The sequence below is a fragment of the Nocardia concava NBRC 100430 genome (assembly GCF_000308815.1).
In the GTDB taxonomy this organism is placed as follows: Bacteria; Actinomycetota; Actinomycetes; order Mycobacteriales; family Mycobacteriaceae; genus Nocardia; species Nocardia concava.
Map to the genome: position 1 here is coordinate 1 of NZ_BAFX01000079.1, position 42,260 is coordinate 42,260.

46 protein-coding genes and 2 pseudogenes are annotated in these 42,260 nt (G+C 68.3%); 24 read left to right on the forward strand and 24 right to left on the reverse strand.

Going from position 1 to position 42,260, the window contains the following annotated elements; translation table 11 throughout:
* Positions 1-778 (reverse strand): amidohydrolase family protein (locus tag ON43_RS17765; protein ID WP_040808926.1); only part of this gene is annotated, 778 nt, incomplete at its 3' end.
* Positions 779-863: 85 nt separating this feature from the next.
* Here ON43_RS17765 and ON43_RS17770 point away from each other — a divergent pair.
* Both ON43_RS17770 and ON43_RS17775 read left to right on the forward strand, forming a co-directional pair.
* Complete coding sequence (locus ON43_RS17770) at positions 864-1,067, forward strand: hypothetical protein (protein ID WP_040808865.1); 204 nt, start codon at positions 864-866, stop codon at positions 1,065-1,067.
* Complete coding sequence (locus ON43_RS17775; protein ID WP_040808867.1) at positions 1,060-1,380, forward strand: hypothetical protein; 321 nt, start codon at positions 1,060-1,062, stop codon at positions 1,378-1,380. The genes ON43_RS17770 and ON43_RS17775 overlap by 8 nt, the downstream gene beginning before the upstream one ends.
* Before the next feature lie 183 nt (positions 1,381-1,563).
* On the opposite strand, the gene ON43_RS17780 is transcribed toward ON43_RS17775, so the two are convergent.
* The 3 genes from ON43_RS17780 to ON43_RS17790 all read right to left on the reverse strand — a co-directional run bounded on the left by ON43_RS17780 (position 1,564) and on the right by ON43_RS17790 (position 4,380).
* Positions 1,564-2,058: an FxsA family protein gene (locus ON43_RS17780; RefSeq protein WP_040808869.1), complete on the reverse strand. Its 495-nt coding sequence runs from the start codon at positions 2,056-2,058 to the stop codon at positions 1,564-1,566.
* Between the two features lie 126 nt (positions 2,059-2,184).
* Positions 2,185-2,847, reverse strand: a complete 663-nt coding sequence (locus ON43_RS17785; RefSeq protein ID WP_040808871.1) for a response regulator — start codon at positions 2,845-2,847, stop codon at positions 2,185-2,187.
* A 222-nt stretch (positions 2,848-3,069) separates the two neighbouring features.
* Entirely contained in the window at positions 3,070-4,380 is a 1,311-nt protein-coding gene (locus tag ON43_RS17790) for a sensor histidine kinase (protein WP_040808873.1), read from the reverse strand.
* Positions 4,381-4,514: 134 nt separating this feature from the next.
* Between ON43_RS17790 and ON43_RS17795 the strand changes: the two genes are divergently transcribed.
* Positions 4,515-5,282 (forward strand): TSUP family transporter, encoded by a 768-nt coding sequence (locus ON43_RS17795; RefSeq protein WP_040808874.1) that lies wholly within the window; start codon positions 4,515-4,517, stop codon positions 5,280-5,282.
* A gap of 4 nt (positions 5,283-5,286) precedes the next feature.
* Here ON43_RS17795 and ON43_RS17800 read toward each other — a convergent pair whose 3' ends face one another.
* A complete protein-coding gene (locus ON43_RS17800; RefSeq protein ID WP_083913504.1) occupies positions 5,287-6,099 on the reverse strand; it encodes a TetR/AcrR family transcriptional regulator in 813 nt (270 codons plus the stop codon).
* Between the two features lie 188 nt (positions 6,100-6,287).
* On the opposite strand from ON43_RS17800, the gene ON43_RS17805 reads away from it, so the two are divergent.
* The 4 genes from ON43_RS17805 (at position 6,288) to ON43_RS17820 (ending at position 11,071) form a co-directional block, all read left to right on the forward strand.
* Positions 6,288-7,814, forward strand: coding sequence for a TldD/PmbA family protein (locus ON43_RS17805; protein ID WP_373283455.1), 1,527 nt, complete (start codon positions 6,288-6,290; stop codon positions 7,812-7,814).
* Between the two features lie 50 nt (positions 7,815-7,864).
* Positions 7,865-9,256 (forward strand): TldD/PmbA family protein, encoded by a 1,392-nt coding sequence (locus tag ON43_RS17810; RefSeq protein WP_040808929.1) that lies wholly within the window; start codon positions 7,865-7,867, stop codon positions 9,254-9,256.
* Positions 9,257-9,377: 121 nt separating this feature from the next.
* The gene (locus ON43_RS17815; RefSeq protein ID WP_040808878.1) at positions 9,378-9,974 is read left to right on the forward strand and encodes a dihydrofolate reductase family protein; all 597 of its coding nucleotides are present in this window, start codon (positions 9,378-9,380) and stop codon (positions 9,972-9,974) included.
* Positions 9,975-10,099: 125 nt separating this feature from the next.
* Positions 10,100-11,071 (forward strand): S1C family serine protease, encoded by a 972-nt coding sequence (locus tag ON43_RS17820; RefSeq protein ID WP_051178616.1) that lies wholly within the window; start codon positions 10,100-10,102, stop codon positions 11,069-11,071.
* A gap of 6 nt (positions 11,072-11,077) precedes the next feature.
* Here ON43_RS17820 and ON43_RS17825 read toward each other — a convergent pair whose 3' ends face one another.
* The gene (locus tag ON43_RS17825; RefSeq protein ID WP_040808933.1) at positions 11,078-11,344 is read right to left on the reverse strand and encodes a helix-turn-helix transcriptional regulator; all 267 of its coding nucleotides are present in this window, start codon (positions 11,342-11,344) and stop codon (positions 11,078-11,080) included.
* 78 nt (positions 11,345-11,422) lie between these two features.
* On the opposite strand from ON43_RS17825, the gene map reads away from it, so the two are divergent.
* The 3 genes from map to ON43_RS17840 all read left to right on the forward strand — a co-directional run bounded on the left by map (position 11,423) and on the right by ON43_RS17840 (position 14,049).
* Positions 11,423-12,190, forward strand: coding sequence for a type I methionyl aminopeptidase (map, locus tag ON43_RS17830; protein WP_040808880.1), 768 nt, complete (start codon positions 11,423-11,425; stop codon positions 12,188-12,190).
* Positions 12,191-12,569: 379 nt separating this feature from the next.
* A complete protein-coding gene (locus ON43_RS17835; protein ID WP_040808882.1) occupies positions 12,570-13,265 on the forward strand; it encodes a DUF8020 domain-containing protein in 696 nt (231 codons plus the stop codon).
* A gap of 121 nt (positions 13,266-13,386) precedes the next feature.
* The gene (locus ON43_RS17840) at positions 13,387-14,049 is read left to right on the forward strand and encodes a TetR/AcrR family transcriptional regulator (protein WP_063712575.1); all 663 of its coding nucleotides are present in this window, start codon (positions 13,387-13,389) and stop codon (positions 14,047-14,049) included.
* On the opposite strand, the gene ON43_RS17845 is transcribed toward ON43_RS17840, so the two are convergent.
* Positions 14,050-14,751: a DUF8817 family protein gene (locus ON43_RS17845; protein WP_040808883.1), complete on the reverse strand. Its 702-nt coding sequence runs from the start codon at positions 14,749-14,751 to the stop codon at positions 14,050-14,052.
* Between the two features lie 115 nt (positions 14,752-14,866).
* On the opposite strand from ON43_RS17845, the gene ON43_RS17850 reads away from it, so the two are divergent.
* Entirely contained in the window at positions 14,867-15,247 is a 381-nt protein-coding gene (locus ON43_RS17850; protein WP_040808885.1) for a PPOX class F420-dependent oxidoreductase, read from the forward strand.
* 92 nt (positions 15,248-15,339) lie between these two features.
* Here the strand turns inward: ON43_RS17850 and ON43_RS17855 are convergent, their stop codons facing one another.
* Together ON43_RS17855 and cobN are read right to left on the reverse strand one after the other, a co-directional pair.
* Complete coding sequence (locus tag ON43_RS17855) at positions 15,340-15,879, reverse strand: DUF8020 domain-containing protein (protein WP_040808887.1); 540 nt, start codon at positions 15,877-15,879, stop codon at positions 15,340-15,342.
* A gap of 320 nt (positions 15,880-16,199) precedes the next feature.
* Positions 16,200-19,835: a cobaltochelatase subunit CobN gene (gene cobN / locus ON43_RS17860; protein WP_040808888.1), complete on the reverse strand. Its 3,636-nt coding sequence runs from the start codon at positions 19,833-19,835 to the stop codon at positions 16,200-16,202.
* 297 nt (positions 19,836-20,132) lie between these two features.
* Here cobN and ON43_RS42570 point away from each other — a divergent pair, with 297 nt between their 5' ends.
* The 3 genes from ON43_RS42570 to ON43_RS17875 all read left to right on the forward strand — a co-directional run bounded on the left by ON43_RS42570 (position 20,133) and on the right by ON43_RS17875 (position 22,545).
* A complete protein-coding gene (locus ON43_RS42570) occupies positions 20,133-20,381 on the forward strand; it encodes a hypothetical protein (protein WP_157514092.1) in 249 nt (82 codons plus the stop codon).
* A gap of 211 nt (positions 20,382-20,592) precedes the next feature.
* Positions 20,593-21,792, forward strand: coding sequence for a precorrin-3B synthase (gene cobG / locus ON43_RS17870; protein WP_040808890.1), 1,200 nt, complete (start codon positions 20,593-20,595; stop codon positions 21,790-21,792).
* 201 nt (positions 21,793-21,993) lie between these two features.
* Positions 21,994-22,545, forward strand: coding sequence for a hypothetical protein (locus tag ON43_RS17875; protein ID WP_040808892.1), 552 nt, complete (start codon positions 21,994-21,996; stop codon positions 22,543-22,545).
* On the opposite strand, the gene ddaH is transcribed toward ON43_RS17875, so the two are convergent.
* Positions 22,514-23,386, reverse strand: a complete 873-nt coding sequence (ddaH, locus tag ON43_RS17880; protein ID WP_373283456.1) for a dimethylargininase — start codon at positions 23,384-23,386, stop codon at positions 22,514-22,516. The two genes, ON43_RS17875 and ddaH, sit on opposite strands and share 32 nt — an antisense overlap.
* A gap of 156 nt (positions 23,387-23,542) precedes the next feature.
* On the opposite strand from ddaH, the gene ON43_RS17885 reads away from it, so the two are divergent.
* The 4 genes from ON43_RS17885 to ON43_RS17900 all read left to right on the forward strand — a co-directional run bounded on the left by ON43_RS17885 (position 23,543) and on the right by ON43_RS17900 (position 26,873).
* Positions 23,543-23,980 (forward strand): Lrp/AsnC family transcriptional regulator, encoded by a 438-nt coding sequence (locus tag ON43_RS17885; protein WP_040808939.1) that lies wholly within the window; start codon positions 23,543-23,545, stop codon positions 23,978-23,980.
* Positions 23,981-24,093: 113 nt separating this feature from the next.
* On the forward strand, positions 24,094-24,729 hold the full coding sequence (locus tag ON43_RS17890) for a precorrin-8X methylmutase (protein WP_040808896.1): 636 nt from the start codon (positions 24,094-24,096) through the stop codon (positions 24,727-24,729).
* A complete protein-coding gene (gene cobJ / locus ON43_RS17895) occupies positions 24,726-26,291 on the forward strand; it encodes a precorrin-3B C(17)-methyltransferase (RefSeq protein ID WP_040808898.1) in 1,566 nt (521 codons plus the stop codon). The genes ON43_RS17890 and cobJ overlap by 4 nt, the downstream gene beginning before the upstream one ends.
* Before the next feature lie 36 nt (positions 26,292-26,327).
* Positions 26,328-26,873: a PadR family transcriptional regulator gene (locus ON43_RS17900; protein ID WP_040808941.1), complete on the forward strand. Its 546-nt coding sequence runs from the start codon at positions 26,328-26,330 to the stop codon at positions 26,871-26,873.
* A 7-nt stretch (positions 26,874-26,880) separates the two neighbouring features.
* Here ON43_RS17900 and ON43_RS17905 read toward each other — a convergent pair whose 3' ends face one another.
* Complete coding sequence (locus ON43_RS17905) at positions 26,881-27,615, reverse strand: cobalt-precorrin-6A reductase (RefSeq protein ID WP_040808900.1); 735 nt, start codon at positions 27,613-27,615, stop codon at positions 26,881-26,883.
* Positions 27,612-28,199: a DUF8020 domain-containing protein gene (locus ON43_RS17910; protein ID WP_040808901.1), complete on the reverse strand. Its 588-nt coding sequence runs from the start codon at positions 28,197-28,199 to the stop codon at positions 27,612-27,614. Before ON43_RS17910 ends, ON43_RS17905 begins: the two co-directional genes overlap by 4 nt.
* A 297-nt stretch (positions 28,200-28,496) precedes the next feature.
* On the opposite strand from ON43_RS17910, the gene ON43_RS17915 reads away from it, so the two are divergent.
* A complete protein-coding gene (locus ON43_RS17915; RefSeq protein ID WP_157514093.1) occupies positions 28,497-29,237 on the forward strand; it encodes a class I SAM-dependent methyltransferase in 741 nt (246 codons plus the stop codon).
* A 193-nt stretch (positions 29,238-29,430) separates the two neighbouring features.
* Here the strand turns inward: ON43_RS17915 and ON43_RS42575 are convergent, their stop codons facing one another.
* The 4 genes from ON43_RS42575 to ON43_RS17940 all read right to left on the reverse strand — a co-directional run bounded on the left by ON43_RS42575 (position 29,431) and on the right by ON43_RS17940 (position 32,955).
* Complete coding sequence (locus tag ON43_RS42575; protein WP_157514094.1) at positions 29,431-30,456, reverse strand: hypothetical protein; 1,026 nt, start codon at positions 30,454-30,456, stop codon at positions 29,431-29,433.
* 419 nt (positions 30,457-30,875) lie between these two features.
* The gene (locus ON43_RS17930) at positions 30,876-31,751 is read right to left on the reverse strand and encodes an SAM-dependent methyltransferase (RefSeq protein ID WP_245568652.1); all 876 of its coding nucleotides are present in this window, start codon (positions 31,749-31,751) and stop codon (positions 30,876-30,878) included.
* Between the two features lie 178 nt (positions 31,752-31,929).
* Positions 31,930-32,397, reverse strand: a complete 468-nt coding sequence (locus ON43_RS17935; RefSeq protein ID WP_040808947.1) for an SRPBCC domain-containing protein — start codon at positions 32,395-32,397, stop codon at positions 31,930-31,932.
* 48 nt (positions 32,398-32,445) lie between these two features.
* A complete protein-coding gene (locus ON43_RS17940) occupies positions 32,446-32,955 on the reverse strand; it encodes a tautomerase family protein (RefSeq protein WP_040808904.1) in 510 nt (169 codons plus the stop codon).
* Positions 32,956-33,050: 95 nt separating this feature from the next.
* On the opposite strand from ON43_RS17940, the gene ON43_RS17945 reads away from it, so the two are divergent.
* Both ON43_RS17945 and ON43_RS17950 read left to right on the forward strand, forming a co-directional pair.
* The gene (locus ON43_RS17945; RefSeq protein WP_040808905.1) at positions 33,051-33,545 is read left to right on the forward strand and encodes a winged helix-turn-helix transcriptional regulator; all 495 of its coding nucleotides are present in this window, start codon (positions 33,051-33,053) and stop codon (positions 33,543-33,545) included.
* Between the two features lie 141 nt (positions 33,546-33,686).
* On the forward strand, positions 33,687-34,241 hold the full coding sequence (locus tag ON43_RS17950; protein WP_157514095.1) for a hypothetical protein: 555 nt from the start codon (positions 33,687-33,689) through the stop codon (positions 34,239-34,241).
* Positions 34,242-34,286: 45 nt separating this feature from the next.
* On the opposite strand, the gene ON43_RS17955 is transcribed toward ON43_RS17950, so the two are convergent.
* A complete protein-coding gene (locus ON43_RS17955) occupies positions 34,287-35,099 on the reverse strand; it encodes an MBL fold metallo-hydrolase (protein ID WP_040808909.1) in 813 nt (270 codons plus the stop codon).
* 252 nt (positions 35,100-35,351) lie between these two features.
* On the opposite strand from ON43_RS17955, the gene ON43_RS17960 reads away from it, so the two are divergent.
* From ON43_RS17960 to ON43_RS47170, 3 genes and pseudogenes are all read left to right on the forward strand, one after another.
* On the forward strand, positions 35,352-35,555 hold the full coding sequence (locus tag ON43_RS17960) for a cold-shock protein (RefSeq protein ID WP_040808910.1): 204 nt from the start codon (positions 35,352-35,354) through the stop codon (positions 35,553-35,555).
* 284 nt (positions 35,556-35,839) lie between these two features.
* Positions 35,840-36,163, forward strand: coding sequence for a hypothetical protein (locus ON43_RS17965; RefSeq protein ID WP_040808912.1), 324 nt, complete (start codon positions 35,840-35,842; stop codon positions 36,161-36,163).
* A gap of 384 nt (positions 36,164-36,547) precedes the next feature.
* A pseudogene (locus ON43_RS47170) lies at positions 36,548-36,649 on the forward strand (hypothetical protein); the annotation flags it as partial.
* A 51-nt stretch (positions 36,650-36,700) separates the two neighbouring features.
* Here ON43_RS47170 and ON43_RS17970 read toward each other — a convergent pair.
* The 7 genes and pseudogenes from ON43_RS17970 to ON43_RS18000 all read right to left on the reverse strand — a co-directional run.
* On the reverse strand, positions 36,701-37,627 hold the full coding sequence (locus ON43_RS17970; protein ID WP_040808914.1) for an ABC transporter substrate-binding protein: 927 nt from the start codon (positions 37,625-37,627) through the stop codon (positions 36,701-36,703).
* Complete coding sequence (locus ON43_RS17975; protein ID WP_040808916.1) at positions 37,624-38,754, reverse strand: LLM class flavin-dependent oxidoreductase; 1,131 nt, start codon at positions 38,752-38,754, stop codon at positions 37,624-37,626. The genes ON43_RS17970 and ON43_RS17975 overlap by 4 nt, the downstream gene beginning before the upstream one ends.
* Complete coding sequence (locus ON43_RS42580) at positions 38,744-39,262, reverse strand: LLM class flavin-dependent oxidoreductase (protein WP_051178615.1); 519 nt, start codon at positions 39,260-39,262, stop codon at positions 38,744-38,746. The genes ON43_RS17975 and ON43_RS42580 overlap by 11 nt, the downstream gene beginning before the upstream one ends.
* Entirely contained in the window at positions 39,259-40,449 is a 1,191-nt protein-coding gene (locus ON43_RS17985; protein ID WP_040808917.1) for a M20 metallopeptidase family protein, read from the reverse strand. Before ON43_RS17985 ends, ON43_RS42580 begins: the two co-directional genes overlap by 4 nt.
* Complete coding sequence (locus ON43_RS17990; protein WP_040808920.1) at positions 40,446-41,150, reverse strand: ABC transporter ATP-binding protein; 705 nt, start codon at positions 41,148-41,150, stop codon at positions 40,446-40,448. Before ON43_RS17990 ends, ON43_RS17985 begins: the two co-directional genes overlap by 4 nt.
* Complete coding sequence (locus ON43_RS17995; RefSeq protein WP_040808922.1) at positions 41,147-42,016, reverse strand: ABC transporter permease; 870 nt, start codon at positions 42,014-42,016, stop codon at positions 41,147-41,149. The genes ON43_RS17990 and ON43_RS17995 overlap by 4 nt, the downstream gene beginning before the upstream one ends.
* A pseudogene (locus ON43_RS18000) lies at positions 42,013-42,260 on the reverse strand (ABC transporter substrate-binding protein); the annotation flags it as partial. The gene ON43_RS17995 and the pseudogene ON43_RS18000, both read right to left, overlap by 4 nt.

The following is a 42,260-nucleotide window of genomic DNA, read 5'->3' on the forward strand; positions in this document are numbered from 1 at the left end:
GCGCGTGCACGCCCAGTTCCTTGACCAAGGTGCGGGCCTCGTCGGCGGTCCGCACGGCCTGCCCCCAGTAGGCGCGCACCTCGACCCCATGCGCGAACTCGAGCAGTTCGCGCACATCCTCCGCACCCGAGATCTCAGGTCCGGCGCATTCGTGCACGGCCACAACACCATTCGCGGCCGCCGAATCCAATGCCGCGGTCCGCGCCGCATCCCGCTGGACCCGCGAGAGCGCCCCGAGCGCCGCGCCACGCACCCGATGATGGGCATCCGCCCGCAGCGGTTCCCCGCGAGTGAACCCCACCGCTTCGGTAATCCCGGCCACCTCATCGAGCAACGCGGTCGACGCCACAGCCGAATGTGCGTCCACCCGAGCCAGATACACCTGCCGCCCCGGCGCGGCCGCATCGATCTCCTCGACGGTCGGCGCTCGTCCTTCGGCCCAGCGTGTCTCGTCCCAGCCCTCACCGAGTACGACCCCGTCGGGATGTGCGGCCGCGTACGCGCGCACCGCGTCCAAGCACCCGGCGAGAGAGTCGGCCTGCGCCAGATCGAGTCCCGTGAGCTTCAATCCCAGCGCGGTGACGTGCACGTGCGGATCCACGAATCCGGGTGCGACGAATGCCCCGTCCAATTCGATGACCTCAGCATCCGGATGCAACGCCCGCCCCGGCGTATCCAACCCCACCCACACCACGGTCCCGTCGCTGACGGCCATGGCCGTCGCATCGGGATTGCTCGAACTGTAGATCCGACCGCCGACAAGCAACTGGGTACTCACGGCTCCCCATCCTGCCCGACGTGCCGATCCCGTCGGCAACCGGCAAGCCCTCCCGCCGGTGCTACCAGAGTGCTACCGTGGTGGGATGAAAATCTCCGTTTCGCTGCCCGATGATCGCGTCACGGAATTGATCAAGCAGCAGCCGAACGTCTCGGACTTTCTCTACCGCGCGGCCCGTCGCATGCTCGTCGCCGAGGAACTGGCCGCCCTGACACCGGATCCCGAAGCCGAGGCGTTCCTGGAGGCCGCCGAGGCCGCCTCCCGCGCGGCATGGGCCGGCGATGACTGACGTCCCCAACATTCAGGGCGAGATCTGGCGGTTGCGCGGTGTCCGCGATCAGGTCCACACGGTCGTGGTCCTCGACTCGGTCCCGCACGTCGTGCGCGGCGGGCTCATCGCGGTCTCCCTGATCATCCCCGTCGGTGATGCCCCCAATCCCCGTGCGCTGCTGACCGTTCCGATCGCCGACACCAATGCGGCGGTCGCGGTCTTCTGGCTGGGCACCTTCGCCGCCTCCCAATTCATACAGAAGATCGGCATGCTCGACCCGGCCACCCTCGAGAACGTCCGCATGGCTCTCCGTGCCCGCTTCGACCTCTAGCCCTGGACATGAAAGGACGTCCGCGGCTGGACGACGGTAGGTATGACGGCCACCCGCGCCACGTGCTCGACTGCCCGGCGAGGGCTTCACACACCGTCGTGCCGGCTGGTCGAGAACGTGATCACCCCGGTGCGCGAACGGCTCTGGGGCCGCGGGCACCGGGGTGAGGAAAAGCTTTGCGGCTCAGCGGGGGTCGATCATTTTGTAGCCGTTGCCCTGGCCGTCGTCGTAGTACTCGGTGACGACGGTGGCGTCGATGACCTCGCCGTCGGGGTCGATGACGACATTGCGGTAGCCGTAGGGGCCGACGGCGGTGGCGACGCGGCTCAGGCGGCGGGCGGCGAAGGCGGCCACCAGGGGGCGGAAGGCGAAGCGGGTGAAGGGGAGCAGGGCCAGCAGGCCGAGGGCGGTGGTGAGCAGGCCGGGGACGAACATGAGGACGGCGCCGGTCGCGACGAGGGCGCCGTCGGCGACGGCGGTGCTGGGTTCGAGTTCACCGCGGGCGGCGCGGCGGAAGTTCTGGAAGACGCGCCGGCCCTGCGAGCGCACCAGCACCAGGCCCACGGCCGAACCGGCCAGGAGCAGCAGGATGGTGGGGAACACGCCGATGAAGTGGCCGACCACGACGAGGGTGGCGATCTCGGCGACGAAGTACGCGAGGAACAGCAGGGCGGGCATCGGGCGATCCTTTCGATCGATCTACCTGTGCAACGCACGGATGGCCGGATTTTCTCCCGGATGCGGTCCCGGTCACACCGCTCCGCGGCCTCCGGCCACATCGCTGCGCCGCGCCGGTCGCATCGCTCAGGCGCTCCCCGGCCGCACCAGCCCGGTTTCGTAGGCCAGCACCACGGCCTGAACCCGGTCGCGCAGGCCGAGTTTGGTGAGGACGCGCCCGACATGAGTCTTCACCGTCGCCTCCGATAGGAACAGCGCCCCGGCGATCTCGGCATTGGAGCGCCCGGCGGCGATATGCTCGAGCACCTCGCGCTCGCGGGCGGTGAGCACGTCGAGCACCTTCGGATCGCGCCCCGCGGCCGGATCCTCGGCGATCAGCCGGTCCAGCAGCCGCTTGGTGACCTTCGGCGACACCACCGCATCCCCCGCCGCCACACTGCGAATCGCGGAGATCAAATCCTCCGGAGGCGTGTCCTTGAGCAGGAACCCGCTCGCCCCCGCCCGCAACGCCCCCAGCGCATGCTCATCCAGATCGAAGGTCGTCATCACCAGAACCCGGCTCCCACACCCGGATTCGATGATCCGCGCCGTCGCGGTCACCCCGTCGGTCACCGGCATCCGCACATCCATCAACACCACATCCGGCCGCAACTCCCCGGCCCGCGCAATCGCGGCCGCCCCGTTATCGGCCTCCCCCACCACCTCGATATCGGGATGCGCTCCGAGCACCATCCGCAACCCTGCGCGCATGAGCTCCTGGTCATCGACAACGAGAACGGTGATCGGCACCCACCTAACCTATCCGGTGCGCGCGGTCGGACCTCAAACCACCGGCTTCGACCACGTCGAGGAGCGTTGCCGCACGCGAGCCGGGGGCGCTGCGTGTCCAGGCCGGTCGAGGTCGCTGTGGCGGCGCTCCCAAATGGGCCTATTCCTACACAAACGCACCGCAATTGGCGGGGTCCGGCGAGGGTTTGTGTAGGAATAGGCCCATCGTCGGTCTCCAGGCGCTTACTCCATCGCGCCGCGATCGAGCGGGATCGTTGCCCGAACTGTCCAGCCGCCGTGGACGTTTCGGCCCGCCGACAGCGTGCCACCGAGGACGGCGATGCGCTCGCGCATGCCGACCAGGCCGAGACCGCTGCCCGGGATGCGCGGTTCGGCCGGGCCCGGCGCGGCGGGCGCCGGTTTGATTGTGCCGCCGCTGTTTCCGCTGGATCCGCCCGCACCGACGACGCCGTGTCCGCCACCGGTAATGCGGTGGCCGCCGGTCCCGTGACCGCAGTGGCCGCCGGTCGCGGCCGGGGTCAGCGCCGTCCGACCGGAGTCGGTGATGTCGAGCAGGACGTCGGTGTCGCGGCGGGTGACGGTGACGACGGCGCGGGGGTCGGGGCCGGCGTGGCGGAGGGTGTTGGTGAGCGATTCCTGGACGATGCGGTGGATGCCGAGGCTGACCTCGGGGGTGACGGTGTCGAGTTCGCCGGCGAGTTCGAGGGAGATGTTCAGGCCTGCGCTGCGCATCATGTCGACCACCTTGGCGATGCCCGCGGTGCCGTGCTGCGGAAGTTCTTCGGGCGCATGCTCGGTGCGCAGCAACTCGACGGTGCGGCGTAGTTCGCGCAGGGCGTCGCGGCCGGTGCCGGCGATGGTGGACAGTGCCTTTTCGGCGGTGTCGGGGTCGTGGCGCAGGGCGTAGCGTGCGCCGTCGGCCTGGACGATGATGACGCTGACCGCGTGGGCGACGACGTCGTGGAGTTCGCGGGCGATGCGGGTGCGTTCGGCGGCGACCGCGTCGTGGGCGCGGCGTTCGCGGTCGTAGTCGGCGACGGCCAGGCGGGCGGCGACCTCGGCGTCGTAGGCGTGGCGGGCGCCCACGAATTCGGCCAGGGTCCAGCACAGGGCGTAGAAGAGTGCGGTGAAGGCGATGTCGGTGCCGCTCGGTTTCCCGATCGCGGCGGCCGAGATGAGGCTGTCGAGGATGAGGATGCCAAGATAGATCAGCCCTTGGCGGCGGCCGACATAGGCGACCAGCGTGTAGAGCATGATGCCCAATCCCAGCAGCGCCGGATGCACCGAGGTGTCGCCGACCGCTCCGTGCACCATCGAGGCGGCGATCGACAGCAGCACCGCACCCACCGCCGCGGCCCAGGTGTGGGTGCGGCGGAACACGATCGGCACCACCAGCAGCACGCTGAACACCAGATAGGTCACCTTGGAGCTGCTGTTGCCCACCGACAGCACGTCGATGCCGAGCAGCAGCAGGGCCAGGATCGTATCGGTGATGAGGGGCTTGCCACGCAGCCACAAACTGAACCGGCGCACCTGACCACCCTACGGTCCCGGCGCTTTCACCCGGCCCTCCCGCACTGCGGCGCACGCCGCGGCCTTCGCTCCGCACGACCCGCTCCGCGATCTCCGGTTTGATCTTGTGCGGCCGCCTCTGGTTGGGTCTGTCTGTGAGCCTTGCGGACTGGGCGGTCTTGCTGACCGCGGCGACGGCGGCCGGTTGGGTCGATGCGGTGGTCGGCGGCGGGGGGTTGATCGTGTTGCCGACGCTGTTCGTGGTGCTTCCCGGTCTGGCTCCGCAGACGGCCTTGGGCACCAACAAGATCGCCGCCTTCTCCGGCACCAGCGCGGCGGTCATCACCTTCGCCCGCAAGGTGCCGATGCGCTGGAAGGTGCTGATCCCCGGTGCGCTCATCGCCGCGATCGCCGCCGCCTGCGGGTCGGCGGCGGTCGCGTTGATCGACAAGAAGTTCTTCGTCCCGATCGTCATGGTCGTGCTCGTCGGCGTGGCGATCTTCGTGACCCTGCGCCCCTCGGTCGGCGTCACCATGGCCACCCATCCCCCGACCCGCCGCAAGACGATCCTGGTCGTGGCCCTGGCCGCGGGCCTGATCGGCCTCTACGACGGCATCCTCGGCCCGGGCACCGGCACCTTCCTGATCATCACCTTCGCCACCCTGCTCGGCACCGAATTCGTCCGCGCGGCGGCCATGGCCAAGGTCATCAACTGCGGCTCCAACCTGGGCTCGCTGATATATCTGGCGAGCACCGGCCACGTGCTGTGGGCATTGGGCCTGTCCATGGCGGTCGCGAATGTGGCCGGGTCCGTGGTCGGTTCACGCATGGCGCTGGCGAAGGGCGCGGGCTTCGTCCGCGCCGTCCTGCTGGTCGTCGTCATCGCCATGGTCATCCGTCTGGGCTGGCAACAGTTCGGCTAGCAGGTCAGACGCGAGCGTCCTCGGGCTGGCGGTGGATGACGGGCAGGGCGCGTTCGAAGGGTGAGCGCGGCGCGGACTCCGAGGTCAGCCGATGCACCGTCCCGATCGGGCGGAAGGCTTCCGGCTCCGGGCGTAGCGGGACATCGGGCAGCAATTGTGTTTGCTCGCCGGGCAGTTCGCGCGGTTCCGGCGCGGGCTGGGACAGCCACGGCGCCAGCACCTTCGAGGTGGTCTCCTGGATCTTGCGTTGCAGCGCTTCACCGTCCTCGGCGAGCCCGGGCCGCTGGAACAGCACGGTCAGCGCACCCGACACCGCCCCGACGACCGCACCCACCAGCGCGGCCGCCCCGACATCGTCGAGTTCCTCGGGGAAGGCGGTACGCAATTGCCGCGCGATCTCCTGCTGGGAGGCCAGCTGCGCGTAGGCGGCGCGCCCGCTGACCGCGGGCACGGTGCGCGAAACCTGCGCGCGCAGTACGGCGATCCGCGCGGCGAGGGTGTCGCCGAGGTGGTCGCCGGGATTGTCACCGGCGGCGCGCAGGGCGCGCAGCAGCACCTCGACGGGGCGTTCCCCGGGCCGGCGGGTGGCGATGGCGCGCACGGCGGCCTGCACACGTTCGTCCGGCTCGGGGAACAGTAGTTCCTCCTTGCTGGCGAAGTAGTTGAAGAACGTTCTGGTGCCGACTTCGGCGGCGGCCGCGATATCGGCGACGGTGGTCGCCTCGTATCCTCGGCTCTCGAACTGTTCGACGGCGGCTTCGAGCAGGGCTCGGCGGGTGCGTTCCCGTTTGCGATCGCGGAGTGCGGATGGCGGCACGCGGGCAGACAGTACGGCATCCGGTCAGCAAAACGTGGCATGTCCAGCCGTTGTGCGTGCCGTTTCACCGTGTGCGCGTTGGCACTTCACGCATTGTTGCAGCGTATGCACGTTTGCGGGGTCTGATATTTCCTGCGGGGTGAGTCGAATCTTGTCGCTGCGGCGTGTCGCCCTCTAGCGTGGTGCGGGTGAGCATCGCTACCGCTGTCGTGGACGACCAGTTCCGTGCGCTGCCGTTGTCCGCGCTCGCCGACGCCGCGTTGAGCGCGGCCCGCGCGGCCGGGGCCGAGTACGCCGACCTGCGCGTGCATCGACTTGTGCAGCAGTCCATCAGGTTGCGCGACGGTCGTGTCGAATCGGTGTCGGACAGTATCGATCTCGGGTTCGCGGTGCGCGTGATCGTCGACGGCACCTGGGGTTTCGCCTCGCACGCCGACCTGACCACCGACACCGCCGCCGAGGTGGCGCGCCGGGCGGTCACGGTCGCGAGCACGCTGCGCGCGCTCAATCGCGAGCGGGTCGAGCTGGCCGCCGAGCCGCGCTACGACGGCGTGGAACACGTCTCGCCCTATGACGTCGATCCGTTCTCCGTGCCGACACCGGAGAAAGTGGCGCTGCTGCTGGACTATTCGGAGCGTTTGAAGGCCGCCGACGGCGTCGATCACGTGACGGCGTCGGTGCTGCAGGTCAAGGAACAGACCTTCTACGCCGACACTTTCGGCTCCCGCATCACCCAGCAGCGGGTCCGGCTGCACCCGCAGCTCGAGGCGATCACCGTCGACCCGGCGGCGGGCGTGTTCGAGACCATGCGCACCCTCGCCGCCCCGGCCGGGCGCGGCTGGGAGTACGTGACCGGCGCGGACGGAACCTGGGACTGGGCAGGCGAACTCGCGCAGATCCCGGAGTGGCTGGCCGAGAAGGTGAAGGCCCCCAGCGTGACGGCCGGGCCCACCGACCTGGTCATCGACCCGACCAACCTGTGGCTGACCATCCACGAATCCATCGGCCACGCCACCGAATACGACCGCGCCATCGGCTACGAATCCGCCTACGCCGGAACCTCCTTTGCCACGCCCGACAAGCTCGGCACCCTGAAGTACGGCACCCCGATCATGCATGTGACCGGCGACCGCACCCAGGAGCACGGCCTGGCCAGCGTCGGCTGGGACGACGAGGGCGTGGCCGGGCAGCGCTGGGATCTGGTGCGCGACGGCATTCTCGTCGGCTACCAGCTGGATCGAGTCTTCGCGCCCCGCTTGGGACTCGAACGCTCCAACGGCTGCTCCTACGCCGACTCCGCGCACCACGTGCCGATCCAGCGCATGGCCAATGTGTCGCTGCAACCGGATCCGGTGCGCGACACCAGCACCGCGGACCTGATCTCGCGCGTCGAGAACGGCATCTACATCGTCGGCGACAAGTCGTGGTCGATCGATATGCAGCGCTACAACTTCCAGTTCACCGGTCAGCGTTTCTTCCGCATCCGCAACGGCGAATTGGCCGGGCAGCTGCGCGATGTCGCCTACCAGGCCACCACCACCGACTTCTGGGGTTCGATGGAGGCCGTCGGCGGGCCCTCGACCTGGGTGCTCGGCGGCGCGTTCAACTGCGGCAAGGCGCAACCCGGCCAGGTGGCGGCGGTCTCGCACGGCTGCCCGTCGGTGCTGGTGCGCGGCATCAATATTCTCAATACCCGCGCCGAGGCCGGACAGTAAGAGCAGGGCCGGACAGCATCTTCTCCACGAAAGGACCGACAACGGTGAGTGTGCTCCCCGCCCCCGAGGTCGTCGAACGCGCGCTGCGCGCCTCCCGCGCCGACGAGGCCGTGGTGATCGTCACCGACGCGCACGAGGCGTCGCTGCGCTGGGCCGGAAACTCCATGACCACCAACGGTTCCTCGGTCGCCCGGGACTGGGCGGTGGTCTCGGTGTTCCGCGACGGGCCGAACGCCGCGCGCGTCGGCAGCGTGAGTTCCACCAGCGTGGACCCCGCCGATATCGAGGCCGTGGTGCGCGCCAGCGAGGAGGCCGCGCGCACCGCCGAACCCGCGCGCGACGCCATGCCGCTGCTCGAGCCGGACGCCGCCGACACCCCCGACCGCGGGCTGGACTGGTCCGGTGCACCGGGCACCACCGATATCGGTGTCTTCACCACCCTGGCAAGCGATCTCGCCGCCGGCTTCGACGGCGCCGACCGCCTCTACGGTTTCGCCCACCACCAGATGCACTCCACCTGGCTGGGCACCTCCACCGGTGTGCGGCGACGCTGGGTTCAGCCGACCGGTTCGGTCGAGATCAACGGCAAGCGTGGCGAGGGCGCGGAACTGGCCAGCGCCTGGGTGGGCACCGGCACCACCGATTTCAGCGACGTCGACACCCCCGGCCTGCTCGCCGAACTCTCCCGCCGCCTGGACTGGGGCAAGCGCCGCGTGGATCTGCCCGCGGGCCGCTACGAAACCCTGCTTCCCCCTTCGGCGGTGGCCGATCTCATGATCTACATGGCCTGGTCCATGGAGGGCCGCGGCGCGCACGAGGGCCACACCGCCTTCTCCCGCAAGGGCGGCACCCGAATCGGCGAGCGGCTCACCGAGATTCCGCTCACCCTCTACTCCGACCCGAGCGCCGCGGGCCTGGAGTACCGCCCGTTCGTGGCGACCCCGTCCTCCTCGGAATCGCTGTCGGTCTTCGACAACGGCCTGACCGCGCGGCGCACCGACTGGATCGGCTCCGGCGTCATCGAATCCCTGGTCTATCCCCGCGCCACCGCCGCCGAATTCGACGCCCCCGTCACCCTTCCCGGCGAGAACCTGCTCATGACCGGTGGCACCGACGCCACCCTCCCGGACATGATCGCCCGCACCGAACGCGGCCTGCTGCTGACCTGCCTCTGGTACATCCGCGAGGTCGACCCCGCCACCCTGCTGCTGACCGGCCTCACCCGAGACGGCGTCTACCTCGTCGAGAACGGCGAAGTCACCGCCGCCGTCAACAACTTCCGCTTCAACGAGAGCCCCCTCGACCTGCTGCGCCGAGTCTCCGAAGCCGGCCGCACCGAGATCACCCTCCCCCGCGAATGGAAGGACTGGTTCACCCGAACCGCCATGCCCCCCTTGCGAATCCCCGACTTCCACATGTCCTCGGTCAGCCAAGCGACCTAAGACTCGGTTCCCCGGGAAAATTCCTTCGCCAACAACGATGATTGCTCGATAACGGCTCCGACTACCTCGCAGAGACGGCAATTCCCGCCGCTTCTCGTTCCATCGCTGAAGGAGTAGAGCAATGAGCAAAGTAGTCACCGGCGCGAGCATGTCCGTCGACGGATTCATCGCCGGACCCGGCGAAACCGGATTCGAGCACCTGTTCGCCTGGTATCAGAGTGGCGATGTCCCGATCGCCAGCACCCATCCCGAAATCCCGTTCAATCTGACCGCCGACGACGCCGCCTACCTGAAGGCGTGGCTCGACAGCGTCGGCGTGTACATCGTCGGCAAGCGGCTGTTCACGCTCACCAACGGGTGGGGCGGCACCCATCCGGCCGATAAGCCGATCGTGGTCGTCACCCACACCGTGCCCGAGGAGTGGATCGCCGAGCATCCCGACTCGCCGTTCACCTTCGTGACCGGCGGTGTGAAGGAGGCCGTCGAGGTCGCGCGCGGGATCGCGGGCGAGAAGATGGTCGGGGTCAGCGGCGGCGATGTCGCACGCCAGTGCCTGGACGCGGGTCTGCTCGACGAGGTCTGGGTCGATCTGGTGCCGGTGTTGCTGGGCGGTGGCGTTCCGCTGTTCGGTGAGCTCGCCGACGCACCGGTGCTGCTCGAGGATCCGGAGGTCACCCCCGGCTCCCGCGTCACGCACCTGAAGTACACGATCCGCTGAATCGGGTTGCGCTGTCGGCGAACCGGTTGTCGCGGGGGTCGTACCGCGCGCATCCTGGTTTCATCGCAACGTAATCATGTAATCGGATGGTGGTCGTCATGGACGACGAAGCTGCCCTCTGGCCGATGGACGAGAACGCGGATGCCGCCGAGCCGGTCGCTCAGCCCGGCTTCGGCGTTCCCGACGCCGCGGCCCTGGACTCCTACTCGCGCACCGTGATCGCGGTCGCCAAATCGGTGACACCGCACGTGGCCAGCGTGCAGACCCGCCGCGGCGGCGGTTCGGCGGTGGTGTTCACCGGCGACGGTTTCCTGCTCACCAATGCCCACGTAGTGGGCGAGTCCAGCGGCGGGACCGTGGTGTTCGCCGACGGGCTGGAATCGAAATTCGATGTGGTGGGCGTGGATCCGCTCTCGGATCTGGCGGTACTGCGGGCCCGCGGCGGGGCACCGGCCGCGGCGGTCCTCGGTGATGCGGACCGCCTGGTGGTCGGCCAGCTGGTGGTCGCGGTCGGCAGCCCGCTGGGACTGGCCGGATCGGTCACCGCGGGCGTGGTGAGCGCGCTGGGCCGGTCGGTGCCGGTCGGCAATCGCCGCACCGCCCGCGTCATCGAGGACGTGATCCAGACCGACGCCGCCCTCAACCCCGGCAATTCCGGTGGGGCGCTGGCGGATTCGGCCGGACGCGTGGTGGGAATCAATACCGCGGTCGCGGGAATCGGCCTGGGCCTGGCGATTCCGATCAATGCCACCACCCGCCGCATCGTCAGCACCCTACTCACCGAGGGCCGGGTCCGCCGCGCCTATCTCGGTGTGGTCGGGGTGCCCGCGCCGTTGCCCAGCGCGGTGGCCGAGCGCACCGGCCAGGATGCCGGACTGCGCATCGTGGAGGTGGTGCGCGGCGGCCCGGCCGAACGCGCCGGACTGCGCCGCGGAGACCTGGTGCTCAGCGTGGCGCGCGCGGAAATCCGGGATGCGCAGGGCATTCAGCGGCAATTGTTCGCCGACGCCATCGGCCGATCGCTGCCGGTGACGGTGCTGCGCAACGGCGCGATGGTCGATGTCATCGCGGTGCCGGTTGAGCTGACCGTCGACTGATCGCGGTCAGGAGGCCGAGCGGTGTTCCCGGCTCGGCTGCCAGACATCGGCCAGATCGTCGAGCGGAATACCGAGGGCGCGCGAGAGCGCCACGACGGTCCCGAACGCCGGGGTCGGCAGCCGCCCCGACTCGATCTTGCGCAGTGTCTCCGGCGAGATGCCCGCGCTCTCGGCCACTTCCATCAGGTCCCGGTTCGCGCGCGCGGCCCGCAGCGCGGAACCCAGGCGGCGGCCGGCCTCGAGCTGGGCGGGCGTGAGCGGCAGTCGAACCATGCCCGCCACCCTACGGTTGGTATTTAAATACCGCAACCGGCTACGGTGGTATTAAAATACCAATTGAGGGAGGTTGTCATGGTGGAGCTCAAGAGCCCGGCCGAGATCGAAAGCATGCGGGTCACCGGCGGATTCGTGGCCGAGGTGCTGAGCGAACTACGGGAGAAGGCACAGATCGGGGTGAATCTCCTCGAACTGGAAGCCGTGGTCCGCGAACGCATCCGCCAGCGCGGCGCGGTCTCCTGCTACTGGGACTACTCCCCCTCCTTCGGCCGCGGCCCTTTCCGCAACACCATCTGTCTGTCGGTCAATGACGCCGTGCTGCACGGACTCCCGTTCGACTACACCCTGCGCGACGGCGATGTGCTGAGCATGGATCTCGCGGTGAGCATCGACGGCTGGGTCGCCGATTCGGCCGTCACCACCATCATCGGCACCCCGGACCCCGAGGACGCGCGCCTGGTCCGCGCCACCGAGGAGGCCCTGGACGCGGCCATCGCGGTCGCCCAGGCGGGCAACACCATCGGCGATCTGTCCGCGGCCATCGCCGCGGTCGCGCGCGCGGGCGGCTACCCGATCAATACCGAATTCGGCGGCCACGGCCTGGGCCGCACCATGCACGAGGACCCGCACGTCCCCAACAGCGGCCGCGCGGGCCGCGGCTTCCGCCTGCGCCCGGGACTCACCATCGCCGTGGAACCCTGGTTCGCGCGCACCACCGACCGCATCATCACCGACCCCGACGGCTGGACGCTGCGCTCGGCCGACGGCTCCCGCACCGCCCACTCCGAACACACCATCGCCATCACCGAGTCCGGCCCACAGGTCCTCACCCGCGCGGCGTGATATCGGCCTGAGCGCGGAAACCCGGACGACACATCGGGTTTCCGCGCTCGGCCGCGTGGCGGGGATCGACGCACGATACTGCGCGGACGATCGGCGGATCCCCCGCCCCGGTCTCGCGGACCGGGATTTCCCGGTCCGAGCTGCTCGGGCGAGCACCTTGCCGAAGGTCGGGCGGCCGCCCTGATCGACGTAACTCCCTTCCAAGACGACGCATTTTCAGATGTGGGCTTGACCACAGCGCTGTGATCCAGCTAACGTCTCGCCGGACTAAGCGCCCGCTTAGCGTACATGTGACCGGAACCACGTCAGTCCACGACGTCAGTTCCGGCTCGTTCGGTGAACACCTGGCCCGCCAGGTGCAGGCTCGTGAAGGACCCAGATGAGGAAAATCGCCGCCACCTCCGCCCTGTTGATCGGCTCGGCCGTCATCGGATGCGGGACGGCCAATGCCGCCCCCGCCGCCCAGTCCCCGGTGAACTACGTCGCCAACACCGCCGAGGACGGCACCATGACGATCCGCACCGATATCGGCTCGATGGGCGTCGACAACGGTGTCTTCACGATCAAGGGCGCCGACGGCACCGTGGTCGCGGGCACCGAACTGTCCTTCCGCGTGGACGATTTCGTCTTTCCCGTCGCCGCCCAGGTCAACGACCACGTCGCCACCCTGACCCCGCAATTCGATGAGGCGCACGCGGTCTACAAGCCGGTGTCCCTGCCCTACGAGGATCAGGCCCCGTGGAAGACCCAGTACGACCGGGAGCAGGCCGCCTGGAACCGACTGGCCCAAACCATCACCATGGGCGCGACCGTCGGCACCCTGGTCGGCGGCCTCGGCGGCGCGGCGGTGGGCTGCGTCGTGGGCGCGGGCGTGGGCCTGGTCGCCACCGGCGTGCTGGCCACCCTGTTCGGCCTCGGCCCGCTCGGCGGGTGCGTGCTCGGCGCGGCGACCGTCGGCTTCCTGGGCACCATCGCCGGGCAGCTGTTCGTGACCGCGCCGGCCGTCATCGCCGCCGCCGTGCAGTACTTCACCACCATCAACGCGCCCTTCACCCCGCCCGCGCCTGCCAAGTAGCCACCCGGCCCGGCGCACCGGATCCCGCGCCTCCAACCCGATCCGGTGCGCCGCACCGGCCGGGCCGCCCTCGGGCCCGGCCGGTGCTCGGGTGAAACATTCACTGGGAGATACTCATTCGATGGGTAACGACGACGTGGCGCCGGGCGCCGAGAACGGCGGGCGCGACACCGCCGCGGTGGCGCATCTCGAACTGTCCCAGCGCCGCTTTCCGGAAGGCCAGCGCCGCATCTTCCTGGCCGCCATCGACGCCTTCTCCGAACGCGGCTTCCACGCCACCACCACCCGCGATATCGCGGCCCGCGCCGGGCTCAGCCCCGCGGGCCTGTACGTGCACTTCGGCTCCAAAGAGGAAGTGCTCTACCGCATTTCGCTGTCCTCGATGCGCCTGACCCAGCAGGTCGCCACCGCCGCGGCCGCCGCGCCGGGCAGCCCGGCCGACCATCTCACCGCGGTTGTGCGCGACCTCACGGTGTGGCACGCCGAGCACGCGGCGTCGGTGAAGGTGGTGCTGCACCACCTCACCGACCTGACCGACGAGCATCGGGCCGAGGTGATCGACATCCAGATCGCGATCCACCGTCTGGTCCGCGATCTGGTCGCTCAGGGTGTGGCCGACAAGGTCTTCGACGTCGCCGACACCCACGCCACCACGCTGGCTCTCATGTCGCTGTGCGTGGACACCGCCCGCTGGTACTCCCCCGACTACCGCCGCACCCCGAACCAGATCGGCGCGGACTACGCCGCCCTGGCGCTGCGCATGGTGGGCGCGCAGCCGGTCTGATCACTCGCCTGCGTCGGTGACCGCGCGCAGGTCCTCCTCGAGCGCGGCTCGGTCGTCCGCGGTGAGCCCCAGGGCCTCGATCCGTGCCCGCAGTTCGGTCACCCGGTCGGAATCGCCTGCCACGGCGGCGATTTCGGCCAGCATGGCCAGCGCCCGCGCCTGGTCGAGCAGTGGGGCCGTGGCGGCGAAGCGGCGCAGCCCGGTTTCGAGGACGCGGGTGGCGGTGGCGTCGTCGAGCTTGGAATCGCGGTAGATACGGGCATTGTCGAGCACCCGCGCCAGCCCCTCGAGTTGCTTGGAGCCGCCGTATTCGGGGTCGGGCTCGTCGGGCTGGACGTAGATGACGGTATTGCCGACCGGGTCCACGACCGTGAACCGGGTCTGGCCGGGACGGAACCGGGTGATCCGCGGGGCGCCCTTCGCGGGCACCCTGCCGTAGCGGGCCCGCAGGGCGGCCTTGAACTCGGCGTGCCAGGCCTCGACCTCCTCGACGATGACCAGGCAGCTGATGTGGGCTTCCTCGCCACTCGTCATCCCCTTCGGCGTCGGGCCGAAGTGCAATTGGAAGCCGGCGCGTTCGACCATTCCGTAGATATAGGGACGGGTCATCTCGTAGGTGACCTTGTAGCCAAGCGTGCGGTAGAAGTCGAGGGTCTCGGGCAGATCGCCACCCCAGAGCACCGGAATCGAAACAGCCGCCATCGTGCGCCTCCTTGCCGATCGGGTTCGAAACCCAAGGTACGGAGACGAGGCGGGTCCGCGCCTATGGCTCGGCGCGTGATCGGCGTCACGGCCGTTCAGCGGATAGGCTGCGGGCGTGGACAATACGTTCGAGCCGTTGGGCAAGGCGAACTATGTACAGCTGACCACCTTCAAGAAGGACGGAACCCCGGTGGGGACGCCGGTATGGGCCGCTCTCGACGGGGGTCGTCTCTATGTCTGGACGGTCACCGACAGCTGGAAGGTCAAGCGCATCCGGCGCAATCCCGAGGTGACGGTGCAGCCGTGCGATTTCCGGGGCAAGACCCACGGCGAGCTGCTGAAGGGTTCGGCCTTGATCCTCGATGCCCCGGGCTCGGAACGGGCGCGGGATCTGATCAAGCGCCGCTACGGGATCCTGGGCTGGGTGAGCATCACGCTGAGCAAGCTGCGGCGCGGCGACACCGGCACCATCGGCATCGAAATCGCTCCGGCATAACGGTTTTCGCGCACGCCGCAACCATTATCACGCAGCGCGAGCCGCCGAACCGACGGGGACCGGTCCGGCGGCGGCAGCGTGTTCCTTCCGGGTTACGGCTGATCGCCGGCGATGACCGCGCCGAGGATGCCTCCGACGAAGCAGCCGACGATGGCGCCGACCACGAAGAAGAAGAATCCGATCACCGCGCCGACCACGCAGCCGATGAGCGCGCCGGCCACGATCGATCCGGCATTGGCGACATTCTGCAGCGCCACCACCTCGGCGGTCGGGGTGGCCAGATCGGCGGGATTGCTGGGCCGCACGGTCAATTCGGTGCCGCCCGCGCTCAGGTCGGGGACGACGGTCAGGACGCGGTCGGCGGCCTGGTAGACCAGCGGTAGCGATCCGATGATCTCGCCCGAGGGCGCGATCACGTTCACCGCCGCGCCGGCGAGCTCGAAGTGGCCCGCGGCGAGGGTGGTGGTGACGGCGCTGCGGTCCGGTGCGAGGGCGACGGAGTAGTTCACGCCCTGATCGCTGCCGGTGATACCGGGCGTGGCGAGGACGGGTTCACCGTGTGCGGTCACCGTGGCGACACACAGGGCGGCGACGGAAAGTAAAGCGGTAGCGGCGATTTTGGCAATTCTCATAATGGTTCCCTGCAATCGAAGAGCCGATTCACCGCAGGGCCGAGCAGGCGAATCCGTGGGACACGCCGGAACACTGCAACTCGAATTCGCGGACGCGATAGCGCGGCGAATCGGGGAATTCCACATCGAATTATCGATCCCGCCAAGGCTATTGGAACCTCGACGGGTGACCCGTCGCCTCCCCGAGTACGACGCCGGGACGATTCTTATGATCCTCTTAAGGACATGAGCAGGGAAGACCCAGGTGCCGGGGTTGTCCGCCCTTGTCCTGTGCGTCACCCCGACACGCCGCCACCGGCCATCCGACCGGTCGAATTCGCTTACTCCAGTTCGCCTTCGGTCTCCAGATAGATCTGCCGCAGCCGATCGAGGGTCTCGCTCTCGGGCTGCTCCCAGAGTTTCCGCTCCGCAGCCTCCAGCAACCGCTCCGCAATACCGTGCAGCGCCCAGGGATTCGACTGTTCCATGAACTTCCGGTTGGTCTCGTCGAATACATACGATTCGGCGAGCTTTTCGTACATCCAGTCGGCGACCACATTGGTGGTGGCGTCGTAGCCGAAGAGATAGTCGACGGTGGCGGCCATCTCGAACGCGCCCTTGTAGCCGTGCCGGCGCATGGCCTCGAGCCAGCGCGGGTTCACCACGCGGGCCCGGAACACCCGGGTGGTCTCCTCGGACAGGGTGCGGGTGCGCACGTGGTCCGGGCGGGTGCTGTCGCCGATGTAGGCCTCCGGGTTCTTCCCCGTCAGCGCGCGCACCGCGGCGACCATGCCGCCGTGGTACTGGAAGTAGTCGTCGGAGTCGGCGATATCGTGCTCGCGGGTGTCGGTGTTCTTGGCCGCCACCGCGATTCGCCGGTACGCGGTGCGCATGTCGTCGGCGGCGGGTGCGCCGTCGAGATCGCGGCCGTACGCGAAACCGCCCCAGGCGGTGTACACCTGCGCGAGATCGTCGTCGGTGCGCCAGCTCTTGGAGTCGATGAGCTGCAGCAGGCCCGCGCCGTAGGTGCCCGGCTTGGAGCCGAAAATCCTTGTGGTGGCGCGGCGTTCGTCACCGTGCTCGGCCAGGTCGGCCTGGGCGTGGGCGCGCACGTAGTTGGATTCGGCGGGCTCGTCGAGTTCGGCGACCAGGCGGACCGCGTCGTCGAGCAGGGCGAGCACGTGCGGGAAGGCGTCGCGGAAGAAGCCGCTGATGCGCACGGTCACGTCGATGCGCGGCCGACCCAGCTCCTCGAGCGAGATGGCCTCGAGGCGGGTGACGCGGCGGCTGGCCTCGTCCCACACCGGCCGCACACCCAGGAGTGCGAACACCTCGGCGATATCGTCGCCGGAGGTGCGCATGGCCGAGGTGCCCCACACCGACAGGCCCACCGAGCGCGGGTACTCGCCGTGATCGGCCAGGTACCGCTCGAGCAGCGAATCCGCCATGGCCTGACCGGTTTCCCATGCCAGCCGCGACGGCACCGCCTTGGGATCGACGGAGTAGAAGTTGCGGCCGGTCGGCAGCACGTTGATCAGGCCGCGCAGCGGGGAGCCGCTGGGCCCGGCCGGGATGAAACCGCCGTTGAGGGCGTGCAGGATACGCGCGATCTCGACGCCGGTCTGGCGCAGCCGCGGCACCACCTCGGTGGCCGCGAAGCCGAGCACCTTGCGAACCTCGACCAAAGGCGTTGCGGTGTCGGTGATTCCGGCCGCCCGGGCCAGTTCGCCGCTGAGCATCGCCTCGGTGACGGCGTCGATGGAGTCGACATCCCAGTCGACCTCCTGCATGGCCGCGACCAGTTCGCGCGCCAGCCGCTCGAAGGCATCGACGCGCTCGCGGGCCTCGTCCCCGGCTTCGCTGAGCCCCAGCGCTTCTCGCAGACCGGGCACATTGACCTCGCCGCCCCAGAGCTGCCGGGCGCGCAGCATGGCCAGCACCAGATCGACCTCGGCCTCACCCTCGGGCGCCTGGCCGAGCACGTGCAATCCGTCGCGGATCTGCACGTCCTTGATCTCGCACAGCCAGCCGTCGACATGCAGCAGCATGTCGTCGAAGACCTCTTCGTCGGGCCGTTCGGTCAGGCCCAGATCGTGGTCCATCTTGGCCGCGCGCATGAGCGTCCAGATCTGCTGGCGGATGGCGGGCAGCTTCGCGGGGTCGAGCGCGGAGATATTGGCGTGCTCGTCGAGCAGCTGCTCCAGACGCGAGATGTCACCGTAGGTTTCGGCACGCGCCATGGGCGGGATGAGGTGGTCGACCAGGGTGGCGTGGGCGCGGCGCTTGGCCTGGGTGCCCTCACCCGGATCGTTGACCAGGAACGGGTAGATCAGCGGCAGATCCCCCAGCGCGGCATCGGTGCCACACGACGCCGACATGCCGAGGGTCTTGCCGGGCAGCCACTCCAGGTTGCCGTGCTTGCCCAGGTGCACCACGGCGTCGGCGGCGAAGCCCTCCGCCGCGGCCAGCCAGCGGTAGGCGGCCAGATAGTGGTGGCTCGGCGGCAGATCCGGGTCGTGGTAGATGGCGACCGGGTTCTCACCGAAGCCGCGCGGGGGCTGCACGATCAGCACCACATTGCCGAAACGCAGTGCGGCGATGACGATTTCGCCCTTGGGGTCGGCGGAGCGGTCGACGTAGAGCTCGCCCGGCGGCGGACCCCACGCCTCGATCACGGCCTCGCGCAGATCCTCCGGCAGCGTCTCGAACCATTGCGTGTAGAGGTCGGCGCCGATACGAATCGGGTTGCCCTCCAGCTGTTCCGCGCTCAGCCAGTCCGGATCCTGACCGCCCGCGGCGATGAGCGCGTGGATCAGGGCGTCACCGTCACCCTGCGCCAGGCCGGGGATCTCCCCCTCGGCGCCCAGATCGTAACCAGCCGAACGCATCTCGGTGAGCAGCTTGATCGCACTGGCCGGGGTGTCCAGGCCGACCGCGTTGCCAATGCGGGCGTGCCTGGTCGGATACGCCGACAGCACCAGGGCGATCTTCTTCTGCGCGGCCGGAATGTGGCGCAGCAGCGCGTAGCGCACCGCGATGCCCGCGACCCGGGCCGCGCGCTCGGCGTCGGGGACATAGGTCGACAGGCCGTCGGCGTCGAACTCCTTGAACGAGAACGGCACCGTGATGATGCGCCCGTCGAATTCCGGCACCGCCACCTGGGTGGCCACATCCAGCGGGGACAGGCCGTCGTCATTGGCCTCCCACTGCTCGCGACCGCTGGTCAGGCACAGGCCCTGCAGAATCGGCACATCCAGATCGGCGAGCGCGCCCACGTCCCAGGCCTCGTCATCGCCGCCCGCCGACGCGGTGGCGGGCTTGGTGCCACCGGCGGCCAGCACGGTCACCACGAGCGCATCGGCCTTGCGCAGTTCCGCCAGCAGTTCGGGTTCGGCGGTGCGCAGCGAGGCGCAGTACACCGGCAGCGCCCGCGCGCCCTTGTCCTCGATGGCCCCGCACAGCGCGTCGATGTAGCCGGTGTTCCCGGCCAGGTGCTGGGCGCGGTAGTACACGACCGCCACGGTCGGGGCGTCCGCGGCGACCGGGCGCGAATCGCGTTCCAGCTCACCCCAGCTCGGCATCTCCACCGGCGGTTCGAAGCCGTGCCCGGTGAGCAGCACCGTGTCGGAGAGGAAGTTGTGCAGCTGCAGCAGGTTTCGCGGTCCGCCCGCCGCCAGGTAGTTGTGCGCGTCCGCGGCCACGCCGCCCGGCACGGTCGAGCACTCCATGAGCTCGGCGTCGGGGGCGATCTCGCCGCCGAGGGCGACCAGCGGAATTCCGCTGGCGCGCACGGTCTCCAGGCCCGTTTCCCAGGCCCGCTTGCCGCCCAGGATGCGCACGATCACCAGCTCCGCGCCCTCGAGGAGGCCGGGCAGGTCCTCCGGCAGCAGGCGCGCGGGATTGGCGAGCCGGTAGTCGGCGCCGCTGGCGCGCGCGCTCAGCAGATCGGTGTCGGAGGTGGACAGCAGCAGGATCACAGGTTTCGGCCTTCCTAGGGTGACGCGCCCAGCATGGTTCGGCGCCCGCCGGAAGGTCTGACTGTCACAGTGGCGCGACCGCACCGGAATTGCACCGGTTTCTTCCGTTCGACGAGCTCGCCGATGCTATCGCGAGCCCTCCCCCACACCGGTAACCCGCCCGGATCACAGTGCGGCAAAGGCTCGCTCACAGACCTGGGAGACCGACCGGTCCGAAAGTATGCTGCCGGTATGCCAACCACTCCAGGATGGGTCAGGCGGAACCGCTTTGCTGCCTGGTCGGGATACTTTTGCGCATTGGTTGCCTTCGCAACGCTGGCCATGGCCCTCACGGCCGCCGGCTCCGGTCATACGCAGTGGGCCATGATCTCGGGCATCATCTGCGCCGCCACGGTCCTCTTCGGCCTGACGGTCATGACCACCACCATCCACCGCGACCACGTCGAACACCACGACGCCCCCAGCCTCCTCAACGACTCCTGGGGGGCCACGCCCGCTTTCGCCCGCCGCCGCGGCGCACCCAGGGTCATCGAATCCCGCCACTAGCCAACCGAACAGACCGACCCACCAACCAGATCCCGGGGCCACCACCCCGGGATCTTCCATTTAGCGCAACCGGCGGTTCGTCGAGGCTCGTCTTTTCGGTGTCGGTTCGAACATGCCGATATACATGCGTAGATCGCAATATCTCTAGATTTGGATACCTAGTCCCCGGTGGGTGCTCGACCTCGGGATCCTCCGTAGGCTGAGGAGCGTCATGACGCGAACCGATCCCGATTCCTGCCCGGGGGTGCTGCGCCTGCATCAAGCGGCCGACGGTCCCCTCGCTCGTATCCGTGTGCCCGGTGGACGGCTCTCCCCCGAGCAGCTGCAGGCCTTGGCCGCGGCGGCCGTCGATCTGGGTGACGGCAATATCGAACTCACCTCGCGGGGCAATGTGCAGTTCCGGCAGGTACGGGATGCGGCGGCGCTCGGGGAGCGACTCGCCGAGGCCGGTCTGCTGCCCAGCGCCACCCATGAGCGGGTGCGGAACATCATCGCCTCTCCCCTGTCGGGCCGGGTCGGCGGCTGGACCGACGTGCATCCGCTGGTGCCCGCGCTCGACGAGGGACTACAGGCGAACCCGCGGTTGGCCGAACTGCCCGGACGGGTGCTGTTCACCCTCGACGACGGGCGCGGCGATGTCAGCGGACTCGGCGGCGATATCGGCGTCCACGCGATCGACGAGAACACCTACGCACTTCTGTTGGCGGGCAAGGACTCCGGGGTGCGTGTGCCTCCCGCAGCGGCGGTGGATCTGATGCTCGCCGCCGCCCACGCGTTCCTGGAACTGCGTGACGGCCAGTGGCGGCTGCACGAGATCCCCGACGGCAATGCCAGGGTGACCGAGCATGTGCTGACCTCCCGCTCCGACCTGACCGCCAATGGCGAACCCCTCGAACTCGCTCCGCGCCAGGACATTCCGATCGGCTGGCTGAGCCAGGACGACGGCAATGTGGCCCTCGGTGCGGGCGTGCGCCTCGGCTCTCTCCCCGCCCGCACCGCCGAATTCCTCGCCGCCGTCGAACGCCCCCTCTTCGTCACCCCGTGGCGCAGCGTCGTCCTCACCGACCTCGACGAATGGACCGCGGAACAGGTGGTCCGGGTCCTCGCCCCCATGGGCCTGATCTTCGATGCCAACTCCCCCTGGCTCCTGGTCAGCGCCTGCGCGGGCATGCCCGGTTGCGCCAAATCCCTCACCGACGTCCGCGCCGACGCGACCGCCGCCGTCGACTCGGGCCGCGTAATCCCCACCGGCGCACCCCAATTCCCCCGCGAGGCCCTCGACGCCGAAGATATCGTCGCCGCCGGCCGCCAACACTGGTCCGGCTGCGACCGCCGCTGCGGCCGCCCCAAGGGCCCCGTCACCGACATCATCGCCACGCCCGACGGATACAACATCATCCCGGCCGACTAGATCGATCCGCCGCTCGAGGTCATTCGGCGCTCGAGCCGCCGACGGTTGAACGCGGTGCGCGGCCCGCAACAGCTGGCGTCCGTTCCCGCTCCGGGATGCCCGAGGGCGGTATGCGACAACCCGATCGATATTGCTCGGCAACCCGATCGGCCTACGCTCAGAATTCGACTCGGTGTATCCCCGTGTGGAAGGGAGGCGGTCATGACTGCGTCGAAGCTCAGCGATGACGAGATCGCGGCGATGTCCGATGACGAGCGGCGGGATCTCATTCGCCGTCTGCAACCGCCGCCCGAGCGGGTGCTGCCGCGCCCCGAGGTGGTGCGGGTGCATCGGCGGGTTCGCCTGGCACTCATGGTCGGCGGCTGCATCGGCTTGATTCCGTGGATCGTCTATCTGGGGTTCTCGTTGCCGACCGAGTACAACGCGCGGCATTGGGCGCTGGCCTGGATCGGCTACGACATCCTGCTGGTCGCCATGATGGCGACCACGGCCTATCTGGGGTGGAAGCGCCGGGTGGTGCTGATCCTCCCGGCGTTCGGCACCGGGGTGTTGCTGCTCGTGGACGCCTGGTTCGACATCGTGACCGCCGGTGCCGGGGATGTGTGGGTCTCCGTCGGCACGGCGATCCTGGGCGAAATTCCGCTGGCCGCCCTCCAGATCAGCGGCGCGATCATGTTGCTGCGCTTCCTGATCCTGGCCCACCCGCTACACGATCCGGGCGTCAGTCCGTTCCGGACCCGGCTGCCGTTTTGACCCGGTGCAGTTCCAGGGTGCAACACTTCACGCTGCCGCCGGACTTGAGCAGCTCCGAGAGATCGATCCCGACCGGCTCGTAGCCGCGATCCCGCAGCTGCTCGGCCAGGGCGGTGGCCTTGTCGGTGAGGAAGACGTGGTAGCCGTCGCAGACGCCGTTGAGGCCCAGCACTTCCGCGTCCGCGTCGGTGGCGATGAGGGCATCCGGATACATTTGCGCGAGCAGTCGCGCGCTCGGGCCGCTGAAGGCGGCCGGGTAGTACGCGATGGTGTCGTCGAGCACCATGAGCGCGGTGTCGAGGTGGTAGAAACGCGGATCGACCAGATCCAGTGAGACCACGGGCATTCCGAAGAATTCCGCGACTTCCTCGTGGGCGCCACGGGCGCTGCGGAAGCCGGTGCCGGCCAGGATCCGGTCCCCCGCGATCGCGAAATCGCCTTCGCCCTCATTGGTTTCGCGCGCGGCCGCGACCTCGGCGAAGCCGCGTGCGGCCATCCAGTCGTGGTAGGCCGGGCCTTCCTTCTCCCGTTCGGGATTGGCGAAGCGCGCGGAGAGCGCCTTCTCACCGATGACCAGTCCGCCATTGGCGGCGAAGACCATATCGGGCAGTCCCGCAACGGGTTCGATCACCTCGACCCGATGCCCGTGCGCCTCGTAGGCGGCACGCAGGGCATCCCACTGGGCCAGCGCGAGCGCGCGGTCGACGGGGTCGGAGGTGTCCATCCAGGGATTGATGGCGTAGGTGACCTCGAAGTGCTCGGGACGGCACATGAGGTAGCGGCGGGGTACGGGGCGACGGGCGGCGGGATCACGAGCGGGCAGGGTCGCTACGGACGTCAACGGGACTCCCTCGGAAGCGGCGCGGACGGGGCTGAGCTGAAGGTATGTGGCGTACCGTTGCACGGGAAATAGCGATTCGTTGCGTTGATCATGGATTTTTCGGCGATTCGTTGCGTCAACCCGATGCATGTGCACGATTGCGAAAGGAAACACCTGGTGGACGATCTCGATCGGCGCATTCTGGCCCACCTGCTCGAGCACGCCCGCGCCTCGTTCCAGGACATCGGCGCGGCCATCGGATTGTCCGCGCCCGCGGTGAAACGCCGGGTCGACAAGATGGTGGCGGGCGGGCAGATCACCGGGTTCACCGCGGTGGTGAATCCGGCCGCCCTGGGCTGGCGCACCGAGGCGTATGTCGAAGTCTTCTACCGCGACAACATCTCCCCCGCCGAACTGCGCCGCAGCCTCGAACCGATTCCGCAGGTCGTCGGTGTGTGGACGATCGCGGGTGAGGCCGACGCCCTCGTTCATGTGATGGCGACCGACATGGCCGAGATCGAGGCGACCGTCGAGCGGATCCGCGAGAACGCGCGGGTCGGGCGCACCCGCAGCAACATTGTCATGTCCCGCCTCCTCGAACGTCCCCGCACCTGACCCGAAGCGCGGGCGGCGACGCGACCGCGCTCTCGCGCCTACCGCATCCCCGCTGTGGCCCGGCGCACTACCCGCTCATGGCCGCTCGGCGCGCGAAATCTAAGGTGGACGCCATGTCCGACGTACGTGCCAGCTACCTCACCGACGGGGCCGAGATCTATCGGCGCTCGTTCGCGACCATCCGGGCCGAGGCCGATCTGGCCCGGTTCCCGGCGGATGTGTCGCAGGTGGTGGTGCGGATGATCCACGCCTGCGGGCAGGTGGATCTGGCCGGGGACGTGGACTTCAGCACCGATGTGGTGGCCAAGGCGCGCGCGGCGCTGCGGGCCGGTGCGCCGATTCTGTGCGATGCCAACATGGTCGCCTCGGGGGTGACGCGCAAGCGGCTGCCCGCCGACAACGACGTGCTGTGCCTGCTCGGCGATCCTCGGGTGCCGGAGCTGGCCGCGCGGATGGAGAACACCAGATCCGCTGCGGCGCTGGAACTCTGGCGCGATCGACTGGACGGCGCGGTGGTGGCCATCGGCAATGCGCCGACCGCCTTGTTCCACCTGCTGGACATGCTGGACGCGGGCGCGCCTCGCCCGGCGGCGGTCCTCGGCATTCCCGTCGGCTTCATCGGGGCCGCGGAATCCAAGCAGGCCCTGGCCGAATACGGCGGCGTCGAATTCCTGACCGTGCGCGGCCGTCGCGGCGGCAGCGCCATCACGGCCGCGGCCCTCAATGCGATTGCGAGCGAACAAGAATGAGCAAGCTCTGGGGTGTCGGGCTGGGTCCCGGCGATCCGGAACTGGTGACGGTCAAGGCCGCCCGCGTCATCGGCGAGGCCGACGTCATCGCCTTCCACAGTGCGCGCCACGGCCGCAGCATCTCGCGCGCCATCGCGGCCCCGTACATGCGCGAGGGTCAGCTCGAGGAGCATCTGGTCTACCCGGTGACCACCGAGACCACGGATCATCCGGGCGGGTATCAGGGCGCGATCGACGAGTTCTACGAATCGGCGGCAGCCGTTCTGGCAGAGCACCTTTCGGCAGGCCGCACGGTGGCCCTGCTCGCGGCCGGCGACCCGCTGTTCTACAGCTCGTTCATGCACATGCACCGCCGCCTGGCCGACCGCTTCGACACCGAGATCATCCCCGGCGTCACCTCGGTCAGCGCCGCCTCCGCCGCCCTGGGCACCCCGCTGGTCGAGGGCGACCAGGTGCTGACCGTCCTCCCCGGCACCCTGCCGCCGGACGAACTCACCCGCCGCCTCCGCGAAGCCGACGCCGCCGCGATCATGAAGCTCGGCCGCACCTACCCCGGTGTGCGCCAGGCGCTTTCGGATTCCGGCCGCCTCGCCGACGCCTACTACGTCGAGCGCGCCAGCTCGACTCGCCAGCGCGTGCTGCGCGCGGCGGACGTCGACGACGCGAGCGTCCCATATTTCGCGATCACCATCGTGCCGGGTCCCGAACCCTCCACCCGAATTCCGCTGACCGAAACCGCTGGAACCACGCAGGATTCCATCGATCGGACCGCGACCGCCTCGGCTTCTCCGGAACCGGCGGCCGCGCAGTCGGATCCGATCGGTGAGGTCGTCGTTGTGGGGCTCGGCCCCGGTGCAGAAGGCTGGACCACGCCGGAGGTAGCGCAGGCGCTGGCGGAGGCGACCGACATCGTCGGGTACACGACGTATGTGAACCGGGTGCCGGTGCGCGCCGGGCAGCGGCGGCACGCCAGTGACAATCGGGTCGAATCCGAGCGCGCCGGAATGGCTTTGGATATGGCCAAGGCCGGAGCCAAGGTGGTCGTGGTGTCGTCGGGAGATCCCGGCGTGTTCGCCATGGCGGCGGCGGTGATCGAGGAGTCGGCGGATCCGCAGTGGCGGGACGTGCCGGTGCGGGTGCTGCCGGGCGTGACCGCGGCCAGTGCCGTGGCGAGCCGGATGGGCGCGCCGCTGGGCCACGATTTCGCCATGATCTCGCTCTCGGATCGGCTCAAGCCGTGGGAGACGGTGGCGCAACGGATTTCGGCGGTGGCGTCGGCGGATATGGCGTTCGCCGTCTACAACCCGGCCTCCTCGCAGCGGCAATGGCAGGTGGCGGCCATGCGGGAGCTGGTGCTCGAACATCGCAAGCCGGACACCCCGGTGGTGATCGGCCGCGATGTCGGCGGGCCGGCCGAGTCGGTGCGGGTAGTGACCCTGGCCGAGCTGGATCCGGCCGAGGTGGATATGCGGACCCTGCTGATCGTCGGCGCGTCCACCACGACGGTGTTCGACGCGGCCGGTGGACCCCGGGTGTTCACCTCGCGTCGCTACGGAGACTAATATTCCACAGTAGAACGTAGGCTGGAAGGAGTGCCGGTGCCAGAAGACAAAGCTCGACGCCCGCTCAATTCGACGGCCGCGTCCCTACTCGGATTCCTCCATCACGACGAAATGTCCGGTTGGGACCTGGTGGCGCAGGCCCAGGAGCGCATCGGCGACTTCTGGACCATCACCCAGAGCCAGGTCTACCGGGAGCTCGCCGCCATGCATCAGCTCGGGCTCGTCGAGAAGGGCGAATCCGGCGCCCGCGACCGCACTCCATACCGCATCACCGAGGACGGCCGCGAGGCGTTCGCCGAGTGGATCGCCCGCGATCCGGGTGCGGAGACGATCCGGGTGCCGCTGCTGCTGACGCTGTCCTTCGGCGAATTCGTGGATCCCGCGCGGCTGGAGCGCATCGTCGCGGCCAATCGCGTGGTCCATGAGCAGCGGCTGTCCGGCTATCTGTCCGGACAGGACGAGCAGCGCATGTCCCCGTTCGAGCGCGCCACCCTCGATTTCGGGATCCGCTACGAGCGGGCCGTCCTGGAGTGGTTCGACCGCTTGCCGGAACTCCTGGACCGGACCAGCCGACTGTCCTGAATACGGCTCACCGCTGCGCGCGCAGCCAATCCCACGCCGCGGCAACGGTTTCCACCTGCAGTGCGCCCTCCGGCAGCGGCGGCCGATCGATCATCACGACGGCCAGTCCGAGGGCGCGCGCGGCGGTCAGCTTCGCCTCGGTGAGCACTCCCCCGCTGTCCTTGGTCACCATGACGTCGATCTCACGCTCGACCAGCAACGCGGTCTCGTCCTCGACGCTGAAAGGACCTCGCGCGAGCAGCAATTCGTGATTGCCCGGCATCGCGCCCTCGGGCGGATCGATGGCGCGGATCAGGAACCACGCGTCGGAATCCGCGAAGGCCGCCACGCCCTGGCGGCCGATGGTCAGGAAGACCCGCTTACCGAGGGCCCCGACAGCTTCGGCCGCGAGCGCCAGATCGGGAACGCGAATCCATCGATCCCCGTCCTGCTCCACCCATCCCGGCCGCCGCACGTGCAGCACCGGCAGCCCGAGACTCGCCGCCGCCGCGGCGGCATTGGCCGTGATACCCCCGGCAAACGGGTGCGTGGCATCGACGACGGCTTGGATCCCGTTGTCGGCCAGCCATTCCCGCAGCCCGTCGACTCCCCCGAATCCCCCCACGCGCACCTCGCCGACCGGCAGCACAGGTTCGCGCACGCGCCCGGCGAGCGAGGAAACGATCTCGAATCCCCGCTCACCGGAAGCGATATCGGCGATTTCCCGGGCTTCCCGGGTGCCGCCGAGAATCAGCGTTTTCAGGGCTGCCCCGTGAGGGCGGCGGAACCCGAATCGATCAGCGGCTGTCCGCCGACCACCAGCAGGCCGATGATCGCGCCCGGAATCGCGCCGATACCGACGAAGATCGCCCCGATGAGCCCGCCGATCAATCCGCCGATCGCAGCGTGCTGCAGCTCGGAGATGAACCAGTCCACACCGCTGATCTCCTTCGCGGACATCACCGGCGCGGCGTCCGAGGTCAGCGTCAACTGCCGCCCGTCCTGATCCACCGCGGCCGCCAGCTGGATCGGCTTGCCATCGATCACGCTCGACAGGTTCACGCGGGTCAGGGTCGCGCCCTCCGCGTTCTGCAGCGCCACCGACTTGCCATCGGCGCTCACACTGAACTGTCCGCCGGTCACCTGCGTAATGATGCCATTCCCGGCCTGCGTCACCGCCACCACATAGTCGACACCCTGCTGGCTGCCCTTGATCTGCGTCACCGGCTGCTGATCCTGCACCGCCGGAACGGGATCCACCGCCGGCGCCGCATACCCGGCCCCCGCCGCGATCCCGGTCGCCGCCGCCGCGATGAATGCCGTGGCCACATACTTCGTGTACCGCATGAATCTCCCAATAGAGCTAAGTACGAACCCGCCAATTGGCGGATTACAGCCGGTCACCCTACCGTTGAATAATCGATGTTTCAGTCTGAATGATTCACCGCGAGAAGCCGACCAACGGGTTGCCCACTGCCATCCGCAGGCAACCTCGCTGGTCAATGTCGTGCGGCGCGGCAACACCAGCGCACTCGATATGGCCCAATTGCGCACTCGCCCGCCGCATGCCGCGTGTCTTCCATGCGACACAATGTCCGAGTATCGAATCGAGCCGACGGAGGGGTTGTGCTGGGCGATGAGCGAGTGTCGAAAGCGTATGCCGAGAACGCGGAATACTGGATCACTATCGTCCGCGACGAGCTCGACCCCTACCAGCGACAACTGACCGACCCCGCCCTGCTCGACATCATCGGCGACTGCGCGGGCTCGCGGATCCTCGATGCCGGCTGCGGCGAAGGCTACTTCACACGCAAGCTCGTCGAACGCGGCGCCGCCCACGTCTACGGCGTCGACACCTGCGCCGAATTCATCGAGGCCGCCCGAACCCACCCCGACCACCGACCCGAGAAGGCCACCTTCGAACACGCCGATGTAGCGTCGATCCCGTTGCCGGACAACAGCATCGACCTCGTCGTGGTCAACCGCCTACCCAACGGCATCGTCGACCCCGGCCGACGATTCCCTGAATTCGCCCGGATCCTCCGCCCCACCGGACGGCTGATCACCCTCGGCATGCACCCCTGCTTCTACGCCGCCCGAGCCGAACGCACCGCCTCCACCGCAGGAGATCTCTCCGTCGAGGACTACTTCGGAACGCGCACCGTCGAACAACATTTCAACGTCGCCGGACGCATCTCCCCCACCGCATCGGTCCAGCAGTTCTACTCGCTAGAGGCCACCATCCAGATGATCACCAACGCCGGGTTCGTCATCACCGATCTGCGCGAACCCCACCCGACCCCCGAGCAATACCAGCGAAACCCTTGGTGGAAGGACAACTTCGTCCGCCCCCTATTCCTCCTGCTCGACTGCGCATTACGCTGACCCCTCCTTCGTGCGACGACACACTTGAAGTCCGCTCAAACCTTTGTCACGGGCACGAAGGCATCGACGGGCACGGTGTCGGTGACGGGAAGATTGCCGTCACCGTGTGCTTGCCCGTCGATCCAGATATGAGCGCCGATCGTGGATCCGCACGCCTACAACACATTCGTGAGCGAGAACTGGACTCTGGAGTTCAGATGAGGGTGTCGAGGTCGAGTCGATACCAGTAGTCACCCACGATGGCGTGCAGGCTCTGGCCACGTCCAACGAGGTGCGTTTCGCGCGGAGGTTCGGAACCGCCGGGCATTGTCAGCCGATATTGGTGGGTGACTTCGAAGGTGGACGGGCCGAGTTGCCCGGCGCTGATTTGCCATCGAGCTCCGGCGTAGCCGCCGACCAGTGCCACGGTGTGGTCCGGCGCGGCGAGAAGGTGTGCGGCTCCGGCGATCTGGTTGCTCCACGCCGATACGTGACCGTCGTCGATGCGCACGACCGGGAAACCGGTGTAGTAGCAGGCGAACACGGTCTCCCCGACCGCGTTGAGCGCATAGCAATCGCTGATCGGGTCGAGGTTATCCGGGCCGCGGTAACGCCATTCAGGTTGTAGCTGGGCATCGAACGCGACGAGTCCCGGTTCACCGATCGGATCCGGTGCTCCATCTCGTCCCCAGCCGTAGTTGCCGTATACACCTTCGTCGAAATACCCGACCCAGATCCGGCCGGAAGGAGTCACCATGACGCGGCTGATGCCGTCGCCGAGAGTCCCGGTGCGCACGATCGCGCCCTCGCCGTCGTAGATGACCGCGTTGTGTTCGGCCCCGGTATCTGAGTTCCAGTGACACCGCGCGCCCACCACCAGCAGGCCGCCACCGGGCAGCGGCTGTACCTTCGGGTGCGAGATTCTCGAATCCTGCAGCGCGGTCGTCACCGTCGACTCCGCTGTCTGTGTCGTCATGTGGACCGCGGTGCCCTCGGCGGTACGTGTCTTGGGGAAAATCGCACCGCCCGGACCGACTGTTCGCGCGCGCATCGCCTCGCGGCCGGCGGGCGTGGACCAAAGGGCGGTCAACTCATCCGCCGATCCGATGCCCACCGCGACTGGCACCGCAGCATCTTCGGGCGGCACCAACCGGCCGTGCCTCCGCAGGGCCGCCGCGGGTAGTCGCTGAACCTGTTCACGGAGCTCGGCCATCCGCCGCTCGTAATCCGCCCTGCTCATGCCCGGAACCGTACTCGCTGATCTCGACCATGAGCGTCGTGGCGGATAAGGACGTCGCCTTCCTGGATATCCGATACTCATAGGTCGGGAATGAGCAGGGCGACCGGAACAGGTTGCCCTGGCTTCCAACTCGCGACCCGTACAGGACCCGCTCCAGCGCATTCGACCGAGGGACCGAACTCGCCATCGACGCGCAGACGAACCTGGCCATGGCAGCCAGTTGAATTATTCGCGGGACCGGCCCGATGCTGCTGCCGAGACCGATGAACACCGCCGTACCCGCCATGGCCCAATTGCGCACTCGTGCGCCACTTGTCGACTGTCCTTCCTGCGACATGGGTTGCGGACTACCCCGGCGACAGTTCGGGCCGCACGGTCCGACCGGTGACGGCTGAGCGGATCGAACTCGGTGAGTTCGGTCAGCGTTTGAAGCCGACGCCGCCGACGATGCAGTGGCGGACGCTGCTCAGTGGTGACAGGTGTGGGCCGTCCGGCCACCAGTCGTCGCACAGCACCAAACCGGGGTCGACCATGGCGAGATTGCCGAACATGGCTTGGATCTGGGCGCGGGTGCGGAACCGTCCGGAGCCCATGGGGCTGTGGACGAACTTTTCCTCCATCTTGCGCGCCAACTCGCTGTATTCGGCGACCTCCGGGTCGTAGAAGTGAGCGATGGCCACATACGAGCCCCGCGGCAAGACATCGATATAGGTCTGCATCAGCGCGGCGACGTCGTCGGCCGGATAGTGATGCAGCGTCCCGATCTGGAACAGCGCGATCGGCCGGGAGAAGTCGAGCGCCTCGCGGACCTCCGGATGTTTCAACACCTCCAGCGGCCGGAAGATGTCGGCGTCGGCGATGGCGGTGCGGGGATTGCCCGCCAGCAACGCGCGAGCGTGGGCCAGCACCATCGGATCGTTGTCCACATAGACGACCGACGCGGACGGGTTCGCCCGTTGCACCACCTGGTGGGTGTTCTCCGCGGTCGGCAGTCCGGAACCCAGATCCAGATACTGGTCGATGCCGGCCTCCTTGGCCAGGAACCGGCACACCCTGATCAGGAAATCCCGGTTCGCCCAAGCCAATTCGGCGACCCCGGGAGCAACGGCACGCACCTGCTCCAGCACGGCGCGATCGATTTCGAAGTTGTCCTTGCCGTTCAGCGCCGCGTCGTAGACACGCGCGATGCTCGCGCGGGAGGTATCCACTCCCACCGGCACCGAGCTCGGATACCCGTCGACGGACTCGGTCACCACGAACTCCCCTTCGATACGCGCGACAACTGCAACAGTCACCCGCGAGTTTCCCGCATTCCGCCCGTCTTCGCACTGAAAAGATGTTGACCGAACCGAACTACGGCTTATGTTATCGGCTGGCCTCCGATCAAGATGCGCTCGGCACGTTCACCTTTCACCGATGAACCGTTACTTCGCGTCGAACTCGTTGAACGACGGCGGCGGTTGACGCCGTTGGTCAGGCGGGATGGTGCTCGCCGGTGGCGTTCAGTTCGATGCCGTGTTCCAGCAGGGCCTTCATGCCGCACAGGGCGGAGGTGTATTCGCCGACGGAGTCGTTCACCCAGCCGATCGCGGCGTCGCCGGATCCGTGGAAACCGCTCTCGGTGACCTCGACGAAGGTCGCGTCGGTGGCGTGCGGGGTGAATCGAATCTCCACGGTGGTCGGCTGCTCGTAGTTTCCCCACTGGAACCGGATCAATCGGTCCTGTTCCACGCGTTCGACGCGAACGTCGGTCGCGGCGCCATAGGTCTCCCACTCCCAGCGCAGCGTGGCCCCATCCGTCATCGGGCCACTGCTCTTGGAGTACCAGAACCGAGAGGTCACCGCCGGATCGGCAAAGGCACGGAATGCTTCCCCCGCCGACGTACGGACGATCATGCACGCATAGGCGACAGGAGCCTGTGTGAGTACGAATTCGGCCATGAGCGCCATCATGCACCACCACGATGTCCTGGGTACGGTCGGCGCGCGTCAGTGGGATGGGATGGGGAGGCGAGTGGTTTCGATGCGGCTGGCGGTGATTCGTTCGGCTGCTAGTTGGGCGGCGCGGTCGGCGTCGTCGCCGGTCAGGCGGGCGAGAATCCGCTCCAGGGGCCTGACTTCGCCGAATCCACCCCAGTGGCCCTCCGGAATATTGGTGGGGAACACCCAGATTCGGCCGGGGTCGCGCGGCCACGCGCCCGCTTCGGCGTCGAGGATCGCGGCGGTGACGTCACGAATGACCCCGGCACGTTTGGCCTCGTCGAGCTGGCCCTCCGGTACCGAGGGAACCACCTTGTAGCGCGGCGCGTCCGCGAGTTCGCCGCCGACGTAGACCGCGGCCGGGCGGTGCAGGAACACCCATGAGACCGATCGTGTGACCGGGTCGTCGGGGTCGAATCCCTCATGGCGGATGAGGATTTCGGTGATCCGGTTCATCAGCGCCGCCTCGCGGTCGGGTGTGAAGGTGCCCTCGGGGATGTAGACGTCGAGCATCGGCATGGCCGCCAACCTCCTGGATTTAATTTTTACACCGAGATGTCTCGACGCTAGGTAGCTGGGTAGCGATTGTCAACCCAGATGATTAGGGTGGTGGCATGGATTCGGACCAGCGCATCGACCCGGTGAACTGCTCCATGGGCCGCGCGTTGTCGGTCGTCGGCGAACGGTGGTCGCTGCTGATCGTGCGGGAAGCCATCGACGGCGCGACCCGGTTCAGCGACTTCCGCGACCGCCTCGGCATAGCCAGCAACCTCTTGTCGTCCCGGCTCGACAGCCTCGTGGACGCCGGTGTCCTGCAACGCATCCCGTATCAGGAGCCCGGCAGCCGGCAACGCCACGAGTATCGCCTGACCGAACGCGGCATGGATCTGCGGCCGACGCTGGTGGCGCTGCTGGAATGGGGCGACAAATACCTCGCCGACCCCGAAGGCCCGTCCGTCGTGGTCCGCCACCACTCCCCCGACACCGACCACGACTGCGACGAACCGGTCCGCATCGTGCTCGAATGCGCGGCGGGCCACACCCACCTGCCTCCCACCGCAATCCGCCGCACCCCCGGTCCCGGCGCCCGGTTCGTGCGATCCGACTAGCCGAGTGCCGGCTCCGCATGCCCGCCGCCATGACCTGCAAGAGCAGCGTGCGATGTTCGAGCCGCCGCGCAATGCGCGCGAACTCTCGACCTCGAGATGACTTCCCGCCGTATAGTTTTCACGGTTCGGAGGATTCGCATAGTGGAAGAGGTCGCCATGCGTGGACCAATTGCCGCGGCAGCCTGCGCAGTCACCGCACTTCTCGCCGGAACCGGTGCAGCGGCGCAAGCACAACCCGAGACCGGAATGATTGTCACTCACCCGGATTCACCTCCGTTCGACTATCCACCGGGAGAAGTGTGCGAATTCGGCACGCATGTCGAGTTCCCCGTCAGCGACCTGACCATGACCGTGTGGCACGATGCGGCCGGCCGCCCCGTCTTCGGCACCGAGACAGGGGCGTTGGTACTACGCGCCACCAACACGTCCACCGGCACGACGATCGAACGAGATATCTCCGGTTCAGGCACCTTGCTGTACCCCACCCTGGACCCCGCCGACTTCGTGCTCAGCGGCAACGACTGGTCAGCCGGCATACACGGCGGCGACCAACCGGCCGCAGCGCAACATCATTGGTACCTCGCACACGGTTTCATGTCGGTGCGCGTCACCTCCACCGCCGGGCACACCACCCGACAGCTACTGGCACTGGTCGGACCATACGAGGATCTGTGCACGACGCTCAGCGGTCGATGACGCCACCTATGTCGGGCGCGGCGAGCCCGTCCGAACTCCCGCTCGCTACGTGAGGTGGTCGAAATCGCCTCGGGCCCAGGCGATGTAGCGGTTGGCGGAGCGGCGGACGATCGTGCGGGCGTCGTGGTCTATGAGTTTGCCGAAGTTGTCGTAGAGGCGATCGAAATCGAATTCCTCGACGGTGGTCGCGATGCGTTCGACGACTCTGGGCGACAAGGGGATTCGGTTGGGGTAGCTGCGCATGAAGGTGACCGACTCGCGGTCGGGGTTGGCGTGGATGGTGTCCGCGCCGAAGAGCACTCCCCGGCCGTCCGCCCCGGCGGACCAGTGGGCGGCGGCGCTGCCGGGAAAGTGTCCGCCCACCTGCCGGATCGTGATGCCCGGCACCAGGTTCAGCTGGTCCTTCCAGAACTGGATGACCGGGTCGGGGCGCGCGACCCATTCGCGGTCGGCGGCGCACACGAATACCGGTACGCCGCCTAGCATTCGGCTCCATTCCACCTGGACGCCGTAGTGATGCGGGTGGCTGGCCACGATGGCGACCACGTCACCCAGCTCGCGCACCGTCCGCACGGCGGCGGCGTCGACGTAGCCGGGAACATCCCACATCACGATGCCCTCGGCGGTCCGGATCAGGTGTGATCGCTGCCCGATCCCCACCGTCGGCTGCACCGTCAGTCCGAACAGATCGGCCTCGACCTCGCTCACGGCGGCGCCCCGCCCGGACTCCTCCAATTCCTCTCGGGTGGTCCACAATTGCCCTTCGGCCGGAACCCACTGACGCTCGTCGGCGCAGATCCGGCAGCTCTGCGCCGATCCCTCGTGCTCCACCGCACAGGTGCTGCAGATCTTCCACACGTCCCGCTCCTTCCGACCGCACACTTCGACGGTATCCAGTGTGCAGGCGGCGGATCAGTTCGGCGACAAGGTGCGAACGTAATCGTTCGGTTCGGGAACGACGGCGTCCTCGACACGGATTTCCTGGGAGCGATAGCCGCTGCGCGCACGCGATGCAAGGGATCGAGACCCGGCGTGGCATAGTTGGCGATCGAGAACGGGCTTCTCACATGAATTTGCCCGGCTCACTACAGAAAAGAAGTTGCTTTCAACATGGCTCAAGGCAGTGTGAAGTGGTTCAACGGTGAAAAAGGCTTCGGCTTCATCGCCCAAGACGAAGGCGGCCCGGACGTTTTCGTGCATTACTCGGCCGTGAGCGGCGCGGGTTACAAGTCCCTCGACGAGGGCCAGCGCGTCGAGTTCTCGGTTGAGCAGGGCCAGAAGGGTCCCCAAGCCACCGACGTCCGCGCTATCTGATTCCGCGAGATCGGTTCGTGAAGAGCTTCGCACCGAAATCGGTGCGGAGCTCTTTTCGTCGGGCCGAGCCGTCTCCCACCGCGAGCCGACCGGTCGATGCGGCTGCGCCGAATCCATCGCGGGTATAGCGTTGACACACCGGTGATTGCGCGTTCGCCGCCAATCGGGCGGTGTCGGCAACCCGGTGGACTCGGCCGGTCGCGGTCAGACGGGAGCGTCGTCATGACGCTGCTCTACCGAATTCGTGGTTCGCTCGCCGCGCGGGTATCGCGGGGAGACGACGAATGAGCGCCTCGCGGCCGGTGGCCACCGACAAGCTCACCGACGACGATGCCGGCGTCACCGCCTTCTTGTCCCTCGGTGATGATCTCGTGCGAAATCTGCTGGATGTGCTGCAGCGCCTCGACCGACTACGTGGTGTGCTCGACGACACCAAATCCACACTGCTGCAGGTTGATTCGGCCACGATAGATGTGCGGGAGCTGGTCGCTCGGCTGGAGATCGATCTGCGCAGCGCCAACACCAGCATGCTCGCCATCGCCAGCGACTGGCTGATGTCCGCGCCCGGCCGCCACGGCCCCCTCGTCCTGCGGAACCTGCCCCGGTGACCGCCGACACGCCCGGAACCGATACGCCCTGCGGTGAACGGGAACTGGCAGCCGCCAGGACAGCGTAGGGTCGTGATGTCGAAGGCCATCGAGGCCTTCCGAACAAAGGACCAACCAGTTGTCCGACAAATCTCCGCGTAGCAAGATGTCCAAGACCCAGGGCAAATCCCTGAAGGAAAAACGAGCGGAGAAGAAAGCCAAAGCGGCCAACCCGCAATCCGGCGTCGACGGCTTCGAGGGCAAGAGCAAGAAGCGGGCATAACCCCGCGGTAGTCCGAGCGAGGATGGATCGGAAAGATTCCCAGGGGTGGGAATCCGATCCATCCTCGCTACGGTCGGTGTGGTCGGCGACCGGGAGGACCGTCGCTGCTGCGACGCGGCGCCATGCACAGCTCTGTGCGGGCCGTAGGCGACGAGCACGATGTCGCCGGCGGCCGCGGCAGCGACTTCCAAGGCGGCACCATCAGCTGGAACGCCACCACCGGGGCGCTGATGGTGGCGACGGTGAAGCTGGTCGTCGAACGCCCTCGCCCACCCTTACCGGGCGATCGCCGTCGACGGCAATGTGCGAACGTAAGCGTTGAGTTCGGGCAGGACGGCGTCCTCGACGCGGATGTTCTTGTCCACCAGGCCGTTGGCGTGGAAGAGGTCTGCGGCGTGTTGTTGCTCGGCGAGGAAATCGGCGTCGAGTGGGAGCAGGCCCCAGGGGCGGGTGCGCAGCGCGTGTTCCCACTCGGTGACAGGGCGACCATCGTCGGCGGCGAAGAGGGTGGCGGCTTCGGCGGGATTGTCTTGGATCCACGTGTCGGCTGCTTGGAGGGCAGCCAGGATCGCGGTGAGTTCGTCGGGGTGGGTGGTGGCGAAGGTGCGGCTGGTGAACCACAGGGAGCGGTGGCTGAACAAGCCGTCGGTGGGGATCACCTCGCGCAGTTCGGCCTGCTGTTCGACGGCGGTGAGGTAGGGGTAGGAGCCGACCCAGGCGTCGACTTCGCGGGCGAGGAAGCGGTCGGCGGCGTCCTGGTAGGCGTCGACGGGGGTGATGTCGCTCCAGGAGAGTCCGGCCTTTTCGAGGGCCAGCAGCAGGAGGGTGGTCTGCCAGGAGCCGTGGCCGAGGGCAACTCGCTTGCCCTTCAGGTCCGCGGGGTCGTGGATGTCGGAGTCGGCGTGGACGACGAGGCGGCCGTTTTCCACGCGCGGGCCGGAGACCGCGAGGTAGACGATGTCGTGTCCCTTGGCCTGGGCGGTCACCGGCGGTGTGGAGCCGGTGCCGATGACGTCGTAGCCGCCGTCGAAGAGGTGGTCGCCGTGTGCCGAGGGCAGCGCGGAGGTCGGGTCGACGCGGGTGTTGGTGAGGGTGCGCAGATCCACCCATTCGACATCGGGCAGCACCTTTTCGAGGATGCCGAGGTGGCGCAGCACCCAGAGGGTGTTGTTCTGCGGGAAGTAACCGACGCGGATTGTCATTGGGTAATCGCCTTTCCGGCACGATCTTTCAACAGGGGAAGGATGTGGCGGCCCACTCGCCGGGCCTCCTCGAGATGCGGCACGCCGGCCAGGATGAACGCGTCCACGCCGAGTTCGATCAGTTCGTTGAGCCGGTCGGCGACCTGCTGGTAGGAGCCGACCAGCCCGAAGGGCGGCCCGGGCCGCAGGCGATGGAATCCGCCCCAGACATTGGGCTGCACCTCCAGCGCGCGGTAGTCGGAAGCGTCGGCGCCGGCGGTGAATTCGCGGCCACGCCGGGCGCCGACCGAGTCGCCCGCGCCGTCCTCTCGCTCGGGCGCCGCGTTCCAGCCGAGCCGGATCTGCTCCCACGCCTCGTCCTCGGTCTCGCGGGCGAGGATGTCGATGCGCACCGCGAACTTCGGTGGCTTCGGGCTCTTTTCGCGGACCGCGTCGAATTTCTCCGCCAGCGCGTCGAACGGTTCCAGCCAGGACAGGTAGTAGTCGGCGTGCCGCCCGGCCGCCTCGATGGCCGCGGGGGACGAACCGGAGAAGAAGATCTCCGGAAATGGCTGTCCGGCAAGCAGTTCCGGTAGTCCGCCGTCCTTCACCTGATAGAAGCGGCCCTCGTGATGGAAGTTCCCGCCGCCATTCCACACGCCGCGCAGGACGTCGAGGAACTCGGAGGTGCGCGCGTAGCGGTCGTCGTGGGCGATGTCGTCGCCCCACCACCGCTGCGCGGGCCCGCCGCCCCCGGAGATGATGTTGTAGACGATGCGGCCGCCGGTCGCGCGCTGCAGGGTCGCGGTCATGCGCGCCGCCTGCACCGGGTGCAGGAAGCCCGGCTGGAAGGCGACCATGAACCGCCAGGTGCGGGTTTCGGCGGCCAGCGTCGCGGCGGCCGCCCAGGGATCGTCGGTGTGCGGGAACGACGGCAGCAGCCCGCCGACGAATCCCGAATCCTCGGCCGAGCGAATCACTTCGGCCATGTAGTCGGCGTGGGTGAACCCGTCCCACCCACCGTCACGGCGTCCCGGCGCGAGCGCGTCAGGCAGATGCGGTGCGAATCCGCCGCGACTGCTGCCCGGCCGATGCAGGGAGGTCTGGTCGCCCTCCATGGCGATGCGCCAATAGATGTCAACCGACATGCGCGGACTCCTTCTCCCCCAACCGGAAAACCTCACCCGGATCGTGACCGACCTCCACGAAAGCGGCCGTGTCGTCGTACACGTTCGGAAACGCCGTGTCGGACAACGGTTTCGGAAGCCCCTCGGGCGAATGCCAGAATTCGCGCGCCACGGCGACGAACCGTTCGCGACCCGGATCGTCGGCGGGCAGTTTCCAGCCCAGCCGCCCGCCGGAGAACCGCTGCAACGAGGCCGAGAACTTCGCCGCGTACTGCGGAGTGGCTATGTCGCTGTGGAATTCGGCGACGACTTCGATATAGCGGGTCGCGCGCAGCAATGCCGCCGCGGTCACCAGCGACTCCGGGCCCTGCGGATCGAAGGGCACCAGCACTCCGGCCAAACCGGCCAGATCAGCGGCGCGGGCCAGCGCGAGCGCCGAGGATTCCGGGGCGGGGCGCAGGTCGGTGAGGAAGGCGGGCAGGCGCACCGGCGGCGGGGCCGGGGTGCGCGGCAGCACGATGTGTGTCATACCGAACGGGTCCTTCGCAGTGCGAGATCGGTCAGGGCGGCGACGCCGTCGGCGATCACCGAATCGTCGAATACGGCCAGGGGCGAATGGTTTCCGGCGGCGCGCGCCGGGTCGAGACCGGGCGGGCAGGCCCCGAGCGTGATCATCGCGCCGGGCACCTCGGCCAGGACGCGCCCGATGTCGTCGGCGGCCATCACCCGCTCCGGTTCCGCGTACACCCGGTCGGGGCCGAACAGCTCGGTCAATGTGTCCGCGGCGAAACCGGTTTCACCGTGGTCGTTGATGGTGGCCGGGTAGCCGTCGATGATCTCGACCTCGGCGGTGAGCCCGTGCGCGGCGGCGATGCCGTGGCAGACGCGTTCGGCCTCGGCGCCGAGCCGCGCCCGGGTCTGCTCGCTGAACGCGCGCAGGGTGGCGGTCAGGGTCGCGGTGTCGGGCACGATGTTCGACGCCGTCCCGGCATGCACCGAGCCGATGGACAACACCACCGGGTCCAGGGCGTCGAACCGGCGGGTGACCATGGTCTGCAGCGCGCCGATGGCCGCGCCGAGGGCGGGAATCGGATCGAGGGTGCGCTGTGGCCAGGCCCCGTGACCGCCCGCGCCGTGGAAGGTCACCGTCAACGTGCCCGCCGCCGCCAGCGCGGGACCGCTGCGGTGGCCGAATGTTCCTGCCGGACTGGCGGTTCCGACATGCAGAGCGAACGCGGCCGCCGGTCGAGCGCCCGCGGCGTCGAGCAGACCCTCCTCGAGCATCAGCCGGGCGCCGTCGTGACCCTCCTCGCCGGGCTGGAACATCAGGATCACGTCCCCGGCCAAGCTGTCGCGCCGGTCCGTGAGCAGCCGTGCGGCCCCGGCCAGCATCGCGGTGTGCAGGTCGTGGCCGCAGGCGTGCGCAGCGCCCGGAATCCGGGAGGCGTAGTCGAGGCCGGTCTTCTCCGTCATCGGCAGCGCGTCCATATCGGCGCGCAGCAGCACCGGTTTCGCGTCGCCGCGCCCGCGCACGACCGCCACCACCGACGACAGCTGCGTGCCGAGGCTGACCTCCAGATCGAGCCCGTCCAGCGCGGCCAGCACCTTGTCCTGGGTACGCGGCAGGTGCAGGCCGACTTCGGGCTCGGCGTGCAGCGATCGGCGCAACCGCACCAAATCCGGTTGCAGCGCAAGGGCACCCGCCAACACCGTCATGCCGCCACCTCCACACCGAGGTCGGCGAGCAGCCGCCGACGCAACGCGACGAATTCCGCGTCGCCGGGATCACGCGGGCGCGCCACGGTCACCACCTCATCGGTGACCAGCTTCCCGTCGCGCAGCACCGCCACCCGATCGGCGAGCCGGATGGCCTCGTCGACATCATGGGTGACCAGCAGAACCGCGGGATGATGCCGCTCGCACAGATCCTCGACCAGGTCCTGCATCCGCAACCGGGTGAGCGCGTCCAGCGCCGCGAAAGGCTCGTCCAACAACAGCAATTCGGGCTGGCGCACCAGGGCACGCGCCAGCGCGACCCGCTGCGCCTCCCCGCCCGACAGCGTGGCAGGCCAGGCCCGGGCATGGTCGGACAGCCCGACCTCGCCCAGCGCGGCCAACGCCGTCGCCCGGGTCTCGGCGGTGCGCGGGCGGCCGATCGCGACATTGGCGAGCACCCGTTGCGACGGGATGAGCCGCGGCTCCTGGAACACCACCGTGCGGGCGTTCGGCACGAGCACCGTTCCCGAATCCGGGCGTTCGAGCCCGGCCAGGATCCGCAGCAGCGTCGTCTTGCCCGAGCCGCTCGCGCCGAGCAGCGCCAGGAACTCCCCGCGCCGCACCCGCAAATCGATGCCGTCGAGGATGCGGCGCGCACCGAAAGTCTTCGTCAAGCCGGTCAATTGAATCGCGGTGCTCATCGAGCGCCTCCAATCGTGCGCCACGGCATCAACACTCGCTCCAGCGCCCGGATGGCAATGTCCGCGATCAGTCCGAGCAGGCCGTAGATGAGGATGATCACCGACAGGATGTCGGTGCGGGAGAAGTTCTGCGCCTGCGCCATCAGATAGCCCAGACCCGCGGTGGAATTGATTTCCTCGGCGGCGATCAGCGCGATGACGCTCAGCGTGGTGGACAGCCGCAGGCCCGACAGCAACGCGGGCAACGCGCCCGGCAGGATCACCGACCGGATGATGGCCAGCCGGCCGAGCCCGAACACCCGGGCCGCCTCCAGCAGCTTCGGGTCGGAGGTGCGCACCGCGCCGAAGGTCGACACGTACATCGGGAACGTGGTGGCGACGGCGATCAGGATGACGCGCGCCTGTTCGCCGATGCCGAACCAGACCATGAACAAAGGCACCAGCGACAGGAACGGCAAGGCGCGCAACGTCTGCACGGCCGAATCGAGCAGATCCTCACCGAGCCGCCACGACCCGGTGATGACCCCGAGGATGAGCCCGGTCGCGACGCCGAAGCACAACCCGGTCCCGGCGCGTCCCAGAGATACGGTCAGCGCGTCGGACAATTGCCCACTGTCCCATAGCTTTTCGGCCGCCCGCAGCACCTCCGGCGGCGAGGCGAGCAGATCCGAGGTGAGCACGCCGGTCGCCGACGCGATCCACCACCCGGCGAGGATCGCGAGCGGGCCCAGCGCGCGCAGGGCGATCGCCAGGCCGCGAGACCGCCGCCGCGGCACCTTGATTCGAGGGGTGACGAGGTCCTGCGGCGCGGAATCGGTGGCCTCGGCGGAATCGCCGATCCCGGTGGAGATTTCGAGCGCGGTCATCGGATCTGCGCCGATGTCGTGATATCGATCAAATGCGGCGCGACGTCGAAGACTCCCTCGGTCACCTGCTGGTCGGCGAAGAACTTGGCGACCTCGGTGAACGCGGCCTTGTCGGCGTCGGTGATGGGCGATGCCGTCGCTGACGCGCGCAGGAATTCGATCGTCAGGTCCTTCGCGCGGCCCTCGACGGCGTCGGGTCCGGCGGTGTGGACGACATTGACCGCCGCCTCGGGTTGCTGCTGTT

Excerpts from the sequence above, each read along its gene's own strand:
- ON43_RS17815 (WP_040808878.1), top strand. The coding sequence starts at position 9,378 with ATGAGCAAAGTAGTCACCGGCGCGAGCATGTCCGTCGACGGATTCATC.
- ON43_RS17855 (WP_040808887.1), bottom strand. The coding sequence starts at position 15,879 with ATGAGAATTGCCAAAATCGCCGCTACCGCTTTACTTTCCGTCGCCGCC.
- ON43_RS17970 (WP_040808914.1), bottom strand. The coding sequence starts at position 37,627 with ATGACAATCCGCGTCGGTTACTTCCCGCAGAACAACACCCTCTGGGTG.
- ON43_RS17965 (WP_040808912.1), top strand. The coding sequence starts at position 35,840 with ATGAGCGCCTCGCGGCCGGTGGCCACCGACAAGCTCACCGACGACGAT.
- ON43_RS17825 (WP_040808933.1), bottom strand. The coding sequence starts at position 11,344 with ATGGTTCGACTGCCGCTCACGCCCGCCCAGCTCGAGGCCGGCCGCCGC.
- ON43_RS17910 (WP_040808901.1), bottom strand. The coding sequence starts at position 28,199 with ATGCGGTACACGAAGTATGTGGCCACGGCATTCATCGCGGCGGCGGCG.
- ON43_RS17975 (WP_040808916.1), bottom strand. The coding sequence starts at position 38,754 with ATGTCGGTTGACATCTATTGGCGCATCGCCATGGAGGGCGACCAGACC.
- ON43_RS17835 (WP_040808882.1), top strand. The coding sequence starts at position 12,570 with ATGAGGAAAATCGCCGCCACCTCCGCCCTGTTGATCGGCTCGGCCGTC.
- ON43_RS42575 (WP_157514094.1), bottom strand. The coding sequence starts at position 30,456 with ATGAGCAGGGCGGATTACGAGCGGCGGATGGCCGAGCTCCGTGAACAG.
- ON43_RS17780 (WP_040808869.1), bottom strand. The coding sequence starts at position 2,058 with ATGCCCGCCCTGCTGTTCCTCGCGTACTTCGTCGCCGAGATCGCCACC.
- ON43_RS17820 (WP_051178616.1), top strand. The coding sequence starts at position 10,100 with ATGGACGAGAACGCGGATGCCGCCGAGCCGGTCGCTCAGCCCGGCTTC.
- ON43_RS17935 (WP_040808947.1), bottom strand. The coding sequence starts at position 32,397 with ATGGCCGAATTCGTACTCACACAGGCTCCTGTCGCCTATGCGTGCATG.
- ON43_RS17875 (WP_040808892.1), top strand. The coding sequence starts at position 21,994 with ATGACTGCGTCGAAGCTCAGCGATGACGAGATCGCGGCGATGTCCGAT.
- ON43_RS17940 (WP_040808904.1), bottom strand. The coding sequence starts at position 32,955 with ATGCCGATGCTCGACGTCTACATCCCCGAGGGCACCTTCACACCCGAC.
- ON43_RS17775 (WP_040808867.1), top strand. The coding sequence starts at position 1,060 with ATGACTGACGTCCCCAACATTCAGGGCGAGATCTGGCGGTTGCGCGGT.
- ON43_RS17985 (WP_040808917.1), bottom strand. The coding sequence starts at position 40,449 with ATGACGGTGTTGGCGGGTGCCCTTGCGCTGCAACCGGATTTGGTGCGG.
- ON43_RS17960 (WP_040808910.1), top strand. The coding sequence starts at position 35,352 with ATGGCTCAAGGCAGTGTGAAGTGGTTCAACGGTGAAAAAGGCTTCGGC.
- cobG (WP_040808890.1), top strand. The coding sequence starts at position 20,593 with ATGACGCGAACCGATCCCGATTCCTGCCCGGGGGTGCTGCGCCTGCAT.
- cobJ (WP_040808898.1), top strand. The coding sequence starts at position 24,726 with ATGAGCAAGCTCTGGGGTGTCGGGCTGGGTCCCGGCGATCCGGAACTG.
- ON43_RS17845 (WP_040808883.1), bottom strand. The coding sequence starts at position 14,751 with ATGGCGGCTGTTTCGATTCCGGTGCTCTGGGGTGGCGATCTGCCCGAG.
- ON43_RS42580 (WP_051178615.1), bottom strand. The coding sequence starts at position 39,262 with ATGACACACATCGTGCTGCCGCGCACCCCGGCCCCGCCGCCGGTGCGC.
- ON43_RS17990 (WP_040808920.1), bottom strand. The coding sequence starts at position 41,150 with ATGAGCACCGCGATTCAATTGACCGGCTTGACGAAGACTTTCGGTGCG.
- ON43_RS17890 (WP_040808896.1), top strand. The coding sequence starts at position 24,094 with ATGTCCGACGTACGTGCCAGCTACCTCACCGACGGGGCCGAGATCTAT.
- map (WP_040808880.1), top strand. The coding sequence starts at position 11,423 with ATGGTGGAGCTCAAGAGCCCGGCCGAGATCGAAAGCATGCGGGTCACC.
- ON43_RS17840 (WP_063712575.1), top strand. The coding sequence starts at position 13,387 with ATGGGTAACGACGACGTGGCGCCGGGCGCCGAGAACGGCGGGCGCGAC.
- ON43_RS17945 (WP_040808905.1), top strand. The coding sequence starts at position 33,051 with ATGGATTCGGACCAGCGCATCGACCCGGTGAACTGCTCCATGGGCCGC.
- ON43_RS17770 (WP_040808865.1), top strand. The coding sequence starts at position 864 with ATGAAAATCTCCGTTTCGCTGCCCGATGATCGCGTCACGGAATTGATC.
- ON43_RS17995 (WP_040808922.1), bottom strand. The coding sequence starts at position 42,016 with ATGACCGCGCTCGAAATCTCCACCGGGATCGGCGATTCCGCCGAGGCC.